General features: G+C 71.9%; 62 protein-coding genes, 1 tRNA gene and 1 pseudogene (2 of these 64 running past the window's edge). 29 read left to right on the top strand and 35 right to left on the bottom strand.

The annotated features are described in order from the left end of the window. Both ACN9MM_RS21495 and ACN9MM_RS21490 read right to left on the bottom strand, forming a co-directional pair. Window positions 1-39 carry the 5' end (the start) of a response regulator transcription factor gene (locus ACN9MM_RS21495; protein WP_017242433.1) on the bottom strand. The gene continues 642 nt to the left of window position 1, outside the view, so only the first 39 of its 681 coding nucleotides appear in the window; the start codon lies at window positions 37-39; its stop codon lies beyond the left edge, outside the window. Next, complete coding sequence (locus ACN9MM_RS21490; RefSeq protein ID WP_426365126.1) at window positions 36-1265, bottom strand: sensor histidine kinase; 1230 nt, start codon at window positions 1263-1265, stop codon at window positions 36-38. Before ACN9MM_RS21490 ends, ACN9MM_RS21495 begins: the two co-directional genes overlap by 4 nt. Before the next feature lie 264 nt (window positions 1266-1529). Between ACN9MM_RS21490 and phoU the strand changes: the two genes are divergently transcribed. Further along, the gene (gene phoU, locus ACN9MM_RS21485) at window positions 1530-2210 is read left to right on the top strand and encodes a phosphate signaling complex protein PhoU (protein WP_033203724.1); all 681 of its coding nucleotides are present in this window, start codon (window positions 1530-1532) and stop codon (window positions 2208-2210) included. A gap of 91 nt (window positions 2211-2301) precedes the next feature. Next, window positions 2302-2454, top strand: a complete 153-nt coding sequence (locus ACN9MM_RS21480; protein ID WP_352021585.1) for a hypothetical protein — start codon at window positions 2302-2304, stop codon at window positions 2452-2454. A gap of 76 nt (window positions 2455-2530) precedes the next feature. On the opposite strand, the gene ACN9MM_RS21475 is transcribed toward ACN9MM_RS21480, so the two are convergent. Beyond that, a complete protein-coding gene (locus ACN9MM_RS21475; protein WP_426365124.1) occupies window positions 2531-2998 on the bottom strand; it encodes a GNAT family N-acetyltransferase in 468 nt (155 codons plus the stop codon). A 67-nt stretch (window positions 2999-3065) separates the two neighbouring features. Between ACN9MM_RS21475 and ACN9MM_RS21470 the strand changes: the two genes are divergently transcribed. Next, window positions 3066-3590, top strand: a complete 525-nt coding sequence (locus tag ACN9MM_RS21470; protein ID WP_426365123.1) for a hypothetical protein — start codon at window positions 3066-3068, stop codon at window positions 3588-3590. Between the two features lie 15 nt (window positions 3591-3605). Here ACN9MM_RS21470 and ACN9MM_RS21465 read toward each other — a convergent pair whose 3' ends face one another. The 4 genes from ACN9MM_RS21465 to ACN9MM_RS21450 form a co-directional block, all read right to left on the bottom strand. Next, the gene (locus tag ACN9MM_RS21465) at window positions 3606-3959 is read right to left on the bottom strand and encodes a hypothetical protein (RefSeq protein ID WP_426365122.1); all 354 of its coding nucleotides are present in this window, start codon (window positions 3957-3959) and stop codon (window positions 3606-3608) included. Window positions 3960-4090: 131 nt separating this feature from the next. Continuing rightward, the gene (locus tag ACN9MM_RS21460) at window positions 4091-4729 is read right to left on the bottom strand and encodes a hypothetical protein (RefSeq protein WP_426365120.1); all 639 of its coding nucleotides are present in this window, start codon (window positions 4727-4729) and stop codon (window positions 4091-4093) included. Between the two features lie 1284 nt (window positions 4730-6013). Further along, on the bottom strand, window positions 6014-7291 hold the full coding sequence (locus tag ACN9MM_RS21455) for an FG-GAP repeat domain-containing protein (protein ID WP_426365118.1): 1278 nt from the start codon (window positions 7289-7291) through the stop codon (window positions 6014-6016). Window positions 7292-7433: 142 nt separating this feature from the next. Next, a tRNA-OTHER gene (locus ACN9MM_RS21450) sits at window positions 7434-7516 on the bottom strand. 283 nt (window positions 7517-7799) lie between these two features. Between ACN9MM_RS21450 and ACN9MM_RS21445 the strand changes: the two are divergent. Both ACN9MM_RS21445 and ACN9MM_RS21440 read left to right on the top strand, forming a co-directional pair. Further along, window positions 7800-8207, top strand: a pseudogene (locus tag ACN9MM_RS21445) (tyrosine-type recombinase/integrase); the annotation flags it as partial. Between the two features lie 967 nt (window positions 8208-9174). Further along, the gene (locus ACN9MM_RS21440) at window positions 9175-10164 is read left to right on the top strand and encodes an HNH endonuclease (protein WP_426365117.1); all 990 of its coding nucleotides are present in this window, start codon (window positions 9175-9177) and stop codon (window positions 10162-10164) included. 559 nt (window positions 10165-10723) lie between these two features. Here ACN9MM_RS21440 and ACN9MM_RS21435 read toward each other — a convergent pair. Together ACN9MM_RS21435 and ACN9MM_RS21430 are read right to left on the bottom strand one after the other, a co-directional pair. Next, a complete protein-coding gene (locus tag ACN9MM_RS21435; RefSeq protein WP_426365116.1) occupies window positions 10724-11536 on the bottom strand; it encodes a protein phosphatase 2C domain-containing protein in 813 nt (270 codons plus the stop codon). A 1-nt stretch (window position 11537) separates the two neighbouring features. After that, window positions 11538-12374, bottom strand: coding sequence for a sigma-70 family RNA polymerase sigma factor (locus ACN9MM_RS21430; RefSeq protein WP_426365114.1), 837 nt, complete (start codon window positions 12372-12374; stop codon window positions 11538-11540). Window positions 12375-12540: 166 nt separating this feature from the next. Here ACN9MM_RS21430 and ACN9MM_RS21425 point away from each other — a divergent pair, with 166 nt between their 5' ends. The 12 genes from ACN9MM_RS21425 to ACN9MM_RS21370 all read left to right on the top strand — a co-directional run bounded on the left by ACN9MM_RS21425 (window position 12541) and on the right by ACN9MM_RS21370 (window position 19687). After that, the gene (locus ACN9MM_RS21425) at window positions 12541-12873 is read left to right on the top strand and encodes a hypothetical protein (protein WP_093874845.1); all 333 of its coding nucleotides are present in this window, start codon (window positions 12541-12543) and stop codon (window positions 12871-12873) included. A 2-nt stretch (window positions 12874-12875) separates the two neighbouring features. Further along, a complete protein-coding gene (locus ACN9MM_RS21420; protein ID WP_426365112.1) occupies window positions 12876-14225 on the top strand; it encodes an FtsK/SpoIIIE domain-containing protein in 1350 nt (449 codons plus the stop codon). A gap of 79 nt (window positions 14226-14304) precedes the next feature. Beyond that, entirely contained in the window at window positions 14305-14973 is a 669-nt protein-coding gene (locus tag ACN9MM_RS21415) for a DUF2637 domain-containing protein (protein WP_426365111.1), read from the top strand. 19 nt (window positions 14974-14992) lie between these two features. Beyond that, the gene (locus ACN9MM_RS21410; RefSeq protein ID WP_426365109.1) at window positions 14993-15181 is read left to right on the top strand and encodes a mobile element transfer protein; all 189 of its coding nucleotides are present in this window, start codon (window positions 14993-14995) and stop codon (window positions 15179-15181) included. A 19-nt stretch (window positions 15182-15200) separates the two neighbouring features. After that, window positions 15201-15356, top strand: coding sequence for a hypothetical protein (locus ACN9MM_RS21405; protein ID WP_426365108.1), 156 nt, complete (start codon window positions 15201-15203; stop codon window positions 15354-15356). A 13-nt stretch (window positions 15357-15369) separates the two neighbouring features. Continuing rightward, on the top strand, window positions 15370-15684 hold the full coding sequence (locus tag ACN9MM_RS21400; RefSeq protein WP_426365107.1) for a SpdD-like protein: 315 nt from the start codon (window positions 15370-15372) through the stop codon (window positions 15682-15684). A gap of 5 nt (window positions 15685-15689) precedes the next feature. Further along, entirely contained in the window at window positions 15690-16238 is a 549-nt protein-coding gene (locus ACN9MM_RS21395) for a GGDEF domain-containing protein (protein WP_426368791.1), read from the top strand. 95 nt (window positions 16239-16333) lie between these two features. Continuing rightward, complete coding sequence (locus ACN9MM_RS21390; RefSeq protein ID WP_426365106.1) at window positions 16334-16513, top strand: hypothetical protein; 180 nt, start codon at window positions 16334-16336, stop codon at window positions 16511-16513. Window positions 16514-16518: 5 nt separating this feature from the next. Further along, entirely contained in the window at window positions 16519-17928 is a 1410-nt protein-coding gene (repSA, locus tag ACN9MM_RS21385) for a replication initiator protein RepSA (protein WP_426365105.1), read from the top strand. A gap of 2 nt (window positions 17929-17930) precedes the next feature. Then, the gene (locus tag ACN9MM_RS21380) at window positions 17931-18131 is read left to right on the top strand and encodes a helix-turn-helix domain-containing protein (RefSeq protein WP_150230041.1); all 201 of its coding nucleotides are present in this window, start codon (window positions 17931-17933) and stop codon (window positions 18129-18131) included. Continuing rightward, entirely contained in the window at window positions 18131-19375 is a 1245-nt protein-coding gene (locus ACN9MM_RS21375; protein WP_426365104.1) for a tyrosine-type recombinase/integrase, read from the top strand. The genes ACN9MM_RS21380 and ACN9MM_RS21375 overlap by 1 nt, the downstream gene beginning before the upstream one ends. Before the next feature lie 15 nt (window positions 19376-19390). Beyond that, entirely contained in the window at window positions 19391-19687 is a 297-nt protein-coding gene (locus ACN9MM_RS21370) for a ribosomal protein L7/L12 (protein WP_426365102.1), read from the top strand. 83 nt (window positions 19688-19770) lie between these two features. Here the strand turns inward: ACN9MM_RS21370 and ACN9MM_RS21365 are convergent, their stop codons facing one another. Further along, window positions 19771-20529, bottom strand: a complete 759-nt coding sequence (locus tag ACN9MM_RS21365) for a phosphoglyceromutase (protein WP_426365101.1) — start codon at window positions 20527-20529, stop codon at window positions 19771-19773. A 125-nt stretch (window positions 20530-20654) separates the two neighbouring features. On the opposite strand from ACN9MM_RS21365, the gene ACN9MM_RS21360 reads away from it, so the two are divergent. Beyond that, window positions 20655-21935: an MDR family MFS transporter gene (locus tag ACN9MM_RS21360; protein WP_426365100.1), complete on the top strand. Its 1281-nt coding sequence runs from the start codon at window positions 20655-20657 to the stop codon at window positions 21933-21935. Between the two features lies 1 nt (window position 21936). On the opposite strand, the gene ACN9MM_RS21355 is transcribed toward ACN9MM_RS21360, so the two are convergent. Next, a complete protein-coding gene (locus ACN9MM_RS21355) occupies window positions 21937-22851 on the bottom strand; it encodes an MBL fold metallo-hydrolase (protein WP_426365099.1) in 915 nt (304 codons plus the stop codon). 95 nt (window positions 22852-22946) lie between these two features. Here ACN9MM_RS21355 and ACN9MM_RS21350 point away from each other — a divergent pair, with 95 nt between their 5' ends. Continuing rightward, entirely contained in the window at window positions 22947-23903 is a 957-nt protein-coding gene (locus tag ACN9MM_RS21350) for an AraC family transcriptional regulator (protein WP_426365097.1), read from the top strand. Here ACN9MM_RS21350 and ACN9MM_RS21345 read toward each other — a convergent pair. Next, window positions 23860-24366, bottom strand: coding sequence for a YbjN domain-containing protein (locus ACN9MM_RS21345; protein ID WP_426365096.1), 507 nt, complete (start codon window positions 24364-24366; stop codon window positions 23860-23862). The genes ACN9MM_RS21350 and ACN9MM_RS21345 overlap by 44 nt on opposite strands. Continuing rightward, window positions 24359-25726: a D-inositol-3-phosphate glycosyltransferase gene (gene mshA, locus ACN9MM_RS21340; RefSeq protein WP_382867855.1), complete on the bottom strand. Its 1368-nt coding sequence runs from the start codon at window positions 25724-25726 to the stop codon at window positions 24359-24361. Before mshA ends, ACN9MM_RS21345 begins: the two co-directional genes overlap by 8 nt. Window positions 25727-26011: 285 nt before the next feature. Between mshA and ACN9MM_RS21335 the strand changes: the two genes are divergently transcribed. From ACN9MM_RS21335 to ACN9MM_RS21325, 3 genes are all read left to right on the top strand, one after another. After that, window positions 26012-26806 (top strand): class I SAM-dependent methyltransferase, encoded by a 795-nt coding sequence (locus ACN9MM_RS21335; RefSeq protein WP_426365095.1) that lies wholly within the window; start codon window positions 26012-26014, stop codon window positions 26804-26806. Between the two features lie 230 nt (window positions 26807-27036). Further along, window positions 27037-28086 (top strand): NlpC/P60 family protein, encoded by a 1050-nt coding sequence (locus tag ACN9MM_RS21330; protein WP_426365093.1) that lies wholly within the window; start codon window positions 27037-27039, stop codon window positions 28084-28086. Window positions 28087-28426: 340 nt separating this feature from the next. Further along, window positions 28427-29638 carry a PP2C family protein-serine/threonine phosphatase gene (locus ACN9MM_RS21325; protein WP_426365092.1) on the top strand — a complete coding sequence of 404 codons (1212 nt, stop codon included), beginning with the start codon at window positions 28427-28429 and terminating at the stop codon, window positions 29636-29638. Between the two features lie 69 nt (window positions 29639-29707). Here ACN9MM_RS21325 and ACN9MM_RS21320 read toward each other — a convergent pair whose 3' ends face one another. The 18 genes from ACN9MM_RS21320 to ACN9MM_RS21235 form a co-directional block, all read right to left on the bottom strand. After that, on the bottom strand, window positions 29708-30052 hold the full coding sequence (locus ACN9MM_RS21320; RefSeq protein WP_382867859.1) for a DUF2516 family protein: 345 nt from the start codon (window positions 30050-30052) through the stop codon (window positions 29708-29710). A gap of 90 nt (window positions 30053-30142) precedes the next feature. After that, the gene (locus tag ACN9MM_RS21315; RefSeq protein ID WP_426365091.1) at window positions 30143-30694 is read right to left on the bottom strand and encodes a hypothetical protein; all 552 of its coding nucleotides are present in this window, start codon (window positions 30692-30694) and stop codon (window positions 30143-30145) included. Window positions 30695-30717: 23 nt separating this feature from the next. Further along, window positions 30718-31110, bottom strand: a complete 393-nt coding sequence (locus ACN9MM_RS21310) for a helix-turn-helix domain-containing protein (protein WP_426365090.1) — start codon at window positions 31108-31110, stop codon at window positions 30718-30720. Between the two features lie 66 nt (window positions 31111-31176). Further along, window positions 31177-31893: a 4'-phosphopantetheinyl transferase family protein gene (locus ACN9MM_RS21305; RefSeq protein WP_426365089.1), complete on the bottom strand. Its 717-nt coding sequence runs from the start codon at window positions 31891-31893 to the stop codon at window positions 31177-31179. A gap of 95 nt (window positions 31894-31988) precedes the next feature. Further along, window positions 31989-32372: a PPOX class F420-dependent oxidoreductase gene (locus tag ACN9MM_RS21300; RefSeq protein WP_426365088.1), complete on the bottom strand. Its 384-nt coding sequence runs from the start codon at window positions 32370-32372 to the stop codon at window positions 31989-31991. A gap of 14 nt (window positions 32373-32386) precedes the next feature. Next, window positions 32387-33313 (bottom strand): ACP S-malonyltransferase, encoded by a 927-nt coding sequence (locus ACN9MM_RS21295; RefSeq protein ID WP_426368790.1) that lies wholly within the window; start codon window positions 33311-33313, stop codon window positions 32387-32389. A gap of 46 nt (window positions 33314-33359) precedes the next feature. After that, window positions 33360-33863 carry a 3-hydroxyacyl-ACP dehydratase FabZ family protein gene (locus tag ACN9MM_RS21290; RefSeq protein ID WP_426365087.1) on the bottom strand — a complete coding sequence of 168 codons (504 nt, stop codon included), beginning with the start codon at window positions 33861-33863 and terminating at the stop codon, window positions 33360-33362. Continuing rightward, window positions 33860-34240, bottom strand: a complete 381-nt coding sequence (locus tag ACN9MM_RS21285; protein WP_426365086.1) for a 3-hydroxyacyl-ACP dehydratase FabZ family protein — start codon at window positions 34238-34240, stop codon at window positions 33860-33862. Before ACN9MM_RS21285 ends, ACN9MM_RS21290 begins: the two co-directional genes overlap by 4 nt. Next, window positions 34237-35769, bottom strand: coding sequence for an MFS transporter (locus ACN9MM_RS21280; RefSeq protein WP_426365085.1), 1533 nt, complete (start codon window positions 35767-35769; stop codon window positions 34237-34239). The genes ACN9MM_RS21285 and ACN9MM_RS21280 overlap by 4 nt, the downstream gene beginning before the upstream one ends. A gap of 31 nt (window positions 35770-35800) precedes the next feature. Continuing rightward, window positions 35801-37078, bottom strand: a complete 1278-nt coding sequence (locus ACN9MM_RS21275) for a hypothetical protein (protein ID WP_426365084.1) — start codon at window positions 37076-37078, stop codon at window positions 35801-35803. A 57-nt stretch (window positions 37079-37135) separates the two neighbouring features. Further along, on the bottom strand, window positions 37136-37846 hold the full coding sequence (gene fabG / locus ACN9MM_RS21270; protein WP_382867868.1) for a 3-oxoacyl-ACP reductase FabG: 711 nt from the start codon (window positions 37844-37846) through the stop codon (window positions 37136-37138). Then, window positions 37843-38514 carry an HAD-IA family hydrolase gene (locus tag ACN9MM_RS21265; protein ID WP_426365083.1) on the bottom strand — a complete coding sequence of 224 codons (672 nt, stop codon included), beginning with the start codon at window positions 38512-38514 and terminating at the stop codon, window positions 37843-37845. The genes fabG and ACN9MM_RS21265 overlap by 4 nt, the downstream gene beginning before the upstream one ends. Continuing rightward, window positions 38511-39446, bottom strand: coding sequence for an AfsA-related hotdog domain-containing protein (locus ACN9MM_RS21260; RefSeq protein WP_426365082.1), 936 nt, complete (start codon window positions 39444-39446; stop codon window positions 38511-38513). Before ACN9MM_RS21260 ends, ACN9MM_RS21265 begins: the two co-directional genes overlap by 4 nt. After that, window positions 39443-40969 (bottom strand): FAD-dependent oxidoreductase, encoded by a 1527-nt coding sequence (locus ACN9MM_RS21255; protein ID WP_426365081.1) that lies wholly within the window; start codon window positions 40967-40969, stop codon window positions 39443-39445. Before ACN9MM_RS21255 ends, ACN9MM_RS21260 begins: the two co-directional genes overlap by 4 nt. Continuing rightward, window positions 40966-42066 (bottom strand): beta-ketoacyl synthase N-terminal-like domain-containing protein, encoded by a 1101-nt coding sequence (locus ACN9MM_RS21250; RefSeq protein ID WP_426365080.1) that lies wholly within the window; start codon window positions 42064-42066, stop codon window positions 40966-40968. Before ACN9MM_RS21250 ends, ACN9MM_RS21255 begins: the two co-directional genes overlap by 4 nt. Then, entirely contained in the window at window positions 42063-43319 is a 1257-nt protein-coding gene (locus ACN9MM_RS21245) for a beta-ketoacyl-[acyl-carrier-protein] synthase family protein (RefSeq protein ID WP_426365079.1), read from the bottom strand. Before ACN9MM_RS21245 ends, ACN9MM_RS21250 begins: the two co-directional genes overlap by 4 nt. Next, complete coding sequence (locus ACN9MM_RS21240; protein WP_382867874.1) at window positions 43309-43593, bottom strand: acyl carrier protein; 285 nt, start codon at window positions 43591-43593, stop codon at window positions 43309-43311. The genes ACN9MM_RS21245 and ACN9MM_RS21240 overlap by 11 nt, the downstream gene beginning before the upstream one ends. Before the next feature lie 70 nt (window positions 43594-43663). Further along, entirely contained in the window at window positions 43664-44581 is a 918-nt protein-coding gene (locus ACN9MM_RS21235; RefSeq protein WP_426365078.1) for a zinc-binding dehydrogenase, read from the bottom strand. A 193-nt stretch (window positions 44582-44774) separates the two neighbouring features. Between ACN9MM_RS21235 and ACN9MM_RS21230 the strand changes: the two genes are divergently transcribed. From ACN9MM_RS21230 to ACN9MM_RS21200, 7 genes are all read left to right on the top strand, one after another. Then, the gene (locus ACN9MM_RS21230) at window positions 44775-45365 is read left to right on the top strand and encodes a TetR/AcrR family transcriptional regulator (RefSeq protein ID WP_426365077.1); all 591 of its coding nucleotides are present in this window, start codon (window positions 44775-44777) and stop codon (window positions 45363-45365) included. A gap of 175 nt (window positions 45366-45540) precedes the next feature. Then, window positions 45541-46002, top strand: coding sequence for a helix-turn-helix transcriptional regulator (locus ACN9MM_RS21225; RefSeq protein ID WP_426365076.1), 462 nt, complete (start codon window positions 45541-45543; stop codon window positions 46000-46002). Window positions 46003-46012: 10 nt separating this feature from the next. Next, window positions 46013-46429 (top strand): VOC family protein, encoded by a 417-nt coding sequence (locus ACN9MM_RS21220; RefSeq protein WP_426365075.1) that lies wholly within the window; start codon window positions 46013-46015, stop codon window positions 46427-46429. Window positions 46430-46521: 92 nt separating this feature from the next. Then, on the top strand, window positions 46522-47109 hold the full coding sequence (locus ACN9MM_RS21215; protein ID WP_426365074.1) for a DinB family protein: 588 nt from the start codon (window positions 46522-46524) through the stop codon (window positions 47107-47109). An 80-nt stretch (window positions 47110-47189) separates the two neighbouring features. Next, complete coding sequence (locus ACN9MM_RS21210; protein ID WP_426365073.1) at window positions 47190-47675, top strand: MarR family winged helix-turn-helix transcriptional regulator; 486 nt, start codon at window positions 47190-47192, stop codon at window positions 47673-47675. 88 nt (window positions 47676-47763) lie between these two features. Next, entirely contained in the window at window positions 47764-49191 is a 1428-nt protein-coding gene (locus ACN9MM_RS21205) for an MFS transporter (RefSeq protein ID WP_426365072.1), read from the top strand. Next, a complete protein-coding gene (locus ACN9MM_RS21200; RefSeq protein ID WP_426365071.1) occupies window positions 49188-50189 on the top strand; it encodes a helix-turn-helix transcriptional regulator in 1002 nt (333 codons plus the stop codon). The genes ACN9MM_RS21205 and ACN9MM_RS21200 overlap by 4 nt, the downstream gene beginning before the upstream one ends. Here the strand turns inward: ACN9MM_RS21200 and ACN9MM_RS21195 are convergent. The 4 genes from ACN9MM_RS21195 to ACN9MM_RS21180 form a co-directional block, all read right to left on the bottom strand. Beyond that, window positions 50110-52089 (bottom strand): HelD family protein, encoded by a 1980-nt coding sequence (locus tag ACN9MM_RS21195; protein ID WP_426365070.1) that lies wholly within the window; start codon window positions 52087-52089, stop codon window positions 50110-50112. The two genes, ACN9MM_RS21200 and ACN9MM_RS21195, sit on opposite strands and share 80 nt — an antisense overlap. Window positions 52090-52159: 70 nt before the next feature. Then, window positions 52160-52813, bottom strand: a complete 654-nt coding sequence (locus ACN9MM_RS21190; protein ID WP_426365069.1) for a TetR/AcrR family transcriptional regulator — start codon at window positions 52811-52813, stop codon at window positions 52160-52162. Continuing rightward, window positions 52810-53652 carry a TetR/AcrR family transcriptional regulator gene (locus tag ACN9MM_RS21185; RefSeq protein ID WP_426365068.1) on the bottom strand — a complete coding sequence of 281 codons (843 nt, stop codon included), beginning with the start codon at window positions 53650-53652 and terminating at the stop codon, window positions 52810-52812. The genes ACN9MM_RS21190 and ACN9MM_RS21185 overlap by 4 nt, the downstream gene beginning before the upstream one ends. Before the next feature lie 213 nt (window positions 53653-53865). Next, window positions 53866-54478 carry the final stretch of a GNAT family N-acetyltransferase gene (locus ACN9MM_RS21180; protein WP_426365067.1) on the bottom strand. The gene runs 632 nt beyond the window's last position, so 613 of the gene's 1245 nt are visible here — the last part of the coding sequence; its start codon lies off the right edge, out of view; it ends in the stop codon at window positions 53866-53868.

The following is a 54478-nucleotide window of genomic DNA, read 5'->3' as shown; positions in this document are numbered from 1 at the left end:
GAAGGATTCCTCATCCTCGACGACGAGCACTCGGGTCACGGAAGGACCTCCGGGGCGGGAAGCGGTTCGGGCATGAGTTCTGGGGTGGGGGAAGAGGCGGGCCGGCGGTCCCGTACGGTGCCCGCCTCGGGCAGCCGCAGGGTGAAGGTGGAGCCCTGGCCCTCGGTGCTCCAGACGGTGACCTCGCCACCGTGCGAGGCGGCCACGTGCTTGACGATGGCCAGGCCGAGACCCGTACCGCCGGTGGCACGGGAGCGGGCCGGGTCGACCCGGTAGAAGCGCTCGAAGATCCGCTCGCGGTCCTTCTCCGAGATGCCGATGCCCTGGTCGGTCACGGCTATCTCGATCAGGTCCCCGCCGGGCGCGGCGATGTGGCGGGCGGCGATGCCCACCCGCGTACGGGCCGGTGAGTAGTTGACGGCGTTCTCGACGAGGTTGCCGAGGGCCGCCGCGAGCTGGCCCCTGCTGCCCCATACGTAGAGGTCGGCGGCGCCGCCGGAGACCATGGTGATCTGCTTGGTGGAGGCGGGCTGCCGGGAGCGGTCGATCGCCTCGGCGACGAGCTCGTCCACGGACACCGGCTCGGAGTCCTCCAGCGGGTCGTCGTTCTGGACGCGGGAGAGGTCGATGAGCTCCTGTACGAGGTTGGTGAGGCGGGTCGCCTCGATCTGCATCCGGCCGGCGAAGCGGGTGACCGCCTCGGGGTCGTCCGAGGCGTCCATGACCGCCTCGGAGAGCAGGGAGAGCGCGCCCGTCGGGGTCTTGAGCTCATGGCTCACGTTGGCGACGAAGTCGCGCCGTACCGCTTCGATACGGCGGGCCTCGGTGAGGTCCTCTACCAGGAGCAGCACGAGCCGCGAGCCCAGCGGGGCGACCCGGGCGGAGACGGCGAGGGCCTCGCCGCGTCCGGTGCCGCGCCGGGCCAGGTCCAGCTCGACCTGCCGTATCTCCCCGTCGCGACGGGTGTCGCGGGCCATGTTGAGCATGGGTTCGACGGCCAGTTTGCCGCCGCGGACCAGGCCGAGCGCGTACGCCGCCGAGCTGGCCTTCACCACGGAGTCGCTCTCGTCGAGAACGACCGCGGAGGAGCGCAGCACGGACAGCACGGTGTCGACGCCGGGCGGGAGCACGGCGTCGGTGTGCAGAGAGGTACGGGTGGGTCGCGCCTGGTCGCGTTCGCTCCAGCGGAACGCCAGCATGGCGATCACGCCGGTGCACACTCCGGCGATCGCTGCCAATGCGGCGACCGCCGCGTTCACGTCCATGGCTCCAAGGTTATGCGGGGTCACGGACACTCTCCCAGCCGTCCGAGTGGCTCCTCGAACAGTCGTCGCCCAGAGTTCACCCTGGAGACGTGGGTGGTTCATTTGCCCTGGCGGCCCGGGTGGCGCGTGTCGCCCAGAGTTCACCTGGGGGAAAGTGCCGGTTCACATCAGGGGGTGGAACCGGACGCACAGGGGGCCGAACGTGGGAGCGTGGGGGTCCGAAGCCCCACCCGGACCCCGGAGCTTTGCGTAGAGAGGGACACCATGCGGGACGCGTACCACGAGGAACTGGACTCGATCGGCGAGAGCCTGGTCGAGATGGCCCGGCTGGTCGGGTCGGCGATCGGGCGCGCCACGACGGCGATGCTCGACGCGGATCTCAAGCTCGCGGAGAGCGTGATCGCGGCGGACCAGAAGGTCGACGACCTCCAGCACGACCTGGAGGCGCGGGCGATAGCGCTGCTCGCCCGCCAGCAGCCGGTGGCGACGGACCTGCGGATCGTGGTGACCTCGCTGCGGATGAGCGCCGACCTGGAGCGCTCCGGCGACCTGGCGCAGCACGTGGCGAAGCTGGCGCGGCTGCGGTTCCCGGACACGGCGGTCCCGCGGGACCTGCACGCGACCATCCTGGAGATGGGCCAGCTGGCGCAGCGCCTGATGGCGAAGGCGGCGGAGGTCATCATCACGAAGGACGTCGACCTGGCGCTCCAGCTGGAGCAGGACGACGACGAGATGGACCTGCTGCACCGGACGCTCTTCCAGCACCTGATGGACGACCGCTGGAAGCACGGCATCGAGACGGCCGTCGACGTGACGCTGCTCGGCCGGTACTACGAGCGGTTCGCGGACCACGCGGTGTCGGTGGCGAAGCGCGTCGTGTACCTGGTGACGGGTGAGCACGCGGACGAGCTGCAGGCCGCGGACGCGCCGGTGGAGGGCGCGTAGGCGCACGGGCGCCGATGCGCCGTTGATGCGCCGGTCCGAGTGGGCATGCAATGGGGGGAGGCGAAGCTCGCCTCGAAAGGGAGGGACCCCCATGGCCGAATCCCCCATGACGACGGAATCCGGGGCGGAGGCGCCGCGCGAGGCGGTGTTCCTGCCCGTGCTCGGCGCCTGCGGCTGCGGCTCGGGCTGCGGCTGCGGCTGCCAGTCGGGCGCCCCGTGCCAGTGCGGGGGCTGCTCGGGCTGAGCGGTGCGTGAGTGAGCGGGGGGTGGGGACGCGGGCCGCGCCCCCACCCCCCTGCCGCCCCCACTCCCTGCCGCGCCTAGACGTCGAGCACGCCGACGGTCTGACCGCCGCTGGTCTCGCCGGTGGGGCGGAAGCCGAGCTTGTCGTAGAAGGCGCCGGGGCCGTCCTCGCCGGGTTCCCAGGTCACGTAGAAGCGCTGCTCGCCGCGCCGGCGCAGTTCCTCACGTACGGCCTCGACGGCGAAGCGTCCGTACCCCTTGCCCTGTGCGTCGGCGGAGATGTTGAGGCGCCAGAGGCCGCTGCGGTGGTCGGTGGGGTCCTTCTCCACGTTCCACTGGATGTCGAGGAACGCCATGAGGAATCCGACGAGCTCGTCGCCGTCGAAGATCAGCCGCGGCCAGGCGTTGTCCCCGAAGGCGTACGCCTCGGCGAGGGAACGCACGACGGGGGCGACGTTGTGCTCCTGATGGGGGTGGACGCGCAGCGCGAGCGCGGCGTCGACGGTGGCGGGGGTGATCTTCTCCAGGCGGAGTGACGTGCTCATACGCAGGACGGTAACGATTCGCCGTGATCTCCGCGCAGGTTTACCGGGCCGGTCGAGGATGAGGCCCATGACGACCTGGCCGCGCCGCGTACTCCCGACCGCCTTCTGTCTCCTCGCCCTCACGGGATGCACCGTCCCGATCGCGGGCGTCGCGGGGGTCACCGTGACCGCGGAGGGGGAGCCGCTGGGCGTGCTGCTGGTCTGCCACGACGGGATCGACGCCGCGGTGCTGTACCCGGCCGACCCGCCGCCCGCCGACCCGGCCGCGGAGGTCGCCGAGGACGCGAAGGAGCCGGAGTACACGGACTCCTGGACCGCGAAGGAAGCGGTCACCGACTACACGACCTGGCCCCTGACCGGGCCGGCCGGAGGCGGCGGCCTGACCCCGGACGCGCCCCCGCACGCCCTGAAGCCGGGTCGGCTCTACACGGTGTACGGCGCGACCCAGGACAACTCCTGGTCGACGAACGCCCACTCCTTCACCCTCGCGGACCTGAAGAAGCTGCGGCCGGACCAGGTCGCGTACACGTACGACGACAAGGTCCGGACGACGACGGTGACGGACTTCCGCGCCCACGCGTGCGAGGAGTGAGGAGTCCTGGGGCCGTTACGGCCGGAGGAACACCACCGAGCGCAGCTTCAGCCGGTCACTGGCCGGGCGGCCGTGGGGCCGGAGGGTCCACGAGTCGCCCGAACAGTCCGGCTCCGTGAACACCATCGCGTACTCGTCCGTGTCGTTGTGCGGCGCGAAGGCGGGCTCGGAGGCGCCCGGGTCGGCGGCCTCGGGGATCGTGATGCACTCACCGCTCGCCGGGTCGTGCAGCGTGACCCACTGCTGGTCGCCGCTGATCCCGACGAAGCGGTAGCTGAAGTCGCCGGTGGCGGCGGAGGCCGGAGTGGCCAGGGTGGTGGTGAGGGCGAGGGCGCCGCAGACGGCGGCGACGGAGTGGCGGAGACGCACGAGGGTTCTCGTTTCGATGAGGGATGAGGACGACCGGAGTCACCCCACCCCTGACCGCCGTGCCCGTCCCGCAAGCGACGCACCGCAGCCGGAAGGTTTCACCCTCACCCGTCCGGCCGACGGGTCCCCTCCTACGGGGTGAAGACCTGCTCAAGACGGTGGATCGCGCCGTCGTCCCCGGTCTCGTACCGGAAGACGAGCCCCGAGTCGGGGTGGGCGTGGACCCAGTCGATCAGCTCCTGCACACCGATGCGCCGGTTGGCAGACCCGGAGACGATCGGGTTGGTGGCGGTGACGTACGCGGCCTGGTCGAGGGCCCAGCGGCTCTCCTCGCCGGTGCCGACGAACGGGACGCCGTCGGAGTCCCCGGTCGCGCATCCCCAAGCCCCGTGCTGGACGACGAGGTTCACCTTCCCGGTGCTGCCGTCGAGCTCCTCGATCCGGTAGAGCGCGAACTCATCGGGACTGGGCGCCGATTCGGCACACCCCTTGCTCTTGGTCGCCCCGGGCAGGGGCTTCCTCACGACGGGCGGGGTGGTGGCGGGGGCGGGCGCAACGGTGGTGGGCGCGACCGTGGTGGGCGCCGGTGCGACGGTCGTGGGCGCCGGCGCGGTGGGCGCGGCGGTCGTGGGCGCCGGCGCGGCAGTCGTGGCCGGCGCGGTGGGTGCTCCCGCACCGGCGGCGGCACCGTCCTGGCACCCGGTGAGCACGGCGGCCAGTGCGACGGCGGCGAGCGCGAGGACGGCGGGTCTGAGTCGGTCGGCGTTCATCGGGAAGTCCCCCTCTGCACGGGCGGCCACCCCCGGCCGCACCCCTCCCCGGAACGTAGCAACGCCCCCGCCCCGGCACAGCACCTGCCGCCACGGCGTCACACACCTGGTACGCACCGGCGACACCCACCGGACAACGGGCCGCGTGGCCCCCGGGCGGGCCCCGTGGCACGAAGAAGCCCCCTCCCCGCGGGGAAACCGCGGGTCGGGGGCTCTTTCGTGGGTCAGGGCTACTTCTTGCCCTGGGTCTGGGGTGCCCGTCTTCCGTCCCTGGTCAGAGGGGCGCGCACCCCAAGTGACCTGCGGTCGAGGGGTCGTTGGTGGTCGTTGATGGTCGTCGGCGGTCACCCTCGGAGGGCCCAAAGAGGGCCCGGCTCAGGGCCCGCCGTAGTCGCTATCGCTAGCAGTACGGCCCGCTAACGTTAGCGCCCCCGCTAGCGGGCCAAACCAAAGGACCGCCCTTCGGGCGGACGACTCTCCAGCCGCCCACTCCATCGGTCAGTACAGTGCATTGGCGGCGAGGTGGCCTCTTCCCGCCCGGACGGCGGCCAGCGGGCCCGCCGGCCGAAGCGCGCACTCCGCCGGGTGGGGCGTAACCAAGGCTTTCCAAGGGGCAGGGACCGGCCGTCCGCACCGTCCCCGTCCGCGCTTGGAAAGCCTCTCCTCCCTCTCTCACTAGAGAGTTAGGAGAAAACAGTGTGCGGAAAGCTCTCCAGGAAGAGTCCACGGCCCGCCCAGTCCGGCGTGGTTGGCCCGCCTCCACAAGGTAGATCACAGCCACACAAGTCTGCCATTATGTGCCGGTTTAACCCATTACCGAGACCCGGACAAGACTCGGACGGCCAGACGTTCACGCAGGTCACAACGCTGGGCAACCCGGACAGATTTCAATGCGACCCGGACGGGCGCGTCCGGGTTAACCCCTACGGCGTCCAGGTTCCGAGCCCTCCCAACTTCCCTAAAGTAGGGACAATAGGGGCGCACGTCCGGGTTATGTCCGGGTCCATATGGGCGATATGGGAACTTTCTTGGATGTGCTACATCGTCCGACGCAGGATGGCGGAGCCGCCTCAAACGGGCACCTGAGAAGTCGAGCTGGCACAAGCAAGAGGAGCACGCCCCCCGCGCCGGCGTGCTCCTCTTGTTGTTCAGCGGCAATGCCGCCTCTGGGGACGCGCCGCGCGGCGCCCCCCGTTCACGCTCTAAGGGCACCTGAAGGCCACTTCGCCATGTCGAATTCACGCCCTCGCATTCGTCTGCCTAAGCCATGTCCGGCCTCAGGCGTCAGGCGATCTTGTCCCACGTGTAACCCGGGTTGTACACCGAGGACTGCTGAGCGGGGGCGAAGGGTGCACGCCAGTCTCCGGTAGTCCGGTAGAGATAGAGGGAGTCGTTGGCACCGGAGTACGGGCGGGCATTGATGCCGCCGAGGAGGTCAGGGCGGCCGTCTTTGTTGACGTCGCCAGCACCAATGAGCCAGCCGTAGGTGTTCCAGCCGCCGCCGATCTTCATGCGCGGGGCGAATGTGCCGTCGCCCTTGCCCAGGTACTGCCAGAGCACGCCGGACTTGTCGCGCGCGACCAGGTCGCCGGCCGCGCCACCCGCGATATTGCCGACGGCGGTCAACTCGTTGTAGATGCTCCAGCCCGTACCGATCTTCTTGCGGGCGGTGAAGGGGGCGCTGGCATTCCCTGTGCCGGGATAGAGCCAGAGCCCGCCGGACTTGTCAGTGGCAATCGCGTCCGCACGACCGTCGTTCGTCAGATCGCTGCCCGCCGCGATCTTGTCGTAGATCTGCCAGCCGGTGCCGACCTTGATCCGGGTGGCGAAGCCACCTCGCCCGTTGCCCTGGTACAGCCAGAGCACGCCGGATCTGTCGCGGGCCAAGAGGTCGCCGACCGCCGTTCCGCCGAGGTTGCCAGCCGTTTCGATCTGATCGTAGATCTCCCAGCCTCGGCCAATGAACTGGTGGGACTCCTGGTCCAGCGTGCCGCCAGCGTAAATGGTGGTGTCGGCCCGCCACAGTCCGCCGTGGTCGTCGCGCCGGATGATGTCGAGCGAGCCGTTGTCGTTGAAGTCGTGCGGTGCGCTCTTGCGGACGAGCTTGAAGGAGCCGGAGGCTTGGAAGTCGAGAGGGGTTCCGTTGAGGGTCTCGGCCGTGATCGTCCAGGTGTAGTCGCCGTTCGGGACGTCACCGATGCCGGTGGCGTGGGCATCCCAGAAAAGGTAGAAGGTGCCAGGGCTGCCCGCGTCGCCGAGGAGGTGCTTGGTCGTGATCCCGGTCCGCGTGTGGCGTAGAACTACCGTGGCCCATCCGGCCCCTGTGAGCGTCCAGTCCATCTTGAAGTATGTCTTGGTGCTCAGATCGATGACGGACGGCACAGTGTGCCGGACGAGCGTGACGTCGTCCTCAGCGGACGTGGGGCCCACGACCGCCGCCACGTCCGTGCCGATGGGGGATGCAAACGCCGGGGTGCTCACCACACCGGTGCCGAACGACACGGCAAGCACAGTGGTGATGGCGGCACAGAGCCGCCGTCGGGTCGCGCGGGCATAGGACACGTTCAGTTTCCCCTCGAAGACACCAGACGCACCACGCGCCTCACCCATGTGTGACGCGCGCGAGGGCAGAAGGTTGTACGGGGCGAGCCAGCCCTGCGGGAGCGGTGCAGGCCTCCCGGTCTTCTAGGGATTCAATTCCGGATAGCCTCGCCGGGATTCGAACCCGGGTTTCCGATTCCGGGCGAACCGGAGACCGGTGTCCTTGGCCGCTAGACGACGAGGGATGCACGCAGCCTACGCGCTGGCCCGGAGCGGAACAGCCTCCATTTCGGTGGGCGGAGATCCGGCCTTCCCCCGCGGTGAGTTCAGCAGCGGCCAGGGCCCCAGGCGGGAGCACGTCGCCCTCGGCCCTCCCCTCAGGAGCGTCTCGATGGGCGGGCCCTGAGGGGAGCTCTCCCCAAGTCCCGCCTGGAATCAGAGAGCGTGGGGTCAGCTCAGCGAAGGGGTTGCTTCCGACCGTTCCAGGCGCTCCGACTCGGCTGCTGCCATGGGGGTTGCCCGGCCGCGACACATGAAGTTCTTCCCGCCGGTGGAGATCACGCTGCCCTGGATGCGCGCCGGCGGTCCGCCGGTCACCAAGCGACTGCTCTTTCCCGGCCCGCTGGGCGGGCACGTCTGGCGCACGTCGCTGAACGAGGACCACTGGAAGCCGGCGCTGGCGAAGGTGGGCGTCATCCCCGCGGCGAAGAGTCGAGAGCACGCCGCCGCGCGGGAGCACGGCATGCACGCCCTGAGGCACTTCTACGCCTCGGTGCTGCTGGACGCCGGGGAGAGCATCAAGGCCGTCAGCGAGTACCTGGGCCACTCCGACCCGGGGCTCACGCTGAAGGTCTATGCCCACCTGATGCCGAGCAGCCGGGACCGCGCGCGGCAGGCACTCGGCAGGGCCCTGAGGCCGGACGACTCTTCGCGCTGAGGGCCCAGCGTGGGCCCAGAGAGAGAAAATGCCCCCGATCTGCGCCGTGTACGCAGGTCAGGGGCATGATCACTATTCTTACTTCTTCTTGCCCTGGTTCTTGATCCGACCTGGGGCGGTATCGGGCTGTTGGTCCCTGACCTGCGGCTCAGCGGTCATGACCTGTCACGGTTGGCCGCCCTCGATCACCCTTCCACGGCCCAGACACGGCCCGGCGGCCGGCTACTTCCGCTTCTTCTGCGCCTTGCGCTTCTGAACCTCGTAGGAGGACCACTCACCGCGGTGACGGTCACACCTGGACGCTCCGATCATGGCCAGGCGCTGACACCGAGTCCCCTTCTGCGTGAGCGCTCCGCACTTGGACTGCGTTCGAGCCACTACTCCCCCTGGTGCCATCAGACGGACAGACCAGCAGAGTGTGTCGAGCGCTCCTGGCTCTGCGGAAGGCGCATGCGGGCGCATGACGCCTGTCCGCGGGGGCATTGGGGCGCACAACAGGTGAGAACACCTCTTTAGGAGTTCGATCAGAAGCCAACGGCGACCATCCTGCCCGTCGACACGACTGCGGTACGAGGACGCTCGTGTACGCCCTCGTACGGCGTCGTTGATGTCAGTCATGGATGTCAGGGGCCTTCTGATTCGTAGCTGCAACCGATCCCGTCAACTGGTCACATCAGTCACCATGGCGCCCTGGGAGGTGGCCATGGGGGACAGTTGCCAAGGTGGCAGTACCGCTGTCGTTCATGGTGATGCGCGAGCTTCCGAACCCGTCCAGCACTCCACGCCGGCATAGTCAGGCGGCTATACGTGCGCTTCGAGCGAGGCTTGCTGGCCCAACTGCTCAGGGCTCCCCTACCTCGTGAGGCCTAGCACAGTAGGTGCAACTTCAGCTACCTCGGCTGCTGGATGTCAGTGCGGTCTGCCATGCTCCCCGTGCCGTATCCAGACAGTGACCTCAGGGGGAGTCGTGACGAAGAAGACGCGGCAGCAAACTCGGAAAAAGAAGGCACAAAAAGGCGTCGCCATCTACCATGACATGAAAGTGTACGAGAATTTCGAGCGGACTGCTCTTCGAATTTTCGAGTGCATCAAGCAGGCCGAGAAGAATTCCCCAGGCACCCCGCGCTTTCTTTACATCGACATTCAGGGTCACAAGAACGAGGCTGGCGGATACGATCACGACGCTTTTGAATTGATGCAAGATTTTGCACTTGGCTTCCTAGGGGACTACCTCACCGAAATCCACACTCCTCTTTACGGTGTACGGAACCCGCGAAAGCAACGTAACGACATTCCCGACGTCTTGCAGATACATCACCCAGACGACGGAAGCAAGTACGGATACGACACCGACTCTTTGGTCATCCAGCCTCGCGAGAATCGGCCAGCCGACAGAAAAACTGCGCCAACTGTACGCGCCATTGCCGAATATCTAGGCATGGACGAAGCCTCCTGCCTGGTGTGCTGGCGTAAGCCAGTTGAGCGGGCGCACGTTGTTCCGACTTCGCTCGGGGGTTCAATGGATGTCAGAAACTTTGCACTGCTATGCCGAGATCACCATGCCGAGGCTCCAGACGTGGCTGACGCGGAGAGTTTCTGGGCCTGGATTGATTATGCGGAACTCAGAGACAGTCCGGACAAGTGGGTAGATGCACCCGAGGAGGCGAAGGAATTCCTGCGGAAACATAACGTGCAGATCGGAAAGGAGCCTCGCGAGCCTTTGCCTTTCTTCTCTGCCGTGAAGGAGGAGTTGAAGTCTCTCTACGGCTGGACGGACAGCGATCTCAGTTCGGCGGCTTGGCCAGAGCTGATGGACGAGTTTCATCGCGTCCTAGACACAGCAACAGGGCGACACTTCTCTATCGACAAGAAGGCATCCACCTATGCCTGGGCCTATGACATCGCGCTGAGGAGGGTTACGGGAGATGCTCGCCGTGTCGTACGTGACGCCCTATGACGCACGTCGGCATAGCCACCTCGGGCGGAGCATATTTTGCGGCACGACAGTCAGTCATATGAACTTGTTCTGGGGGTTTGAGAGAACAGTGCAGGTCGCGCCCGGCCTGCAATACAACCCGCCCCGCTCCCATCCCGTCTGCCGTCGACCCACACACCGTGGAGCAGGCGCGGTGCCGGGCGTCCAGGTGGAGCGCCCCACTGGACGAACGACCTGGACGCCCGGTGCCGTGTCTGCTCGGCTCTGCCTGGGTCGACGGCAGACGGGATGGGAGTCCCCACCGCCACACCCACCAGCCGGCACCCGCCCACGGAGTCCCCGCCATCCCGGAGCCTGAGCGCCCCCGCCGGAGGCATCGTCCTGAGCCGCACTCGCGTACTGACTCGGCCACCTCGTGGGTTCGGCACCCATCAACCCGAGCCGTCAGGCGTGCGGACGGCGCCCGGGCTGGAGCGGGGCGCAGACAGGAGCGCAGGCCCGGGCGACGGGCCGCGCGCGCCGCGCCGTGCGCGGCGGGTGCCTTGATGAGGTAGAGAAATCTGTAACAACTCCAGGGCCCCTATGGGCGGATGTACGCGATCGTGGCGTCGTCATGCTGTTTGCTTCGCGGCCATCGGCTGAGGTCGGAGTCGGATGCTTCCGCTTCGCGGACCAGTCGGAGTATCTCTTCGGGGCCGCCGTGGCTGAGCAAGGTCATGTAGCCCTGCCAGTCGGTCGAGCGGAACGTCGTCACAAGTCGTCCAGCGCCGTCGGTCAGCAGGGCCACGCCCTGGACCCGGGATGCGATCTCCGAGCCGGTGAGTGCATGGCTTGCTGCTGTCGGGTCGGCTGCTGCCACCCAGTACCCGCCCCGCACGTTGCGCTGGCTGCGCTCTTCCTGGACCAGGGCCTCATGGGCTCGCTGCCGCTCTGGCGACCCCGGGACTGCCCTGGCGAGGACCTCTCGGGCATGTGGTGCCACCTGGGCAAGACGGTCGTCCGTTGTGGCTGTCACTACGTCGTCTCTCTGGATGAGGACCGTGCAGTCTCCCAGGACGAGCCACTCGAAGCTGTCGCCCCGCACCCGGGCCATGGCCACTGTCGCGGAAGGGGACAGCGGAGCATCGACCACACAGGTGTCCCGGTGCAGGCTTGCCGTCGACTCGATGGCCGTCGCCAGGCAGATCGTCAGGGGCGCGTCTCTCCGGGCAGCCTCCACGTGCAGGCGAGTACCCAGCTGCTCCACGTACCAGGCGACTCCATGCCGGCACCCCGAATTCATGCCCGGTGCCATACCGGCGCCGTCCAAGACCACGGCCGCGGTGGAGTCAAAGAGCGCGAAGTCCTCGTTCGGACCCTGAGGACGGGAGTAGCTGGCGACGTCGACGCGCACGTCAGACGGTCTCGTGAATCAGGACGTTGCTCAGTGCGCGGCTACTGCTGATCGCCTTCGTGCTCGGGTCGTAGTCCGCTGCGATCACCATGGAGAACGGGGCCGTGCCTACCTGCTTGTACAGGTCGGCGACGTTCTCGGAGAGGAAGTGGGCCACTCCCAGCGAACCGACCGCGTGGACGCCAGCGATGAGCAGGAAGGTGCCCTGCCCGTCAGGCCTCGGCAGTCTGCCGAGATACGCAATGTCCGTCGGGGAAGGGGTCTCAGGATCATCGGTGGGAGAGGTGTGTACGGTGCCGCCGTCCCGCTCAGTCAGGGCCCAGCGCCCATCAGGCAGGGTGTCGAAGGCCAGCTGCGGATCCTTGCCCAGAGCCTCGGCGGTGACGGGCGACGTCTTCGGTCCGCAGACGACCATGAGGTCATCCCGGTTGAGGTCGATTTCGCCCGAGGTCGGGATGTAGCCGAGGTCTCCGTCGAGTTGAAGCCGATGCGCCAACGCCAACAGCTTCTGCCCCGTGGAGCTGTCTTCGAGCGCCACGTAATCCCGCTCGCCCGGCCGCATGGGTACGAGCACCTGGGCGTGCTCGGTACCGAGGAACGCACGCTCCGGCGGAGGGCCGGCATCGCGGAGCTGCGCCACGCGCGCCCGGCTGACGCCCATCATCTTGGCGACGTCCGCCATGGAGTGCCCATGGTCGCGAAGCCAGGCGATGCTCTCCTTGCGCATGCGAGAGGTCTCGACGACGGCGGCTTGCAGGTCCCCCATCAGCTCTACGGCGGCCTTCACGCGGAGCGCGTGATCTTGCATGGCGGCGACCCGCCGCACTTCTTCAATCACGGCGAACACCTCGCGGAACCGGACATAGGGCTGACTTCATACCCACATGGTAAGGGGGGCTTGACACCTCGCACCAGTCGCATGCATCTTGGGTGCTAACCCCCCCTTAGCAGCACGGGGGATCCGACGCTCGGGCTGTTAAGCCCCCCTTACCGGGAGAGTGGACATGCCGTCCTTCAAGATCGACCTTTCGACCGCCGTCGTGTTCGTCGCGACCGCTCCCACGCCGAAGCTCGTGAGCAAGCAGACCGGCGAGCGCGCCATGGACCGGGAGACCGGCGCCGGCCTCTCCACCGTCGGCCTCCTCATCTCGGACGAGGGAGAGGGCAACCTCTACCAGGTCACCATCCCGGAGACCGGCCTCCCGGAGAACCTGACGCCGGGCATGCCGGTGACGGTCATCGGCCTCAAGGCCCGGGACTGGGAGAACACGTTCAACGGCCAGACCCGGCACGGCATCTCGTTCCGCGCCGTCGCGGTGACCCCGATGGGGGCCTGACCATGACCGACCTCGCGACCTTATGGGAGGTCGGCCTCCCGCTCGCCGGAACCGCCGGCGGCCTCGGCTACGCGAAGGTCCGCGCGCCGCGGGTGTTCTGGTCGCTGGTGGGTCTGCCGGTGGCGACGACGCGGTTCGCGGTCACCTACCGCTCCACGATGGACGTGTGCGGGCTGACGGTGCAGCCGTCCCGCTTCCGCGCCTTCCTCGTCCGCAGCCTCGCCCGCCGCCCTGACGTCCAGCCGGTGCCGCCGAAGGTCCGCCGCTTCCGGGGCACCTCGACCGGCCTGCGGGTCACGCTGCGGCTTCCGGCCGGACTCGAACCGGCTGATGTGATGGCGGCCTCGGAGCGGCTGCGGCACGCCTGGGGCGTCCACTCCGTCACCGTCGTCGAGACCAAGCCGGGGTTCGTGGAGCTGCGGATGACCGGGTACGACGTCCTGCGGAAGGTCCGGATGCCCCGCCAGCAGCTGTCCGGGCCGATGACGGTGCCGGTCGCGCTGCGGGAGGACGGGACAACGTTCGTCCGGGACTACCTCAAGGTCCCGCACGCGCTGACCCTCGGCGCGAACCAGTCGGGCAAGTCGATGTACCAGCGCAATCTGATCGCCGGGCTGGCCCGCCTGCCGGTGGCCCTGGTCGGCATCGACTGCAAGCGCGGCGTCGAGCACCGCGGCTACGCGCCCCGCCTGTCCGCCCTGGCCATCACCCCGGAGGAGGCCGACGGGCTGCTGGACGGGCTGGTCGGGGAGATGGAAGACCGCTTCGACCTGCTCAGCGCCCACGGCGTGGCCGACATCTGGGCCCTCCCGGAGCATGTCCGCCCGGTGCCGGTCGTGGTCCTGGTCGACGAGGTCGCCGAGCTCTTCCTCGTCGCGACGAAGAAGGACGAGGAACGCCGGGACCGGATGGTCACCCAGCTCATCCGCCTCGGGCAGATGGCCCGCGCCGCTGGCATCTTCCTGGAGGTCTGCGGACAGCGCTTCGGCTCCGACCTCGGCAAGGGCGCCACCGCCCTGCGCGCCCAGCTCACCGGCCGCACCGTGCACCGGGTCAACGACAAGCAGACCGCCGAGATGGGCGTCGGCGACATCGCCCCCGACGCGGTGGTCACGGTGCTGACCATCCCGCCGGACCGGCCCGGTGTCGCGATCGCCGGGGACACCTCCGGCGGCTGGTCCCGCATCCGTACGCCCGAGTTGAGCGCGGCGGAGGCTGCCGCGATCTGCGCCGCGCACGCGCACCTCACCCCCGACCTGGCCGCCGTCGCCGCCTGGCGCCCGGCCGCCCCGGCCAGTAGTGCCGCTCCGGAGTCCGTGCCGCTGGTGAAGCCGAGCCCGGCCACCGCGTAGCCCCTCTCTCCCCCTCGGTCGGCGTGCCGTCTCACGCCAGGTCCCTACCCCACCCATGCCCGAAAGGAGGTGAACCCTCGTGTTCCGCACCCTCCGCCCCGACGCCGTCCTCGTTCAGGCCGTCATCGCCGGGGCCCTGTCCTTCGCCCACCTGCACGACCTGGCGGCCGCGGCCGGTCAGGACGGCTGGAAGGCGTGGGCCTACCCGGTCTCCGTCGACCTGCTCCTGGTCGCCGCCTGGCGCCGGATGCGCACCGACACCGCCAACCGTGACGCGTGGCTGTGGTTCGCCATCGCCCTGATCGCGTCGCTCGGCGCCAACGTCGCCACCGCCGGACTGCTCGACATGAGCGACGTCCCGGCCTGGCTGCGCATCCTCGTCGCCGGGTGGCCCGCCCTGGCCTTCCTCGGCGGCACCCTCCTCGCCCACGCACCCCACCCCGGCCCGGACCCCGAACCTGCGGACGTCCTCGTCGTCGAGCGGACCCCGGAACCGGCGCCCGAACTCCCGCCGGCCGAACCCGCCCCGGTGGAGATCCCGCCGGAGCCCACCCCGCAGGAAGAACGGCCGGAGCCTGCTCCCTCGGCGCCCGCCGTCCCGGTTCCGCCCGCGCTGCTGGCTCATGCCCAGAAGATCGCGGACGCCCACCGGGCCCAGACCGGTGCCCCGATCGACGCGGAGACCCTCCGCACCCGGCACGGCATGCCCGCCGCGCTCGCGGACTCCATCGCCCTCCAGCTCGCCTGATCCGGAAGGAGCAAGACCCGTGCGTCCGAACCGCTTCCACCACGTGATCCGCATCGGCCCGGTGCAGGTCGGCGACCACTACGACGGCCGGGGCCGGACCAAGCACACCGCCGTGTGCACGGCCCCCGGCTGCGACTTTTCCGCCGACTACCACACCCGCGCCGCCGCCGAGCTCGCCGCCCGCACCCACCGCTGCCAGCCTCGCTGAATCCGAAGGAGTCCGTCTCGTGGACGTCCCGCTCTGGCTCGCCCTGATCGTCGTCGGCGGCCTCGGCATCAAGCTCATCCGCCCGCCCTGGTGGCTCGTCGCCGTGATCCTCCTCGGCGGCTACCTCCTCGCCGACAGCCTCTTCGCCCCGCTCATCGACACCACGATCAAGTAGGGAGAGACCCGTCATGCTCCAGCCGCGCATCCCGGTCAACCCGCTCCCGACCGGCCTCGTCACCCCGCCCGTCCAGCCGGCCGTCGCCGCCGACATCGAGCCGACCGCCCCGGCGCCCGTCCCGGTGCCGGTCGCCCCGGTCCGCACCTCCATCCAGCTCACCCCGGGCAGCGCGCTCGCCCTCGCCGCCGGCGGTGGCGCCGTGGTCCTGGTCGTCGGCGCCGTCCTGGTCTCGATGCTCCTCGCCGTCGCCATCACCGGCGTCTCCGTCGCCCTGATCGCCGTCGTCCTGCGCCTCCTCGTCCGCGACATGCAGAAGGGCCGGTGACCCCGATGGACGCGTACACCATGGCGACCGCGGGCTTACCGGCCCTGGGCTGGGCCCTGCACGGCGGCCTGCTCCAGCGCCGCCTGGCCACCGCCCGCCGCGACCCGCTGACCGGCCTGCACACCCGGACCGGATGGACCGCCCGCGCCGAACGCCTCATCGCCAAACACCCCGGCGCGCTCGTGCTCCTGGTCGACCTGGACGACTTCAAGGCCGTCAACGACACCCACGGCCACGCCGCCGGGGACACGGTCCTCACCGCCACCGCCCAACGGCTCACCGACTGGTGCGGGAGTCACGGGATCGCCGCCCGGCTCGGCGGGGACGAGTTCGCCGCCATCGTCGCCCACCCCGACCGCACCGCCGGCCTCCTCGCCCTCTGGTCCGCCCTGGACAGCCCGGTCACCCACCAGGGCCACGTCCTTGCGGTCTCCGCGTCGGTCGGCTGCTGCTACCCCGGCCACCTGCCGGTCCCCACCCTCACCGACGCCCTCTCGGCCGCCGACGCGGCGATGTACGCGGCCAAGGGCCACGGCAGGCGCAACACACACTGAGCGGCCCCCGGAGCGGCCTCGGTCGCCAAACTTCCGCCGCCCCGGGCGCCTTCAACCCCATTCCAGATCCACGGACCCGAAAGGGAGTACTCATCATGTCCCAGACCACCCCGACCGCGCGCGTGTGCCGCGACTGCGACGGCTTCGCCACCGCCACCATCACCACCGGCCTCCGGACCATCGACGGCGCCCGGGACACGATCCGCGTGAACTGCCCCAGCTGCCGGGGCCTGGGCCGCACCGCCCCGGCCTCCCTCGTCCGCGCGGGGAAGTGACCGCGTTGACCCACGCCGCCCTCACCGCGGCGGGCCTGGACCCGGCCACCCTGAGCGACCTGCTCCGGCTGGCCGGGTCCCCCGGCTTCGACCGCCTCACCGAACAACTCCGCCGCACCGGCGGCTGCACCGCCCCCATCCGCCTCACCGGCGCCACCAAAACCCTCGACCCCGCCACCCGCACCGTCCTCCACGCCTACAACACCGACGCCGAACCCGGCGGCGTCCTGCGCGTCGCCTGCGGCAACCGGCGCGCCTCCCGCTGCCCGGCCTGCGCCTGGACCTACGCGGGCGACACCTACCACCTGATCCGCGCCGGCCTCACCGGCGCACCCGACAAGGGCACCCCGGAGACCATCCGGGACCACCCCCGGGTCTTCGCGACGCTGACCGCCCCGTCCTTCGGCCCGGTGCACAACCGGCCCAGCACCCGGCCCTGCCGCTGCGGTACCCGGCATGCCGAGGACGCCCCGGAGCTGGGCACCCCGCTGGACCCGGCCGCGTACGACTACGCGGGCGCGGTGCTGTGGAACAACCACGCCTCCGAGCTGTGGCGCTACTTCACGATCTACCTGCGCCGGGAGATCGCCGCCCGCGCCGGCCTCACGCAGAAAGCCGCCCGCGAACAGTCCCGGGTCTCCTTCGGCAAGGTCGCCGAGTACCAAAAGCGCGGCGCCGTCCACTTTCACGCCGTCATCCGCTTCGATGGCCCCGGCGGACCGCACACCCCACCCCCAGCCTGGGCCACCCTCGACCTGCTCACCGACGCCATCCGCGCCGCCGCCGCCCGCGTCCGCGTCGTCGTCCCCGCCGCCCCGGCCTACGGCGTCGGCCAGGACCTCACGCTCACCTGGGGCACCCAGCTCGACGTCCAGCCCATCGGCGCCTTCGGCCACGGCGAAGAGCTCACCGAACAGGCCGTCGCCGCCTACGTCGCCAAGTACGCCACCAAGGCCGCCGAGACCACCGGCACCGTCGACCGCCCGGTCGGCAACAAGGAAGCCCTGATCCTCCTCGACGTCCCCAACCACCCCCGGCGGCTCATCGAAGCCTGCATGGACCTGGATGCGGCCTACCCGGACCGGCGCCTCCGCTCCTGGGCGCACATGCTCGGCTTCCGCGGCCACTTCTCCACCAAATCCCGCGCCTACTCCACCACCCTCGGCGCCCTGCGCCAGGTCCGCGCCGACTACCGCGCCGCCCAGCAGCGCACCGCCCTGGGCCTGCCCGACCCCGACGAGCACCCCGAGTCGACCCTCCTCGTCGTCGCCCACTGGGCCTACGCCGGCCACGGCGCCACCCCCGGGGAGTCCTGGCTCGCCGCCAACATCCGCCGCGACCTCCAGCACAACCGCGAACACGCCCGCGAGATCAGAACCGAACTCGACGCCGACGACACCAATGGGGAGTGGTGACCATGGCCCGCGCTCTGCCCGAGCGATACCTCACGCCGACCGACCTCGCGGACCTCCTGGGCGTCCCGCTGGAGACCGTCTACCAGTGGCGCCGCAAGCGCACCGGCCCTCGCGGCTTCCGTGTCGGTGTCCACCTTCGGTACGACCCGGAGGACGTCCGTACGTGGGTGGGCTCGCTGATGGATCAGGAGAGTGCAGCCTGATGGCCGGGCACATCCAGGACCGGTGGTTCAAGACGGAGACCGGTTCCGACGGGAAGCCCCGCCGGGTGAAGAGCGAGCGTCACGGCACCGGTATGCGGTACCGGGCCCGGTACGTCGGCCCCGACGGGACCGAGAAGTCGAAGAGCTTCCCCGACCGACAGAAGCGCCTCGCCGATCAGTGGCTCGCCCAGGTCGAGGCGGACATGTCCCGGGGGCAGTACATCGATCCCCGCGCGAGCCGGATCACCTTCCAGCAGTACGGCGAGAAGTGGCTCCGGAACCATCAGGCCGACCCGAACACGGGCTTCTCGATGGAGTCGCAGCTACGCCTTCACGCCTTCCCCTACATAGGCTCCAGGCCGCTCGGATCCTTCAAGCCCGAGCACATCCGGGACTGGGTCGCGGATCTGACGGCGGCCGGAGTGGTCGGGTCGTACGCGCGGGTCATCTACTCCAATGTCCGCACCGTGCTGAATGCGGCGGTGGACGACGGCCACCTTCCGAAGAACCCGTGCTCCGCCCGCTCGGTGAAGGCGCCGGCCGTCGAGACCAAACGAGTGGTTCCGTGGACCGCTGACCGCGTCTTCGCAGTCCGCGCTGCCCTGCCCGACCGGTACCAGGCCATGGTCGACGTCGGTGCCGGGTGCGGACTCCGCCAGGGCGAGATCCTGGGTCTGACCGCCGACTCGATCGACTTCACGACGAACACCGTGCACGTCGTCCAGCAGCTCAAGCTCAGTCGCAGCAAGCCGGTGTTCGCCCCGCCAAAGGGCGGCAAGCTCCGGGACGTACCTCTGCCCGGGCCCGTCGCCGATGCGCTCCGCGCGCACCTGGCGAAGTTCCCGCCCGTCGACATCACGCTGCCGTGGATGACCCAGCGCGGGCAGTACGTGACCAAGCAGCTGATCTTCACCGCTCCCCTGGGCAACCACGTCTGGCGGAGCATGTTCAACACCGACCAGTGGAAGCCCGCGCTCGCCGCGGCCGGCATCATCCCTGAGCGGGAGAAGGGGCAGCAGAACTACGCCTCCGCGCGTGAGCATGGGATGCACGCGCTGCGGCACTTCTACGCGTCGGTGCTGCTGGACGCCGGGGAGAACATCAAGGCTCTGGCGGATTACCTGGGCCACTCCGACCCCGGTCTGACGCTGAGGGTGTACGCCCATCTCATGCCGAGCAGCCGGGAGCGCACCCGAAAAGCCATGGCTGCCGTCTTCGAGGGCGCCTACGCTCCTGGTCGCTGAGGAAGGGAGGGCGCGATGACCGACGGCGAGTCCGTCGAGTACTACACGCTGCTCTGCGACGACCCGTCCCACGAAGTGGTGCTCGTCGACTGCGGGCCGCGCGAGACGGACGTGATCCTGGCGTTGCGCAAGCTGACCGGACTGAGCTTGTGGCGCTGCCGGGACCTGGCTCGGCAAGCCCCCGTCACCATCCTCGAAGGACTGGGCGACTACGAGGCCCGGTCCGCCGTCTCGATGCTCCGGAGTGCCGATGCCGAAGCGGAGTGGCGGGCGGAGCCAGAGCCCGGGGAGCACACGGCTCCGTCCCCCTGACGGCCCACACACGGCCCCAGCTCACGAAGAAGCCCCCTCCCGGCGGAGAAACCGCAGGTAGGGGGCTCTTTCGTGGGTAAGAGTTACTTCTTGCCCTGGTTCTTGACCGCCTCGATGGCCGCCGCGGCGGCCTCCGGGTCGAGGTACGTGCCGCCCGGGTTGAGGGGCTTGAAGTTCTCGTCCAGCTCGTAGGAGAGCGGGATGCCGGTCGGGATGTTCAGGCCCGCGATGTCCGCGTCCGAGATGCCGTCCAGGTGCTTCACCAGCGCGCGGAGGCTGTTGCCGTGGGCGGCGACCAGGACCGTGCGGCCGGCGAGCAGGTCCGGGACGATGTTGTCGTACCAGTACGGGAGCATCCGCTCGACGACGTCCTTGAGGCACTCGGTCTGCGGGCGCAGCTCCGGCGGGATCGTCTGGTAGCGGGCGTCGTGGGCCTGCGAGTACTCGCTGTCGTCCGACAGGGCCGGCGGCGGGGTGTCGTACGAGCGGCGCCACAGCATGAACTGCTCCTCGCCGAACTCGGCGAGCGTCTGGGCCTTGTCCTTGCCCTGCAGGGCGCCGTAGTGGCGCTCGTTGAGGCGCCACGAGCGGTTGACCGGGATCCAGTGGCGGTCCGCGGACTCCAGCGCGAGCTGCGCCGTGCGGATGGCGCGCTTCTGGAGGGAGGTGTGCAGCACGTCGGGCAGCAGGCCGGCGTCCTTGAGCAGCTCGCCGCCGCGCGTCGCCTCCTTCTCGCCCTTCGCGGTGAGGTTCACGTCCACCCATCCGGTGAACAGGTTCTTCTCGTTCCACTCGCTCTCGCCGTGGCGGAGGAGGATCAGCTTGTACGGTGCGTCGGCCATGCGTACGAGCCTAATAGACCGCTGACGATTGACGCGCGTCGTCAATTCGCTGGCGTCCGACGTATGAGATGCGTAAGTTACGAGAGCCGGAAGCAGGGCTTACGTACAGCAGGGGGCCGCCTCACATGTCCATCGATTCGCTCAGACGATCAGCCCGAGCGACGGTCTCCGGCCTCCCCCAGGGCTTCTGGTGGCTCTGGCTGTCCACCCTGGTCAACCGGACCGGCGCCTTCGTCCTGACCTTCCTCTCCCTCTACCTGACCGTCGAGCTCGGGCACTCCGCCTGGTTCGCCGGACTCGTCGTCGCCCTGCACGGCCTCGGCGGTGTGGCGGGATCCCCGCTCGGCGGCGCGCTCACCGACCGCTGGGGCCGCCGTCCCACCATGGTCACCATGCACCTCGCGGCCGCCGCCTGCGCCGCCGCCCTCGCCGTCGTCACCAGCGCCTGGGCCATCGCCGCCGTCGTCCTCCTCATGGGCGTCGCCATGCAGGCCGTCCGTCCCTCCATCAACGCGACCATCGCCGACATGGTCCCCGCCCACGAGGTGCGCCGGGCGTACGCCCTCAACTACTGGGCCCTCAACCTCGGCTTCGCCATCGCCTCCATCGGCGGCGGCGCCGCGGCCTTCCTCGGCTACCGCACCCTCTTCGTCGTCGACGCCGTCGCGACCACCCTGTGCGCCGTCATCGTCTTCCTCCGGCTCCCCGAGACCCGCCCCGAGGCGGCCGTCGACCAGCAGGGCGCGCCGGTCGTCGAGGAGAAGGTCAGCATGCTCACCGTGCTGCGCGACGCGCCCTTCCGCACGCTCGTCCTGCTCAACCTGCTCGTCTGCCTCGTCTTCACCGCCCCCTGGATCGGCCTGCCGCTCACCATGGCGAACCAGGGCCTCTCCCCCTCCTCGTACGGCGTCGTCATCGCCGTCAACGGCATCGTGATCGTCGGCTTCCAGCTGCTCGTCAACAAGCTGACCGACAAGCGCTCCCCGGTCGTCCTGCTGACCCTCTCCGCGCTCCTCTTCGCCCTCGGCACCGGCGCCACCGCCCTCGCCGGGTCCCCCGTCGCCTTCGCCGCGACCGTGGTGGTCTGGACGGTCGGCGAGATGATCCACGTCCCGACGAACGCCGCCGCCACCGCCCGCCTCGCCCCCGAGCACGCCCGGGGCCGCTACCAGGGCGTGATGGGCATGTCCTGGGCCGTCGCCGGTTTCGTCGCCCCGATCGGCGCGGGCGCGATCGTCGGCGGTCCGGGACCCGATGTGCTGTGGGCGGCGACGGCCGCGATCGGCGTCGTCGCGGCGGTCGGGTACTTCACGCGGCTGCGGAAGGCCCTCGCGGACGAGCCCGTCGAGGCCGGGGTCGTCGCCGGCGCGGCCAAGGACGTCGAGTCCTCCCCCGTCGGCGCCTGACTCATCCGCTCCCGTAGGCCGCCCACGCGGCCACCGCGAACCCCGTCCCCTCCCTGCGCACCTCGGCGGCGCCCGCCCCGCCGAAGTGCGCGGGGACGACCAGTTCCCGCGCGTCGGCGGCCCGTTCGAGGATCCGGCGGCGACTGGCCGCCGCCCCGGCCGCGTCCAGGCAGAAGCAGCTCGCGCGCGCCGGGTCGAGGATCTGCACGGGGCTGTGGAGGAGGTCGCCGACGAAGACCGCCCGGTCGCTCCCGGAGGCGAGCCGCAGCACGGCGGAGCCGGGCGTGTGGCCGGGCGCGGACTCCAGGACGAGGTTCTCGTCGATGCGGTGGGAGCCGTCCCAGAGCGTGACGAGCCCCGCGCGGTGCACGGGCGCCACACTGTCCTCGTAGATCAGCCGGTCGTCCTCCTGGACACCGCCGCCGTACGCGTTCGCCGGACCGAAGTGGAAGTCGTCGGCGGCCGGGAGCAGGTACCGGGCGTTCGGAAAGGTCGGGGCCCACTCCCCTCCCGCTGCGTACGTGTTCCAGCCGACGTGGTCGGCGTGCAGATGCGTGTTCACGACGACGTCGACGTCCTCGGGCCGGACGCCGGCCCGCTCCAGCCGGCCGAGGAGACCGTCCTGCCGCCGGTGGAAGTGCGGCAGATGGGGCCGCTCCCGCCCGTCGCCCACCCCCGTGTCGACCAGGACGGTCCGCCCGCCGCTGCGCAGCACCCAGGTCTGCAGCGCCATCACCGCGCTGTCGCCGTCCGGCGCCCAGTGGTCCGGCGCCAGCCACTCCTCGTTGTCCTTCCACACCTCGGCCCCGGCGTCCGGAACGATGGTGCGGGCGGGCCCGAACGGCCCCTGCCACTCGACGACCCGGACGATCTCGACGTCCCCCAGGACGATGCTCTGTGCGCTCTCGTTCGTCATGCGATCGACAGTAGGGAGGCGCGGGTGAGCGTCTCAATGCCTGATCCACTCTCCTGAATGCGCGAGAGGCTCACGTCAGCGATACGCTCCCCGCCATGGATGTGGTGAGCGACGCGATCTCGGCCGTACGCGTCGGGCGGCCGTCCTCCGACCGGGTGCGGGTCGCGGGACGCTGGTGCGCGCGGCTCGCCCCGTACGAAGGGGCCGGCTTCCACGTCGTCCTCGGGGGCAGCTGCTGGGTGCTCCCCGACGGCGGCGAACCGGTCGCGCTCGGCGCGGGCGACGCGGTGCTGCTCCCGCACGGCACCGGGCACGTCATCGCCGACGCGCCCGCCGACGCGGAGACGGTGGCGGGGGCGGTGCCCTTCGACCGCTGGGCCGGCGGAAGCCTCCCGCGCCCGCCCCGACCGGCCGCGCGCGGGACCGAGGTCACCCTGCTCTGCGGCAAGTACCGACTCGACCGCCACCACGCGCACCCCCTGCTCGCGGAGCTCCCGCCACTCGTCCACCTGCCGGCCCGCGACGGCGCCCATCCCGGGCTCCGGGCCGCCATCGGCCTCCTGGAGGGCGAGCTGGACGAACGGCGCCCCGGCGCGTCCCTCGCCCTTACCGGCCTGCTCGACCTGCTGCTCGTCTACATGATCCGCGCCTGGACGGCCGAGAGCACGACCGGGACGTGGCCGGCGGCCCTGGGCGACCCGGCGACGGCTGCCGCGCTGCGCGCGCTGCACTCCGACCCGGCCGCGCCCTGGACCATCGGCCGGCTCGCGGCCGAGGCGGGCGTCTCCCGCCCCACCCTGGCCCGCCGCTTCACCACCCTGGTGGGCCGTCCCCCGATGGCGTACCTCACATGGTGGCGGCTGACCCGCGCCGCCGCCCTGCTCCGGGACACCGACGCGCCCCTGGCCACGGTCGCCCGCCGGGTCGGCTACGCCTCGCCGTACGCCCTGTCCCACGCCTTCCGCCGCGAGTTCGGCACGACACCGGGGCGGTACCGGGACGGCGTCGTCAGTTCACCGGCTTCCGCGTCGGCTTCTGCGTCAGGTTCTTGAACGCGTCGAGGTTGCGCGTCGACTCGCCGCGCGAGACGCGCCACTCGTACTCCCGCCGGATCGCCGACGCGAAGCCCAGCTCCAGGAGCGTGTTGAAGTCGCCGTCCGCCGCCTCAAGGACCGAGCCGAGCAGCCGGTCCAGCTCCTCCGGCGTGACGGCGGCCAGCGGCAGCTTCCCGGCGAGGTAGACGTCGCCGAGGCCGTCGACCGCGTAACTCACCCCGTACAGCTTCAGGTTCCGTTCGAGGAGCCAGCGGTGGACGCCGGCCTCGTTCTCGTCGGGGTGGCGGATGACGAAGGCGTTGAGGGAGAGGGAGTGGCGGCCCGCCCGCAGCGACAGGGTGGTGAACAGCTTGCGCGTGCCCGGGAGCTTCACGACGTACGAGCCGGGCTCCGGGGACTCCCAGTCCAGCTCGGCGTCGTCGAACGCGTCCTCGATGATCCGCCGAACGTCCTCAGCCATGGTGCGAGCGTACGCGACGGCGGTTCTCCCGCAGCCGGTGGTCGTGCATGGCGGCCGTGTACACGTCCGCCGTGCCCGAGGCCGCCGTGTCCCAGCCGAAGGAACCGGCGTGCAGCGCCGCCGCCTCGCCCATCCGGGCCGACAGCGACGGGTCCGCCACGAACCGGCCGAGCGCGCGGGCGTAGTCCGCGGGGTCGTGCCCCTGGACGAGCAGACCGGTCACCTCGTCCCGTACGGCCACGGGCAGACCGCCGACGGCCGCCGCGACGACCGGCGTGCCGGCCGCCTGCGCCTCTATCGCGACCAGACCGAAGGATTCGCTGTACGAGGGCATGACGAGCACGCTGGCCGCGCGGAACCAGTCCGCGAGGCGGTCCTGCCCCACCGGCGGGTGGAAGCGCACGATGTCCGCGATGCCGAGCCGGGCCGCCAGCTTCTGCAGCTGCTCCGGCTTCGCCAGACCGCTGCCGCTCGGCCCGCCGACGACGGGGACGACCATGCGGGTGCGGAGGGAGGGGTCCTGCTCCAGGAGCCGGGCGGCGGCGCTGAGCAGGATGTCCGGGGCCTTCAGCGGCTGTATCCGGCCGGCGAACACGGGGATGAACGCGTCCTGCGGCAGACCGAGCCGGGCGCGGGCGGCGGCCCTGCCGTCGGCCGGGCGGAAGTGGTCGAGGTTGACGCCCGGGTGCACGACGGCGATCTTGCCGGGGTCCGCCTCGTAGAAGCGGGCGAGCTCGTCGGCCTCCTCGGCCGTGTTGGCGATCAGCCGGTCGGCCGCCGAGACGATCTGGGTCTCGCCGATCACCCGGGCCGCGGGCTCGGGGGTGTCGCCCTCGGCGAGCGCCGCGTTCTTCACCTTCGCCATGGTGTGCATGGCGTGCACGAGCGGGACGCCCCAGCGCTCGGCGGCGAGCCAGCCGACGTGGCCGGAGAGCCAGTAGTGGGAGTGGACCAGGTCGTAGTGGCCGGGGCGGTGGCCCGCCCACGCCTGCATCACGCCGTGCGTGAAGGCGCAGAGCTGCGCCGGCAGCTCCTCCTTGGCGAGACCCTCGTACGGGCCGGCGTCCACGTGCCGGACGAGGACGCCCGGGGTCAGCTCGACGACCGGGGGGAGGCCCCCGGTGGTGGCCCGGGTGAAGATCTCCACCTCGATGTCGATGGCGGCGAGTCGTTTCGCCAGCTCGACGATGTAGACGTTCATGCCGCCCGCGTCACCCGTGCCGGGCTGGTGCAGCGGCGAGGTGTGGACGCTGAGCATGGCCACGCGCCGGGGGGTGCGATGCCGGCCGGGGAGCCGGAGCCTGGCCGGCGCCGGGTGCCGGTGCCGGGTACCGGTGAACCGGGACACGTACTGGCTCACGTCGGCGGTCCTTCCGCTCGGGGGCTGAGCTGGCGGGCATGACAGGTGGAGGGCGCGGAACGTCCTCCAGCCGCGACAACACCGGAATCACCCCTTTCATTTCCGGCGGGGGCAGTGCTTTGCCAATTCGTTGCCGGGCAGGCCGCCCGGCCCGGGGCCTTCCCGGCACCCCCGACGCCGGGCCCGGGGCCTTCCCGGCACCCCCGACGCCGGGCCCGGGCCTCCCCCACACCCCTGACGCCCCGCCCGGCCCGGGGCCTCCCCCGCACCCCTTACGCTCGTGCCATGGCCCCGCGCACCACCCGCCCCGTCGGCACACCGACCCGCGGGACCACCAACCCGAACCGGCTGCGCCGCATGGACCGCTGGATCGCCGCCGTCCACGGCCCCGCCCTCCGTCGCTCCCCCGAACCGCCGCTCGCCGTCGACCTCGGGTACGGGGCCGCCCCCTGGACCGCCGTGGAGCTCCTGGCCCGGCTGCGCACCGCCGAGCCCCGCACCCGGCTCTACGGCATCGAGATCGAACCGGCCCGGGTCGAGGCCGCCAGGCCGTACGAGCGGGACGGCCTCTCCTTCGTGCACGGCGGCTTCGAGGTGCCGGTGCCGGGCCGGGTCGCCCTGATCCGGGCGGCGAACGTGCTGCGCCAGTACGACGAGGACCAGGTCGCGGCCGTCTGGGCGCGGCTCCGGGGCCGGCTCGCGCCCGGCGGGCTCCTCGTGGAGGGGACCTGCGACGAGATCGGGCGCCGGCACGTGTGGGTGGCCCTCGACGCGGACGGCCCCCGCACGGTGACCTTCGCGACCCGGCTGGGCTCGCTCGACCGGCCCTCGGACCTCGCGGAACGGCTCCCGAAGGCGCTGATCCACCGGAACGTGCCGGGCGAGCCGGTGCACGCCTTCCTGCGGGACTTCGACCGGGCGTGGGCGGCGGCCGCTCCGTACGCCTCGCTGGGCGCACGGCAGCGGTGGATCCGCTCCGTCCGCGACCTGGCGGCGGACTGGCCGCTGACGGACGGTCCGCGCCGGTGGCGGCAGGGCGAGGTGACGGTGCGGTGGGAGGCGCTGGCACCGCGGGGGTGACTCCCGGGTGACGGGGCGTCGGCCGCTGCCGTCCCCCCGGTTTCCCCAACTCCCGCTGAATTTCCCGTGCGCGGGGAACGTCCCGGGCGCATCACTCGTCCCCCGAGGGGGGGAACAGGCCGACAGACCCCGGTTTCCCCTGTCGCTTTGCGGTTTCGCATGGCACTATCGCCAGGTCACCATCAAGTTACTGACGGTAAATCAGATATGGGTCACTCGAGGGGGAGCTCGTGAACCGACGCCGCCACGCCACTGCCGCGATCACCGTGATCTGCGCCCTGACCGTGCTGGCCTCTCCCGCGCTGACCCTCCAGGCCTCGGCCGCGCCGCTCCCGCCTCCCCCGCCGAAGAAGAGCCTGGAGGAGGTGCGCGCGGAGATCGACGACCTGTACCGGAAGGCGGCCGTCGCCACCGACGCGTACAACCTCGCGGAGGAGAAGACCAAGGAGCAGTCCGCCGAGATCGTCCGGCTCGCCCGGATGATCGTGGACGGCCGCGAGAAGATCGACGACCTCAAGGCCAGGGCCGGCGCCCAGGCCCGAGCCCAGTACCGCAACGGCGGGCTCCCGGACGGCGCGCAGCTCGTCCTCACGAACGACCCGCAGCTCTTCCTCGACACCGCCGGACGGCTCAAGGCCGGAGCCAAGGCGACCACCGACCTGCTCGGCGAGATGAACCGCTCCCAGGCCGAGCTGGACACGTACGCCAAGGACGCCGGCACCAACTGGACCAAGCTGGAGGCCAACCGCGTCCGCCAGGCCAAGGCGAAGAAGGAGATCAACGCCAGGATCGACGCCGCGAAGAAGCTGGAGTCCGAGCTCGCCGCCGAGGAGCGCGAGCGGCTGCGGCGCCTGGAGGAGCAGGCCCAGATCCGGGCCCAGACGACCTGGCTCGGCACCGGCGTCCTCGACGGCCTGAAGGAGGGCGCGACGGCCGAGGGCAGGAAGGCGGTCGCGTTCGCCACGGACCAGATCGGCAAGCCGTACGTCTGGGGCGCGGAGGGACCGGGCTCGTACGACTGCTCCGGGCTGACCCAGCGCGCCTGGGGCGCGGCCGGCCTGGGGATCCCGCGCACCTCGCAGGAGCAGTGGCGGCTGCTCCCGCACGTGGACATCAAGGACATGCGGCCCGGCGACCTGATCGTCTACTTCAAGGACGCGAGCCACATCGGGATGTACGTCGGGAACGGGGCGATCGTGCACGCGCCGCGCCCGGGGCGGAACGTGACCCTCGCGGGCGCGGGCTCGATGGAGATCCTCGGAGTCGTCCGCCCGTCGTGACGCGAGCCACCCTCCGGGCTCCCGGGGGCGTGACCGGTGCCACGCCCGCCGCGTGACGTTTCTCATGGGTCCGAGGCCCCCGCGTGGAGCACGCGGGGGCAAGTACCTCCCTATCCGCGGCATATGCCAAGCGCGGCGCGCGCTCTCACAGCCTGATCACCATTCCGCTGCGCACCCCCCTACCGCTATGGTCCGGGACGGGCGGGACGCCACCCGGCGCCCTGCGCACCCTCGGGGGGAGGGAAGGAAACCCGGACCGATGCCCGTATCCGTACCGCGCCAGAGAAACGTCTCTGCCGCTGCGGGACCCGGCGACGCCACTCCACTGGACGCCACTCCCATGACAGGCACAGTCACAGGCACCGACCGCACCGATCTCACTCTCCTGGTCGTCGAGGACGACCCGGCGGGTGCCCTCGCCGTACCCGAACTGCTCGACGCCGCCGGCACCCGGGTCCGCATCCGTACCGCGCGGAACCTCACCGAGGCCGAGCGGCTCCTCACCGACGACGTCCACTGCGTCCTCGTCGACCTCTCCCTGCCCGGCCCCCGGGCCGCCGCCGGCGACGACCCGCTCGCCCCGCTGCGGCACATCCTGCGCCTCGCCCCGCGCCACGCCGTCCTCGCGCTCGCGGCCTCCGCCGACGCCGAGCTGGCGGCCGAGGCGGTACGCGTCGGGGCCCAGGACCACCTCTTCCGCGAGGAGCTCGACGGGCGGCTGCTCAGCCGCGCCATCCGGTACGCCGTCGAACGCAAGCGGGCCGACGCCGTCCAGGTGAAGCTCGCCGAGTCCCGGCTGCGCGCCCAGGAGAACGCCCGCCTGGAACGCGGACTGCTCCCCACGCCGCTCCTGGAGGGCTCCGACCTGCGGTTCGCCGCCCACTACCGGCCCGGCCGCTCCCGCGCCCTGCTCGGCGGCGACTTCTACGACGTCGTGCGCACCCCCGACGGCACCGTCCACGCCATGATCGGCGACGTCTGCGGGCACGGCCCCGACGAGGCCGCGCTCGGCGTCGAGCTGCGCATCGCCTGGCGGGCCCTGACCTTCGCGGGCCTCTGCGGAGACGAGCTGCTCTCCACGATGCAGCAGGTCCTGGAGCACGAGCGGGAGAGCGACGAGATCTTCGCGACCCTCTGCACCGTCGACATCGCGCCCGACGGGCGCCGGGCCGGCCTCTGCCTGGCCGGACACCCCTCACCGCTGATCGCCCGGCAGGGGCGGGCCGCACGCCTCCTCCCGTACGAGGACGGCGGCCCGGCCCTCGGACTGCTCCCGCGCGCCCGCTGGCCGCGCCGCCAGGTCGAGCTGGGCGGCGCGTGGAGCCTGCTCATGTACACGGACGGGCTCATCGAGGGCCGCTCGGCGGGCCCCGGCTCGCCGCGGCTCGGGCAGGACGGGATGGTCGCGATGATCAACCGCCAGCTGTCCTCGGGCCTGCGGGGCGAGGAGCTCCTGGAGGCGGCCGTGACGGAGGTCCGGTCCCTGAACGGCGGCGAGCTGACGGACGACGTCGCCGTCCTGGCCCTGGAAAGGGACAGGACCCGGGGGTAAGCCCCGGGCCCTGTCCGCACTGTCCGTTATCCGTACTGTCCGTACCGTCGTTCCGTCTCGGTCTGCCGGCTACCGGCCGCCGTTGTACGGGCCGTACGGTCCGTCGCTGCTGGAGCCGCCGCCGCGGCCGCCCCGGCCTCCGCCGGAGACCTGCGCGAGCGCGGGGCGCACGTCCACCATGAAGACGATGGCCGCGACCAGACCGGCGATCTGCAGGAAGAGCATCGGCAGCAGCAGGTTCAGGGCGAGGTTGATGCCCAGGATGATCAGCCAGAACTTCTTCGTCTGCTTGTCGGCGGCGCGGTAGGCGTCCTCACGCGCCATGGCGGCGAAGACGAGCGCGGCGACGGCGAAGCCGGTGAAGACCAGGAAGATCACGAGGGAGAGAAGGGAGTCGAATCCCGCGCGCAACATGCTGAGCACCGCCTAGGGGGATGGAGAGAGAGCGCCTCGCGGTCAAGGTACCCGGTACAACGCACCGGGTACCCGGATTGGTGCCCGGCCCTACTCCTTCTCGGCGGCGACGGCCGCCTTCTTGGCGGGGGCCTTGCGGGCGGCGGGCTTCCGCGCGGGCGCCTTCCCGGGCTCGGCGGCCTCGGCGACGGGGGCCTCGCGCTCCGGCTCCGGCTCGACGACCACGGCGATCTCGGTGATCTCCTCGGCGGCCTCGCCGCGCCAGGCACGGACGGCCTCCTCGCCGTGGGCGGCGACCTCCTCGTACTTCTCGCGCGCCTTGACCGCGTACTCGGCGGCGACGCCGACCCCGCGCAGGGCCAGGTCCTGGGCGGTCTCACCGAGCTTCTTGAGGTCGGTGTCGAGGCTGCCGACGACCTCGGCGAGCTTCGACTGCACGGTGGCCTGGGCCTCCTTGGCCTGCGTGGACACCTTCTCCTGCACGGCCTTCGGGTCGGTCTTCCGCACGGCGTCGATGCGGGCCGGCGCCTCGGCGGCGAGCTGCTCGATCAGGCCGGGGACCTTCTTGGCCTGCTGCACGGCGAGGTCGGCGGTGCCGGCGGCGAAGTAGAGAGGGGTACGCAGTTCGTCGATGATGGCCATGCTGGTGTTCCTCCCGGAGGTGACTACTGGCTCGAAGGCGGTGTGGCATCCGGCGCGGCGTGCGCCGCCTCGGCGGCGTTCTCCTTGCGGAAGGAGTCGTAGATCTGGAGCAGCACCTGCTTCTGCCGCTCGTTGATCGAGGGATCGGCCAGGATGACGCCGCGCGTCTCCAGCTCGTCCCGCTCCTTCTCGTCGAGGATCCCCGCCCGTACGTAGAGCGTCTCGGCCGAGATCCGCAGCGCCTTGGCGACCTGCTGGAGGACCTCGGCGCTGGGCTTGCGCAGCCCGCGCTCGATCTGGCTGAGGTACGGGTTCGACACCCCGGCGGCGTCGGCGAGCTGCCGCAGGGAAAGCTGCGCGGTCCGCCGCTGCTCGCGGAGGTAGTCGCCGAGATTGCCGACGTTGAGCGATGCCATGCTCCGAAGATGCCAGCCTTTGCTAACTATTGCAAGCAGGTGCTTGCAAGAGTCGCACCCGGCTCCCTACGCCGCCACCTCCTCCCCCGACGGGCCCAGGGCCACGGCGGTCAGGGCCAGACCTCCGGCGACGAGCCACCGGCCGTGCAGGACCGGCACCCTGCGGCCCGCCACGTACGGGCCCGGGACGAGCAGGCGCGCGGTGAACCGCCCGTCGGGCAGCAGGGTGATGTCGGCCTCGTCGAAGTCCAGCCACGACCGGGTCAGCGGGAACCACACCTTGTACACGGACTCCTTGGCGCTGAACAGCAGCCGGTCCCAGTGGGTCGAGGGATGCGCGCGGGCGAGGCGCGCGTGCCGCTCACGCTCGGCGGGCAGCGCCGTGTACTCCAGTACGCCCGGCCGCAGCGGCCCGTGCGGCTCGGCGTCGATGCCCAGGCCGGCCAGCGCATCGGCCCCGGCCACCACCGCCCCGCGGAAGCCGGCGCAGTGCGTCATGCTGCCGACGAGCCCGTCCGGCCACAGCGGCTCGCCCTTCGGCCCCGGGAGAACCGGGGCCGGCGGGACACCGAGGTCCGCCATGGCCAGCCGGGCGCAGAGCCGCACCGTGTGGAACGCGTCGCGCCGCCCGGCCGCCGACCCGGCCACCACCGCCGCCTCCTCCGGGTAGGGGGCGACCGGCTCCAGGTCGTCGAGACGCTCGGCGCGAGCGACGCGGGCCGGCAGGATCCGGGCGAGCAGACCCGCCTCCCGTACCGGCGCCGGGAGGGGCGACGGCGGCACGAGGCCCGGATCCGGCACCCGGACCGGCACGGAAAGCGGCGCCCGCACCGGAACGGGGGACGGTGCGGGCGCCTGAACAGGGGTTTCCCGGGGGGTCACTGGCAGCGGGCCGTCTCCGGCCGGACGACCAGGCGGACCCGGGTGAGGACGTCCGGCGGCAGCGCGCCGCCGAGCTCCCGGCCGTACCGGTCGGCGAGGCGCCGGAAGAACACGCCCTCCGTGTCCGGCTCGATCCGGTGCACACGGCCCCGGACCTCCAGGTACCGGTACGGCCGCTCCGGGTCGTTGACCGACACCGACACCCGGTCGTCCCGCGTGACGTTCGCGTACTTGACCCGCGTGGTCGACGTGGAGAACGACAGCTCACCGTCCTCCCACAGCACCCACATCGGGTTGACCTGCGGGGCGCCGTCCGCCCTGAGCGTCCCGAAGTGGCAGAAGAGCGGCCGGGTCAGCAGGTCCTCATGACTGTCGGGCACCACCTGCCGGGCCATCAGGCGCCACTGCCGGCGAGGGCGGGCACGCGCTCCAGGTCGTCCGCCGCCCGCAGCGCCACCGCCCGGATCCAGGGCCGGGCCCGCTCGGCCAGCTTCGTCAGCGGCCCCGCGGGCGCGAGTTCGACGTGCAGCGTCCGCTCCGAGGAGTCCCGGGCGATCGCCTCCGCGCACAGGTCCCACCGGACCGCCGACGTGAGCTGGGCGACCAGCCGCTGCCGGAGGTCCTCGGGCCCGGCCACGAGCGCGCCGTCGCCGTTGCCCAGCAGCGCCGCGTCCGGGGTCCGCCACGGCGCGCGCGCCACGGCCTCCGCGAACTCCTCCCGCGCCGGGGCCATCGCCGCGGTGTGGAAGGCCCCGGCCACGTCGAGGCCCACCACGCGCACCCCGCGCGGCGGCTCCGCGAGGAAGGCCTCCGTGGCGGCCACGGGACCGGCCGCCACGAACTGGTGGCTGCCGTTCCAGTTGGCCACGGTCAGTCCCCCGGCGTGGATCGCCTCGACGATCGCCGCGTCCGGCGCACCGTCCCGCTTGGACGGCATGCACGCCAGCATCCCGGTCGGGGCGACCGCACACGCCGCCGACATGGCCCTGCCCCGCGCCCGGGCCAGGGCGACCGCCGTCGCCGGGGAGAGGTACCCGGCCCCGGCGGCGGCCGCCAGCTCGCCGACGGAGTGCCCGGCGTACAGCACCCGGCCGGGAGCCGCGTCGAGCCGGTCGCGCAGCCGGTCGAGCGACAGCAGCGCCGTCGCGGTGATCAGCGGCTGCGCGACCGCGGTGTCGCTCATCGCGACGGCGTCCCGGCCGGCCGCCGCCAGGTCGAACCCGGCGGCCTCCGACCACTCGGCGAGCAGGTCCGCCCCGCGGGCCGACCCCTCCAGCCAGGAATCGAGCATCCCCGGTCGGTGCGCCCCCTGTCCCGGCACGGTGATCACGTAGTCGTACACGATGTCTCGCTTTCGTCGGAGGAGGTCATTCGCCGCTGCTCGCCGCGGCGAGGGAGTCCGCGGGCCGGCTCAGCGTGATGGCGCGTTCCACGGTCAGCACGAGCTGTCCGTCACCGGTCCGGGAGACACCGGAGAACACCGTGGTGTCCCCGTCCGTGTCGCCCCGCTCCACCTCGTGCACGAGGAGTTCACCGGCCCGCACCGCACCCTCGAAGCGCAGGTTGCGCGCCGAACCGAACACGAGCAGCCGCCCGGGCTCGCCGTCCCCGGCGTCGAGCGCGACCAGCAGGCCGCACGCCTGCAGGAAGGACTCGAGCACGAGCGTCGAGGGGAGCCGGGCGGGTCGCGCCGATCCGGCGTGGCCGCCCAGCTCGTGCCCCGACACGGCCTTCACGGCCGTCAGCGCACCGGGCCGGTGGGCCAGGATCCGGTCGACGTGCAGCGCGGGATGCCCGTACGGCAACAGGTCGGCCGGGTCCGGATAGACGTCCGGAGGGCTGCCCGCCCGGTCGTCCGCGTGGTCGGTCATGACGCGCACCTCCAGGTCGCCGCGATCCGGGCGCACCGCCGGCCGTCGACGGTGCAGTTCGTCGACGTCGACAGGAGGGGGCGCTCGCCGGTGATCCGCGTGTCGAACTCCACCTCGTCCCCGGCCAGTACCGGGAGACTGAACCGGGCCGACTCGACGGACACCAGCTCGATCCCTCCGACCGTGCCGTCCAGGTGGAGTTCGAGCATCTGCTGCACGCCCTCGATCAGGAACACCCCGGGGTACACCGTCAGCGAGGGGAAGTGCCCGGCCAGGTACGGGTCGTCGGCGCGCACCCGCTTGCGGCCGACGCATCCGCCGTCCCGCGACTCGACCGTGTCCACCGCGGTCAGCGGCACCTGCCGGCCGGCGGTCACCGCTTGCCGTCCCGGCGGCGGAGCAGCACGAGCACCGCCACCACGGACACCGCGGCGAGCACCACCGACACCCACATCACCTGGTGGAACGCCGAGGCGTGGGCCGAGGCCAGGGTGTGGGCCTGGTCCGGATACCGGGCGAAGAGCTGCTCGACGTCACCCGCGGCGAGCTCGTCGGCCGCGCGGGCGGCGTCCAGGCCCGCGGGCAGGGAGGCGTCCGCGAGCCGCGTGTGGACGAACGACGCGACCAGCGCGACCACGACCACGGAGGCGAGGGACTCCGCCGCGAGCCGGATCGTGTTGAACATGCCCGCCGCCATCCCGGCCGAGGTGTTCGGCACGGAGCCGACCGCCGCACCGTCCATGACTCCGTTGAGCACACCGACACCGGCTCCGGTGACGATCAGCGGGACCGCCAGCACCCACAGGGCGCTGTCGCCCTCGGCGAAGGTCAGGCCGAACGCGCCCGCGCCGATCAGCGCGAGGCCCCCGGCCAGGATCAGCCGCAGCGGCACACCCGCGGCGCTCAGCCGGCCGGACACCATCGGCACCAGGAAGATCGGCACGGTCAGCAGCAGGATCCGCAGACCGGCCTCGCCGTTCCCCAGGCCGCCCACGCTGAGGAGGAAGGCGGGGAGCAGCAGGAGCAGGCCGATGAACCCGAAGGCGAACTCGATGTTGACCAGGTTCACCGTCAGGAACTGCCGGTCGGCGAACAGGCTCATCTCGAACATCGGGTTGCTCGTGCGCCGTTCGTGGACGACGAACAGGGCGAAGGCCAGTACCGCGCCCACGAACAGGGCGATCGTGGTCCCGGCCGCCCACCCCGACTGCGGGCCCTCGATCGTGCCGATCGTGAGCAGCAGCAGCGCGACGGTGAACAGGCCCGCCCCGGCGAAGTCGAACCGGCTGCCACCCCGGTTGCGGGACTCCTGCAGGGCGAGCGAGCCGATCAGACCCAGCGCCACGATCACGGCGTGGAAGCCGAACACGGCACGCCAGTTGAACAGTTGGGCGATCACGCCGCTGATGGTGGGGCCGAGGGCGAGCCCGGCGCCGATCACGACGCCGACGAGACCGAAGGCCTTGGCCCGGGCGGGGCCGTCGAAGGCGTTGGCCACGATGGCCGTCATCGACGTGACGATGGCGCCGGCCCCGATCCCGGCGGCGGCCCTGGACACGTCGATGACGACGGTGTCCTGGGCCAGGACGGTGACCAGCAGCGACACCAGGTACAGGCCGGCGCCGACGCGGAAGATCCGGCGCCTTCCGTACTGGTCGGCGAGGACGCCGGTGGCGAGCATGGTGCTCGCCGCGGCGACGTTGTACGCGTTGACCACCCATTGGAGGGGGGCGAGGCCGCCGCCGAGATCGGTGCCGATCCCGGGCAGCAGCAGCGGCGTGCCGCTGACGCCGAGGGGGACGATGACGACCGCGACCGCCGCCACCGCGAGCACCAGCCACGAGGGGGTGCGGGGTGCGCGGGTGTCGTCGGTGCCCGTGTGGAGGACGGACTCCGTGCTGGTCACTGTGGGAGCTCCCTGTCTGTGACGTCTGGGCTTACGCGGTGAGCGAGCTCGCGAACGAGGCGAGGGCGCGCACGAGGGAGTTGGCGGGCAGGTCGGCGAAGAGGACGTCGTGGTGGCTCAGCGCCTTGTCCTCGACGAGGTCGAGGCGGCTGATCGCCGACAGCTGGGCCAGTTCCTTCGCGGCCTCCAGCGAGGAGCCGTTGGTGAACGCGGAGGCGTAGGCCAGCACCGGGACGTCGATCTCCGCGGCGTGAGAGGCGCGCAGGCCGAGGAGCTCGGTGATCTCGTTCTGCCGCAGCGAGTCCGCGGCGATGAGGTCGAGCAGCGTGCGGCTCAGGGTGCGCCACTGGAAGGCGCCCGCGCCGAGGGAGTGGGCGTGCGCGACGACACCGAGCCGGGTCGGGCCGTCCTGCACCCAGTCCCCGTTCTCGAAGTGACCGGCGGTCACCCCGTAGCCCGGCTTGGCGTTGCCCAGGTTGACCAGGGCGGCGAAGACCTCGTGGTTGGTCGGCGAGGACGGCACCGGGTACCGGTCGGGCAGGTGGGCGGCGAGCGGCGAGACGGCGGTGGGCTGCTCCAGGAGCGCGCGCGACGCCAGCTTGTAGAAGAGCGCGGCGGACTCCGGCGGGCCGTCGAAGCCGAGGGTGGCCGAGGTCGAGGTGTCCGTCTCGAACACGCCGCCCGCGCGGATGCCGCCCAGCCAGCCGCGTGCCGTGTCGATGTCGATGCCGAACTCCATGCCCGCGCCGCGGAAGGCGTTGAGCGCACCGCCGTCGACGAGGACCAGACCGTCGACGCTGCGGTGGCCGGCGACGCCGTCGAAGTCCCAGGCCGCGTAGTGCACGACCTCGGCGGCGCCGACGGAGTGCCCGCCGAGCAGGACCTTGCGCCCGCCCTCGGCGGCGGCCGCGACGGCGACCCGCAGGTCCTCGACGAGGACCTCCAGGCCCCACTCGGCGTACTCGGCGAGGCGCGCCTCGTCAGGGCCCTGGTAGCGGCCTTCGAGGTAGTAGGAGAGGGCCTCTTCGAGGGGCGCGTCGGCCTGGGAGATGTCGGTGAGGAACACCTCGCGCCGGTCCATCGCCCAGAACTGCACGCCGGGCGCGACCGCGGCGAGGGTCCGGCCGAGGGCGGTGAACCCGGCGGCCGCGCCCTCCTTGCCGCCGAGGAACAGGACGACGGTGGAGGCGTCGGGGTCGCCGATCTTCAGCAGGCCGATCCGGGCGTCCGTGCCGGGTCCTGCGGTGACGGGAAGGGTCACGTACTCCTCGCGCCAGGGGTAGTACGAGGTCGTCCGGGCTGTGTCCATGACGGGTGGTCCTTTCGCTGGGTTCGGGCTCGGGGGGGGTGCTGCGGGCGGGACGGGTCAGAGACCCATGCCGATGCCGCCGCCGATGGGGATCGAGGCGCCGGTGATGAAGGCGGCCTCGTCGGAGATCAGGAAGCCGACCAGGGCGGCGACCTCCTCGGGCGTGCCGGTCCGGCGCAGCGGCGTCTGGGAGACCACCTGGTCGCGCCTGCGGTCCGTCAGGCCGGCGATCATCTCGGTCTCGATGAGGCCGGGGAGGACGGCGTTGGCGGTGATCCGCGCCCGGCCCAGTTCCCAGGCGAGGGAGCGGGTCAGGCCGATCAGTCCGCTCTTGGAGGCGGAGTAGCTGGTCTGTCCGGGCGAGCCCCACATGCCCATGACGGAGGAGACGAACACGATCCGGCCCCACTTGTTGGCGACCATGTCGGACACGGCCTCGCGGACCACGTTGAAGGCGCCCGTCAGGTTGGTGTCGAGGACGCCGGCCACGTCGTCGGGGGCCTGGGACATCAGCAGCCCGTCCTGGGTGATGCCCGCGCTGCTGACGATGACGTCGATCTCGCCGAGCTCCTCCCGCGCCTCGCGGACCGCCGTGGCCACCGAGTCGGGGTCGCGGACGTCGCAGTGGACGTACGAGACGCCGTCCGCCTCGGGGCGGTTGCTGCGGTACGTGCCCACCACGCGGTATCCGCGCTTGGCCAGGTCCCTGGCGATGGCCTCACCGATCCCGCGGTTGGCCCCGGTGACAAATGCCGATCGCGAGCTCATCGCGCCACTCCTTCACTGATCGCTGTCGCGTCGCGCACCATCGAGTCGATGTGCGCGATCGCGGATTCCGTCGCGTCCCCGCCGGAGAGCACGCCGCTCCAGCCCGCCTGCCGGGCGCCTTCGGCGTTCTCGGGCAGGTCGTCGACGAGGACGTTGAACCGGGGGGCGAGGCCCGAGCGGGCCTCCGCGAGACGGAACATCTCCCCCTCGGGCTTGCGGGTTCCCACGTCGCACGACAGCAGCACCTCGTCGAAGGCGTCCGCGACGGAGGGGAAGGAACCCAGGTGGACGCTCCACTCGGCCGGCATGTTGGACATGAGCCCCACGAAGGCGCCCGCCGCCCGCCACTCCCGCAGCGCCGCCACCCAGGCCTCGTCGACCCGCCGGTCGCTCCACCAGCGCGGGCCGAAGTCGGACAGGTCGGCGCGGACGCCGTAGCGGTCGAGCAGCTCCCGCTCGATCTCCCGGGTCCAGCGGCGCTCGTCGAGGACGCCGGAGTCGAGGACGGCCATGCCGTCGGGGCAGCCGTGGCGCTCGCCGATGGCGCGCAGGCACGGGAGGATCTGCGCGGGGGTGAAGTTCCGGTCCTCGCAGAACCGCCGCACCCCTTCGGCGAGGGGCGGGGTGAAGACGCCGCGGAAGTCGCTCCAGATCGCGATGCCCGTCATGACGGCCTCGCCATCGACGTCAGCTCGAACCACATGCGGGTGACGACGACGTCGTTCTGCCGGGCCTGGACCTCGACGTTGTCGCCGTACCGCCGGGCGGCGACGACGGTCGGGGTGTCGAGTTCGGCGAATCCGGGGAACTCGGCACGGCAGCCGCTGATGATCCAGTCGACGGCCCGCTCGGTGCACGCCAGGGCGAGCTGCCGGCCCGCCTCGATGAGCACCATCGCGGGGTAGTGGTCGTAGTCGTGGTCGAACAGGCTGGCGTTGGCCAGGTCCGCGTCCAGGAGCGCGGTGGCGCCGTCGGCGGTCCCCCGCAGTCCGGCGAGGACGACGTTGGCCGTCTGGGTCCGGCCGACCCGCTCGGGCTCGGCCATGTCCCGGTGGCGCCGGAACGTGGCCCGCATCGACGCGGTGGTCGGCGCCGCGGAGCCGTTGCGCTGGTAGGCGCGCAGGTCCGGGTACCGGCCCTTGGCCACGCCCTGGACGGCCATCCGCGCGTTCAGCACGGGCCGGTCCGAGCCGGCGACGACGGCCTCCTGCGAGTAGACGATCTGCTTGGGCGATCCGTCGCCGCGCAGCCTCATCTCGTCCATGGAGGTGGTGATCACCAGCTCCTCGGTGGAGTTCACCAGCTCGTCGACGTCGCTCAGCCGGACGTCGATGGAGTTGAAGAACGCCGCGACACCGAGCGGCAGGCCCTCGAACCGGTGGGCGGCGCTGATCGCCGCCTGCCGGCACGCCTCGGTCATCAGCAGCAGGTCGAGCCGGTGGCGGCCGTGGTGGTCCAGGTAGTAGGTGCTGATGTCGGTGGTGACCGTCGTGGTCTGGTAGCGGTGTTCGGCGTCCCAGTTCGGCGGGGAGACCAGGATCTCCCTCGGGTGGGCGCGGTGCACCAGCTCTTGCGAGGTGCGTTCGACGGCCGTGGTCATGAGGCGCCTCCCCCCTTGCCGGGAGCGGTGTCCGGTGCGAGGGCGGCCACGATCCCGTCGGGGCGCACGACGCAGGTGACGCGCCGGCTGATGCCCAGCGCGGACCGGAGGGCCGGACCGGAGAGCGAGACGGTGTCGGGACCCGTCCCGCCGACGGCGGCGAGGTGCCGGACCTTCGTGGGGTGACCCGGGGTGCCCGCGGGGTCGAACTCGAGGGTGATCGGCTCGGTCGTCGGCAGGAGGTCGTGCAGATGGGTCCCGCCGCCGCCCGTGGGGATCTCGACGTTGGGCAGCCTGGCGTGGCTGCGCAGGACCCCGACGGCCTTGGGCCGCCCCTGGCCCGGGGCCGGTTCGTACCGCTGGGTGATCTGGGTCTGCCGGGGGATGACCACGCGGTCGAGCAGTCCGGTGCGCTCGGCCCCGTACAGCACGACGTCCCGCAGGCGGCGGCGCACTCCGCGCACGCCCCACAGCCGGGTCTGGAGGTCGGTGTCGCGCAGGACGTTCTCGACGACCTGGTGGCGCTCGTCCGCCCACTGGGTGAAGAGCCGGCCGGATTCCGCGGTGGACACCGGGGTACGGCAGATCCCGCCGAGGCGCCAGGCCAGGCTGGTCGCGTCCTCCACGCCGGTGTTGATGCCCTGAGCGCCCGCCGGGCTGTGCGCGTGCGCCGCGTCCCCGACGAGGAACACCCGGTCCTGCCAGACCCGTTCCGCCGCCTTGCGGTGGATCCGGAACCGGCCGGCCGCGTGACCGTCGAGGAACCGTACGGGAACCGGCGACCGCTGGGTCACCACGCGGGCCACCGTGTCGACGAGCGCCTCGCCCTCCGGGATCTCGCGGGGTGCGCTGATGAAGGCGCGCCACTGCTCGTCCGGCAGGGGCACCATGACGAGCACGCCGGTGTCGGTCATGAAGTAGTGCGCGGAGTCGGTGGCGAGCCCGGTGTCGCAGGGGCCGTCCGACAGCAGGAACGTCTGCTCGTACGTCTGGCCCACGAAGTCGATGCCGGTGGCCGCGCGGACGGAGCTGTGGACGCCGTCCGCCCCGATCACCCAGTCGTACGTCTCGTCGCTCGTACTGCCGCTGCCCAGGTCGGCGAGGGTCGTGGTGACCGTCTCCTCGTCCTGCCGCAGACCGGTCAGCTCGGTGTGGGTACGGATCGAGCCGCCGAGTTCGGTGAGACGGTCCCGCAGCACGCGCTCCGTGGTGTGCTGCGGGATGGCCAGGGCGTACTTGTACTTGGTGTGCCGGAGCCGACGGAACGTCATGCTGGCGACGCGGGTGCCGTTGGAGTGGTAGTGCTGGCCGGTCAGCGGGTGGCCCTCGGCCACCAGCCCGTCGGCGACGCCGAGGCGTTCGAAGATCTCCAGCGCGCGCGGCCACAGGACCACGGCCTTCGGATGGGTGTGCGGGGCGGCGGCCTTGTCGACCACCGTCACCGGCACGCCCTGGAGCCGTAAGGAGACCGCCGCGGCCAGACCGGCCGGGCCGGCTCCGACGATCAGGATGCGAGGGCTCATGTCCCGGCCCCGATCCGCAGGACGGCCGCGCCGACGGCGCCGGAGATGTCGATGCCGGTGATCAGGGCGGTGCCGCCGGGCCGTCCGACCGCGAGGGCGGCCGCGACCTGGAGGGCTCCCATGGCGCTTCCGCACTCGCCGAGCGCCGCGCGGACGTCCACGCGGGGCGCGGCGAACCCGGCGAGCGCGGCCTGCTCGGCCTCCGCGAGGACCGTGCCCTCGGCACCGGGCAGGACGAGGTCGACGGCGGTGTCGTCCACCCCGGCCCGCCGGAGCGCTCCGCCGGCGACGCGGCGCAGGGCCTCGGTGTATCCGGCGTCCGTACGCACGGGGGCGAAGCCCACCGCGCAGGCGGCGACGGTCGCCAGGGCGGGCGCGTCGCTGAGCCCGTCGGGCTCCAGCGCGAACACGGCGGCGGCCTCGGCGACGGGCACGGTGTCGTGCACGATCTTCTTGGACCGGATGCCCCAGGCGGTGTGCGGGGACAGCTCCTCGACCCCGCCGACCAGCATCCGCTGCCCGTGGCCGCGGTCGATCAGCCGGGCCGCGTACTGCAGCGCCGAGACGGCGCTGAGGGTGCCGTTGGCGAGCGTCGAGTTCGGCCCGCGGAACCGGTGCCAGATCGCGACCTGGGCCGCGCAGCAGTTCATCGTGGTGTTGGGGAACTGGGCCGGGTTGATCAGGTCGATGCCGGCCCCCTCGATCACCCGGGAGTCCAGCTCGATGCTGCTGCGGAGGCTGCCGACCATGCTGCCCATCGCGACACCCGTGGACAGCCAGGAGTCGTCGGTGATCCCGGCGCTCTCGGTCAGGGTCCGCTTGAGCCGGGCGCTGGCCGCGAGGCCGAGCGCGGTGGTGCGGTCGATGTTCTTCGTGCCCTTCCTGGGCACGAAGTCGGTGATGTCGAACGAGGGGACGGCCGAGACCGAGCCGGGGATCCCCACGTAGTCGGCGGCGTCGGCCGGCGGCGGCGGGTTCAGCGGAAGGTCCTGGGCGGCGGGCGCGTTCAGGCGCTCCCGCAGGGCCTCCAGGCCGAGGCCCGCGACGGACAGGACGGACACGTCCGTGATCCGCGGTTCCTTGATACGGGTCGTCACAGCGCCTCCCCTGCCAGGGCGGGCACGGGCTGGTCCGCGACGGCGCCGAAGATCGTGATCGCGTTGTTCCCGCCGAACGCGAAACCGTGGTTCTGGGCGACCCGCACCGTGGCGCTGCGCGCTTCCCTGGGGACGAAGTCGATGTCCGGGCCGAGGTCGGGGTCGGCCTCTTCGAGGTTGATCGTCGGCGGCAGGAAGGAGTCCTCGATCGCCTTGCAGCAGGCGATCGCACCGAAGCCGCTCGCCGCGCCCATGGTGTGCCCGAGCATCGACTTGATGGAGCTCATCGGCGGGTGCGCGTCACCGAACACGCTGCGCGTGGCGGTCACTTCGGTGATGTCGTTGGTCGGCGTGCCCGTGCCGTGCGCGGAGATGTAGTCGACGCTGCTCGCGTCGATCCCGGAATGGGCGTGGGCCCGGCGGATGCAGTCCGCGATGCTGTCCGCGTCCGGGTGCACGATGTGGTGGGCGTCGCAGGAGAGGCCGTATCCGAGCAGTTCGGCGTAGATGTGGGCGCCGCGGCGGGTGGCGTGCTCCAGCTCCTCCAGCATGAGGACGGCGCCGCCCTCGGCCGTGACGATGCCGGTCCGGTTCCGGTCGAAGGGCCTTCCGACCCCGTCGGAGATGGCTCCGAGGCTGAGGAATCCGGCGTGGGTGAACCGGTTCACGCTGTCGGCTCCGCCGGCGAACATGACGTCCGCCTCGCCCGAGGCGATCTTGTCCCCGGCGCTCCCGATGGCGTAGTTGGCCGCCGAGCAGGCCGTGGGGATCGTCATCGTCTCGCCGTGGAGGCCGAGTTCGACCGAGACGGCGGCGGCGATGTTGCCCGCGGGGAGCAGGCTGACCAGGTCGGCGTCCATGAGGCCGGGTCCGCGGTCCAGCCACTGGCCGGTGAGGGTGTCGACCGTGGGGGCCTCCCCGTTGGTCGTCCCGATGATGGCTCCGGTCGCCGACCGGAGGTCGTCGGTCAACTCGATGCCGGAGTCCTGTAACGCGAGCCGGGCGGCGGCGGCCGCGATCTGCGCGGTCCGGCCCCACTCGGCGGGGGCGATGGTACGGACGACGGCCTCGGGCTCGAAGTCGTGGACCTCGCCGCCCAGATGGCGGTTGAAGTCACTGCTGTCGAAGGAGCGGATCTCCGAGATCCCGCTCCGGCCCTGTTTGATTCCCTCGGTGAAGTTCTCGACGCCGGTTCCGATGCTGCTGACGCAGCCGATTCCGGTGACGACCACCCGACGCGAACTAGGCTTCAACGGAGGACTCCTCGTCGGTGCGGAGCTGGATGATCCGCCGGACCATCTCGTCCACGGTGCGCAGGTCCCCGACCTCCTCGCGCGGCAGGCGGATCGCCAGCTCCTTGTTCACCCGCGCGAGGACCTGTATCAGGCCGAGGGAGTCCGCCTCGTACTCCTCGATCAGGTTGGCGGTCATGTCGACCTCGTCGGGCTCGACGTCGAGTTCGAGTTCGTCGACGACGATCTCCAGCGTGACGCGCTTGATCGTTTCGTCGCTGAGCTTGGTTTCCACTTGTGCCTCCATCGATGCTTTCGGGCAGCCGAACGTGCCGGCGGTGCCGCCCAAGGGTGCTGGTGTGGTGCTATCCGACCTTGAAGACGGTCTTGACCCATCCGTTCGGCCTGGGTTGCAGCGTCACCGTTGACGCGAAAGACGATTTCTCCTGAACGAGGATCTCGGGGGTCAGGACGCCCCCGCGGTCGACCATCCGGGCGAGCCACTCGATGTCGTCGACCAACGAGCGCCGCGGGTCGTCCTGCAGCAGGTGCATGGTTTCGATGACGCGGCCGTACCGGCCCTCGTCGCCCTCGAAGTCCCCCGGCTGGAACTGCTCGCACTCGCGTGCGGTGTGACCGACCGCGATCAGCCGGCCGTTGGCCCTCAGCTGCCGGAAGGCCTGGACGAGGACCTCGCCCCCGACGGTGTCGATCACCGCCTCGACCGGCTCGCGGTTCTCCTCCGGCGTGGTCAGCACCTCCTCGGCGCCCAACTCACGGTGCCGGGAGTGCCGTTCCGGCTTGCGGTCCACGGCGACCACCTGCGCGCCGGCCATCACGAGGAGCTGCACGGCGAAGACCCCCACGGCGGAGGCGGCGCCGGTCACCATCACGCGGGCGCCCAGTGTCGATCCCAGCCGGCGGATCACCCGGATCGCGGTACCGCCGGCGACTCCGACGACGGCCATCGACGTGGGCGAGCTGTGCAGCGGCAGACGGAAGGCGAGCCGCTCGTCCACCGCCCGGTACTCGGCCCAGCCGCCCCACTCACCGAGTGTGGCGACCAGGTCCCCGGGCCGTAACCGCGAGACGGCCCGTCCGGTCTCCAGCACCGTACCGACGGCTTCCCAGCCGGGGACGGCGCCTCGGGGGGCGCCCGGCAGGACGTCGGTGACCTCACCGAAGTTCGCCGAGGAGGCCCGCACGGAGACGAGGATCTCGCCCGCCTCGATCGCCGGACGATCGACTTCGGCGGGCGCGATTCCACCCTCGCCATCGGCCACTAACGCCCACATGCGGTTGCCGCCCACGTCTCCGCCCCACTCCCGTCCCCGCCGACCGGACTCACTCCCAACTGGGAGTGACTTCCACATGAGTTATACACCCACTCAGGATCTGCTGCCTAGTGGGGGTCAATTCCACTTGGGTGCTGTTACCGTCGCTCACATGGTGAATAAACCCCCTCAGAAGCCCCCAGTGGAGAACCTCCGTGACATCAAGAAAGCCGAGGTCAAACAGCAGATAGTGCGGTCGGCGCGCGAGCTCGGCGCGCAGTCCGGATACGACGCGACGACCGTCGCCCAGATCTGTCAGCTCGCGCGTGTCGGCACGAGCACCTTCTTCCGGTACTTCCCGGAGAAGCAGTCGGTGTTCCTCGCACCCGAGGTCGAGCTCTGGCACCGGTACCTGGAGGAACTGCCCGCCGAGGCCTCGACCATGGAGGACCTCAACACCCCTCTGGAGCACGTCCTGTCGACGGCCGGCGAGGAGTGGGCCGACGACTTCGCCGCGTCCCTCGACCTCGCGGCGGGGAGCATGACCCTGGCCAAGCACAGCTTCGACCACTGCGTCGAGATGGAGTGCACGATCCTGGACAGGGTCGTCGCGAACGGCACCCGGGACACCCTGGTCACGCACATGCGCGTCGGGGTCTTCCTGGCCTCCTGGCGCATCGCCCAGAGCCGCTGGCGCGGAACGGACGACCGGACCATCGGTTCGCTCGCCTCGATCCGGCGGGAGGCGTTCGAGCTGGTCAGACACCTCGGATCCGACCTGCACACAGGCTGATCCGGCGCAGGTCCCGCTGACTGATCCCGTCCATCGATCCCGTCAGCGGTCACGGGGGAACTTCGCCAGAAGAGGACGGGGGCGCGAGCCGACATCGCGCCCTCTGTCACGACCGGCACCGTCCGGTCCCGCGACGCCGTCCGGCCCCACGTCCTCACGTGCCATGCTGGGCACCATGGACCTGGAGGACCTCAAGAGACTGCGCCGCGCGCGGGACACGATGGACCGCGACTACGCGTCACCGCTGGACGTCCCGGCCCTCGCGAGGGTCGCCCTGATGTCCACGGGCCACTTCGCCCGCAGTTTCCGCACCGCGTTCGGCGAGACGCCGTACAGCTATCTGATGACCCGCCGCGTCGAGCGGGCGAAAGCCCTGCTCCGCCGGGGTGACCTGAGCGTGACCGAGGTCTGCTTCGCGGTGGGCTGTACGTCGCTCGGCTCCTTCAGCTCACGCTTCACCGAACTCGTCGGCGAGACGCCCAGCGCCTACCGGGCCCGGGGCCTCGGCGACGGCGGCCACGAGGAGGGCGCCGCGATGCCCGCCTGCGTCGCCAAGGTGCTCACCCGGCCGGTGAGGAACGGCACCCCCGCCGAACCGGTCAGGATCGGAGAAGCGGTAACGAGCGCCTCGCCGTAGCGTCGGGGACATGGACAACATCAAGCTCTCGCAGTGCTTCATCACCGTCGACGACGCCGACGAGGCGCTCCGTTTCTACCGGGACGCGCTCGGCCTGGAGGTCCGCAACGACGTCGGCTACGAGGGGATGCGCTGGGTGACCCTCGGGTCGCCCGAGCAGCCCGACGTGGCGGTCGTGCTCGAGACCCCGCTCCCCGACCCCGGCGCCTCCGAGGCCGACCGGGAGGCGGTCAAGGACCTGCTCGCCAAGGGCCTGCTGCGCGGCGTGATCTTCTCGACCGAGGACGTCGACGCCACCTTCGAGCGCGTCCGGGCCGCCGGCGGCGACGTGCTCCAGGAGCCCGTCGACCAGCACTACGGCGTGCGCGACTGCGCCTTCCGCGACCCGGCCGGCAACATGATCCGCTTCGCCCAGCCCAAGGCCTGACCCCCTCCCGCCCGGGCCCGCCCCCTCCCCGCCCCGGGGCAGGGGGCGCCGCCGTGCCAGCATGGCGCGAAGGTCCAACAGGGGAGGAACACATGACAGTTGACGAGCGGCACGACGAGGCGACGGCCCCCCGGCGGCGCGCGGACGTCTGGGACGAGACGGCCACCCCGGGACCGGGGCGCTTCACCGGCCCCGCCACCGGGGCCGAACTGCCCATGCTCGCCGGGTTCCTGGCGGACCAGCGGGCGACCCTGGAGCTGAAGTGCGCGGGCCTGGAAGGGGAGTTGGCGCTGCGGTCGGCGGAGCCTTCGACGCTGTCCCTGCTCGGCCTGGTCCGCCACCTGGCCGACGTCGAACGCCACTGGTTCCGCGAGATCCTCGCCGGCCAGAAGGACGCACGCCCCCTCTTCTCCTCCCCGGACTCCCCGGACGGCGACTTCGAGGAGGCCGCGGCCGACCCGGAGGCCGTCAAGGAGGCCTGGGACGCGTGGCGGGCGGCGGTGGCCTACTCCGACCGCTTCACGGCCGAGGCCCCGGACCTGGACGTCACGGGCGAGGACGCGTGGCGGGGGCGCGTGTCGCTGCGGTGGGTCCTGATCCACATGATCGAGGAGTACGCCCGCCACAACGGCCACGCGGACCTCCTCCGCGAACGCATAGACGGCACGACGGGCGTGTAGCGCCCGGCCGCTGCGGGCGGCGCCCGGTCGTCCGCTTCGCGACCATCCGTGACGGATCCATCCTGGTTACCCTGGCAGGCATGACTGCCATGGCACCCACCCGCACCGAGCCCGACCTCTCCTTCCTCCTCGACCACACCAGTCACGTCCTGCGCACGAGGATGGCCGCCGAGCTCGCGGAGATCGGGCTCACCGCGCGCATGCACTGCGTCCTGGTGCACGCCCTGGAGGAGGAGCGGACGCAGGCGCAGCTCGCCGAGATCGGGGACATGGACAAGACCACGATGGTGGTGACCGTCGACGCCCTGGAGAAGGCCGGGCTCGCCGAGCGCAGGCCGTCCACCACCGACCGCCGGGCGCGGATCATCGCGGTGACCGAGGCCGGGGCCGGGGTCGCCGCGCGGAGCCAGGAGATCGTCGACGGTGTCCACGAGAGTGCCCTCGCCGCCCTTCCGGAGGAGGAGCGCACCGTCCTGCTGCGCGCCCTGAACCGGCTGGCCACCGGCCATCTCGCGACCCCCGTCGAGAGCCCGACGCCCGCCCGCCGGGCCCGTCAGCGCGGATGAGCCCGAACTCCTCCCGTAAAAAATAGTCTGCAACAAAACCTTCTGCTAACGTCACTCCTGTCGCCTCCGACGAACAGGAGTGGTCCCCATGTCCGCGCCCGCCAGCCCCCGCCTCGCCCTCGGCGTCCTCGCCACCGGCATGCTGATGACGGTCCTCGACGGCAGCATCGTCACCGTCGCCATGCCCGCCATCCAGGGCGACCTCGGCTTCACCCCCGCCGGCCTCAGCTGGGTCGTCAACGCCTACCTGATCGCCTTCGGCTCGCTCCTCCTCCTCGCCGGCCGGCTCGGCGACCTCATCGGCCGCAAGCGGATGTTCCTCGCCGGCACCGGGGTCTTCACCGCCGCCTCCCTCCTCGCCGGCGTCGCCGCCACCCCCGCCGTCCTCATCGCCGCCCGCTTCCTCCAGGGCGTCGGCAGCGCGATGTCCTCCGCCGTCGGCCTCGGCATCCTCGTCACGCTCTTCACCGAGCCCCGGGCACGCGCCCGCGCCATCGCCGTGTTCAGCTTCACCGGCGCCGCCGGCGCCTCCCTCGGACAGGTCCTCGGCGGTGTCCTCACCGACGCCCTCGCCTGGAACTGGATCTTCTTCATCAACCTGCCCATCGGCGTCGCCGCGCTCCTCGTCGCCCTCCGTGCCCTCCCCGCCGACCGGAGCCTCGGCCTGCGGGCGGGCGCCGACGTCACCGGCGCGCTGCTCGTGACCGCCGGCCTCATGACCGGGATCTACGCCGTCGTCAAGATCGAGGAGTACGGCGCCGGTTCGGCGCACACCCTCGGCCTCGGGGCGCTCGCCGTCGCCCTCCTGGCCGCGTTCCTGCTCCGCCAGGCGAAGGCCGCGCACCCCCTCATGCCGCTGCGGATCCTCCGCTCCCGCAGCGTCGCCGGCGCGAACGCCGTCCAGATGCTGATGGTCGCCGCGCTCTTCTCCTTCCAGGTCCTCGTCGCCCTCTACCTGCAGAAGGTCCTCGGGTACGGAGCCGCCGAGACCGGCCTCGCCATGCTCCCCGCCGCGCTCGTCATCGGCGCCGTCTCGCTCGGCGTCTCCGCCCCACTGATCGCCCGCTTCGGCGAGCGGAACGTCCTGATCACCGGTCTCGTCCTGCTCACCGGCGTCCTCGGCCTGCTCGCCCGCGTCCCCGTCCACGCCTCGTACGCCACCGACCTGCTCCCGGTGATGCTGCTCGCCGCCGGCTTCGGCCTCGCGCTCCCCGCCCTCACCGCGCTCGCCATGTCCGGCGCGGAGGAGGCCGACGCGGGCCTGGCCTCCGGACTCTTCAACACCACCCAGCAGATCGGCATGGCCCTCGGCGTCGCCGTCCTCACCACCCTGGCCGCCGCCCGCACCGAGACCCTCACGGCAGCCGGCAGGCCCGCCCCCGAGGCCCTGACCGGCGGCTACCACCTCGCCTTCGGCGTCGGCGCCGGACTCCTCCTCGTCGCCCTCGCCGTCGCCCTCACCGTCCTGCGCCCGGCCGCCACCGCCACTCCCCGGCAGATGACAATGGCGGCATGAGAGCCGACCGACTCGTCGCCGCCCTGCTCTTCCTCCAGAGCACGCGGCGACGCGTCACCGCCGCCGAACTCGCCACCGAACTGGGCGTGTCCGAGCGCACCGCCCGCCGGGACCTCGAAGCGCTCGCGGGCGCCGGGATCCCGGTGTACTCGCAGGCCGGGCAGGGCGGCGGCTGGTCGCTCGTCGGCGGAGCCCGTACCGACCTGTCCGGCCTCACGGCCCCCGAGATCCGCGAGCTGTTCCTGCTCACCGGCCCGGACGCCGACGCGAACCCGCGGACCCGGACCGCGCTCCGCAAGCTCGTACGCGCCCTCCCCGCACCCCTCCGCGAGGGCGCCGAGGCCGCCGCCCGCGCCGGGATCGCCGACGGCACCGACTGGACGGGCGCGGAGACCGAAGAACCCCGGCTGGCCGCGCTCCAGCGGGCCGTGGTCGACCAGCGGGAACTGCGCATCGGGTACGCCCGCCCCGGCGGCGAGCCGCGCGAGCGGACCGTCCAGCCGCTCGGGATCGCCGCGAAGTCCGGGGTCCGCTACCTCCTCGCGGACACGGCGGACGGCCTGCGCACCTTCCGCGTCGGCCGCGTCACCTCGGCCGCCGAGACCGGCGCCGCCGCCGTGCGCCCCGAGGGCTTCGACCTCACCACCGCGTGGCGCGCGCTCGCCGCCCGCATGGAGGACCGACTGGTCGCCGCGACGGTCCGGGGCCGGGCCGCCCCGGGCACCGGGTCCGTCCTGGAGGGCCTGCTCGGCGGACGGATACGGTACGGGGAGCGGTCCCCGGACGGCTGGACGCCCTTCGAGGCCGACGGCCCCTCCCCCGAGGTGATCGCCGCCCGCCTCGCGGGCCTGGGCGCCCGCGTGGAGCTCCTCGACCCGCCCGCGGCGCGCACCGCCCTCGCGCGGATCGGCGCCGAACTCACCTCCCTGTACGAGGGTCCAGGAACTCCGGCAGCTCCCCCGCGTGCACCAGCGCGAGGCGCGACACCGCCCGGGTGAGCACCACGTACAGCCGGTTCACGCCGCGCGGCTCGGCCGCCACGATCGCGGCCGGTTCGACGACCACGACGTGGTCGAACTCCAGGCCCTTGACGACCGAAGCGGGCAGGACGGACACCCTCTTCCCGCACTCGCCGACCGCCGCGGCCACCACGTCGACCAGGTGGTCGGCGGTGACGACCCCCACCGAACCCTCCGCCGCGAGCGCGGCCCGCACGGCCTCGCGGACCCCGGCGGCCAGGTCCGCCGTCCGCCGGACCGTCACCTCGCCGTCCCGGCGGACCGAGCGCCCGGCGGGCACGTCGGCCCCCAGCTCCGGGAGCAGCCGGTTGGCGAGGTCCACGATCGCCGCCGGGACGCGGTAGCCGAGGGTGAGCGGCACGACGGGCGTCCCGGGCTTGCCCAGATGGGCCAGCTGCTCGTCCCAGTCGCGGGCGGCCCAGGGGGTGGTGCCCTGGGCGAGGTCCCCGAGGACGGTGAGCGAACCGAACGCGGTACGGCGGGCGACGGCCCGGCACTGCATGGGCGAGAGGTCCTGGGCCTCGTCGACGACGACGTGCCCGTAGCTCGCGGGCCGCTCGATCAGGCCCGCGAGCTCGTCGAGGAGGACGAGGTCGGCGGCGGTCCAGCGCGCGGAACGGTACGAGCGCGGCGGCCGCGCCCAGCGGATCGCCGCCCGATCGGCCTCGGTCAGGCCGGGGTCCGCCGGGTCCGTCAGGACCTCCGCGAGGACCTCCTCCGGCACGGCCCTGGGCCAGCACGCGTCGAGGAACGCCGTCACCGCCCGCGCCCGCTCCATCCGCCGCGCCCAGGCCGCGCCCATCGGCCCCGAGCGGCGTTCGGCCCGGAGCTGGAGGGCCCGGACGACCCGGGCGCGGACCCGCTCGCGGCCGGTCGCGTAGGGCGGCTCCTCCTCCCGTACGGCCGCGACGAGCGCCGCGAGCTCCGCCGCCGGGAGCCGCCAGTGGGAGGAGCCGTCGTGGACCGCCAGGTCCTCCGCGGGGGCCGGGTCGACCCTGCCGTACAGCGCGCGGTGCAGCACCCCCGCCATCCGGACGTCGTGCTTGATCCGGGCCGCCGCCTCGCCGTCCTCGGCCCGGACCGGGTGGCGGGCGATCTCGTCGTCGAGCGTGGCCTGCCGGATCCCGGTCTCGCCGAGCGAGGGCAGCACCTCGGCGATGTACGAGAGGAAGGCCCGGTGGGGGCCGAGGACGAGGAGGCCGGAGCGGCGGATGCGCTGCGGATGCGTGTAGAGGAGGTACGCGGCCCGGTGCAGGCCCACCGCGGTCTTGCCGGTGCCGGGCGCGCCCTGGACGCACAGGGAGGCGGCGGGTTCGGAGCGTACGAGGTCGTCCTGTTCGGGCTGGATGGTGGCGGCGATGTCCCGCATGGGGCCCACCCGGGGGCGTTCGATCTCCCCGGCGACGAGGGCGCTGACGGTTCCGGTGCCGCCGTCCGCGAGGCGTTCGTCCTCCAGGGCGGTCAGGTCCTCGGTCGCGCCCCGGCTGTTCGGGGCCCAGCCGAAGCGGCGGCGCCGGAGGACGCCCTGCGGGTCGTGCGCGCCGGCCTGGTAGTAGGCGCGGGAGACGGGCGCGCGCCAGTCGATCACGAGCGGCGGGGCGGCGGGGTGCTCGGCGATCCGGCGGCGGCCGATGTGGTGGATCTGGCCGTCCTCGCGGTCGAGGCGCCCGAAGAACAGCGGCCCGGGCGGCTGTTCGCCCATCTCCTTGGCGCGGCTGCGCAGGTGGTAGCCGAGCGCCTCGGCGTCGGCGCCGGACGCGGCGACGTCCTCGCCGGTGACGACCTGTTCGGCCACGTCCTCGGTCATGCGGATCAGGGCGGCGCGGCAGGCGTCGTGGTGGGAGCGTTCGCGGGCGAGCTCAAGGTCCAGTGACGTCATTCCGACAAGCCTAGCGGAAAACGTTACCGGGTTACATTTTTGCCTTGAGTTATACGGGCGCGGGGCTCGCTCAGTACGTCAGCCCCTGCCGCAGCGACCGGAACGCCTCCTCCGCCGCGGCCGCCGCGTCCCGCGCCACCTCCTCGACCGGATCACCGGCCGCGAGCCGCGCCACGTTGTCGTCCGCGAGGATCCGGAGCACCGCCACGATCTGCCCGGCCGCGAGCCGCGCCACCAGGGGATCGCCGCCGAGCACCTTCGCGAGGGCGACCTCGGAGTTCATCTGGAAGCCGTGGACGCGGGCGAGCAGGGCCGGCGTCCCGTACAGGAGCCGGTGGTACGCGAGGACCGCCGGCACGTCACACAGTCCGGTGACCGGGTCGCGCCGCTCAAGCCCCTCCATCAGGTGCTCGTACAGCGCGTCGAGCGGCGGCGTGCCGTAGACCCGCCCGGCCTCCACCACGCGCGCGGACTCGCCCTCGTGGTCGGCGAACCGGTGGAGGACCAGGTCCTCCTTGGCGGGGAAGTACCGGAAGAGCGTCGGCTTCGAGACCTCGGCGGCGGCGGCCACCTCCGCGACGGACACCCCGTCGAAGCCCTTCGCCATGAACAGCGCGATGGCGGCGTCCGACAGGGCCTGCCGGGTGCGCTCCTTCTTCCGCTCGCGCAGACCGGTCGGGTACTCGGGCTTCACGTACCCCGGCTCGACGTCGTCCCGGCTCACGAGGCGTTCCCTTCCACCAGCACCGCGACCCCGTCCAGGATCCGGGCGAGCCCGAACCGGAACTCGGCCTCCGGCTCGTCCGCCACGTCTATCACGCCCGAGTCCAGCACCCGCGCCACCGCCGGATACCTCTCCGGGTCGGCGAGCCGCCGCAGGGTGCGGCCGTAGCGGGCGAGGACCTCCTCCGGCCGCTCGTCGCTCGCGGCGATCGCGGCGGCGAGGTCAGCCGTGATCACGGCCTCGTTCTTCACGAAGCCGCCGACCAGCAGCGTCACCGAGATCCTGGCGCCCTCGTCGAGACCCGTCCCCTCCAGGGCGACGAGGGCCTTCTCCCACCAGGCGACCACGTTCGGGGTGGCGGGCGGCCCGGAGACGGGAGCCCGCAGCATCCAGAGGTTGCGGTGGTAGACCTCGCGCATCCCCCAGGCCCAGGCCTCCATGGCCTCGCGCCAGCCGGTGCCGGGCGCATAGAGCTCGGGCGGGGCGCCCGTGGCGGACTCCGTCATGAGGACGTACAGCTCGCTCTTGGCGGAGACGTACCGGTAGAGCGCCATCGTGGAGGCGCCGAGCTCCTTGGCGACCCGGCCCATGGAGACGGCGTCGAGCCCCTCCGTCGAGGCGAGCGAGACGGCCGCGTCGACGATCCGGTCCAGGGTCAGGCCGGGCTTGGGCCCCTTCGAGGGGCGCTCCCGCAGCCCCCAGGCCGCCTCGATGCCCGGCGGCAGAAAGGTCCCACCGCCGCCGGTCCCGGGATCGCCACCGGCGCCGTTCCCACCGCGCCCGGCATCGGCACCCCCGCCGCCGTCCCGACCGGACACCCCGCCCTCGCCGTCCGCCATGAGCTCCGCCTCCGCACCTCGCACGACCCCGCACGACCTCGCACGCCTGACGCCCATCCTAGTAATGCGTAACCCTTACACAGTAACGCGTATGGCATACGCAGTACGTGGATCCGCCCTACCCGAGGAGCACAGCCATGCCTCCTGCCGTCGAAGCCACCGCCCTGCTCGCCGCGTCAGGCGTCCTCTTCCGCCTCCGCACGAGGTGACCCGTCAGAAGATGTCGGGCGAGAACGGCCGCAGCGGGGTGCGGAACAGCAGATCCGCGCGGGCCGCCGCCCCCGGCGTCCGCTCCTCGACGCGCCCGAGCCGGGACAGCCGTACCGCCGACTCGTCGCCGAACGCGAGCGTTCCCACCTCGGCGACGTCGAAGGCGAGATCAGCCGACGCGGTGGTGCGGGCGCAGGAAGCGCCCGCCGGGGAGGCGTCGAGCCGGAAGCGCCCGCCGGCGAGCCCGCCGGCGTCCCGCACCTCCAGGACGAGGCTCTCCTCCACCGGATACGAACGGCTCTCCAGGACCCGGACCACGTCCAGGACCCGGACCCACAGCATGTCCACGTACGTGAGCGTCCTGGCCGCACGGGGGTCGGGCAGGAGCAGCGGCAGCGGGTCGTCGGGCGCCCGGTAGCCCGAGCGGACGGTGGCGACCCAGTCGATCGAGCAGAGGTAGTGCCACAGGGCCCGCTCGGCGGCCGGGGTGACGGCGATGAAGTCCCGTACGGTCACCGTGTTCTGCGGCTGCTTCGCGTCGTCCCACTTGTCGTCGGCGCTGTACGCGGCGTACCCCTCGACCTCGCCGGACGCCGACCGGTACACCGCGTAGTAC

This window comes from Streptomyces sp. E-08 (assembly GCF_049913095.1).
In the GTDB taxonomy this organism is placed as follows: Bacteria; Actinomycetota; Actinomycetes; order Streptomycetales; family Streptomycetaceae; genus Streptomyces.
The sequence above is the reverse complement of the archived record's forward strand: the minus strand, read 5'-3'. Positions and strand labels throughout refer to the sequence as shown.

Excerpts from the sequence above, each read along its gene's own strand:
- ACN9MM_RS21420 (WP_426365112.1), top strand. The coding sequence starts at position 12,876 with ATGACCGACCTCGCGACCTTATGGGAGGTCGGCCTCCCGCTCGCCGGA.
- ACN9MM_RS21480 (WP_352021585.1), top strand. The coding sequence starts at position 2,302 with ATGGCCGAATCCCCCATGACGACGGAATCCGGGGCGGAGGCGCCGCGC.
- fabG (WP_382867868.1), bottom strand. The coding sequence starts at position 37,846 with ATGAGCTCGCGATCGGCATTTGTCACCGGGGCCAACCGCGGGATCGGT.
- ACN9MM_RS21335 (WP_426365095.1), top strand. The coding sequence starts at position 26,012 with ATGGCCCCGCGCACCACCCGCCCCGTCGGCACACCGACCCGCGGGACC.
- ACN9MM_RS21425 (WP_093874845.1), top strand. The coding sequence starts at position 12,541 with ATGCCGTCCTTCAAGATCGACCTTTCGACCGCCGTCGTGTTCGTCGCG.
- ACN9MM_RS21310 (WP_426365090.1), bottom strand. The coding sequence starts at position 31,110 with ATGGCATCGCTCAACGTCGGCAATCTCGGCGACTACCTCCGCGAGCAG.
- ACN9MM_RS21260 (WP_426365082.1), bottom strand. The coding sequence starts at position 39,446 with ATGACCACGGCCGTCGAACGCACCTCGCAAGAGCTGGTGCACCGCGCC.
- ACN9MM_RS21355 (WP_426365099.1), bottom strand. The coding sequence starts at position 22,851 with ATGACGAACGAGAGCGCACAGAGCATCGTCCTGGGGGACGTCGAGATC.
- ACN9MM_RS21395 (WP_426368791.1), top strand. The coding sequence starts at position 15,690 with ATGGACGCGTACACCATGGCGACCGCGGGCTTACCGGCCCTGGGCTGG.
- ACN9MM_RS21265 (WP_426365083.1), bottom strand. The coding sequence starts at position 38,514 with ATGACGGGCATCGCGATCTGGAGCGACTTCCGCGGCGTCTTCACCCCG.
- ACN9MM_RS21400 (WP_426365107.1), top strand. The coding sequence starts at position 15,370 with ATGCTCCAGCCGCGCATCCCGGTCAACCCGCTCCCGACCGGCCTCGTC.
- phoU (WP_033203724.1), top strand. The coding sequence starts at position 1,530 with ATGCGGGACGCGTACCACGAGGAACTGGACTCGATCGGCGAGAGCCTG.
- ACN9MM_RS21460 (WP_426365120.1), bottom strand. The coding sequence starts at position 4,729 with ATGAACGCCGACCGACTCAGACCCGCCGTCCTCGCGCTCGCCGCCGTC.
- ACN9MM_RS21370 (WP_426365102.1), top strand. The coding sequence starts at position 19,391 with ATGACCGACGGCGAGTCCGTCGAGTACTACACGCTGCTCTGCGACGAC.
- ACN9MM_RS21200 (WP_426365071.1), top strand. The coding sequence starts at position 49,188 with ATGAGAGCCGACCGACTCGTCGCCGCCCTGCTCTTCCTCCAGAGCACG.
- ACN9MM_RS21360 (WP_426365100.1), top strand. The coding sequence starts at position 20,655 with ATGTCCATCGATTCGCTCAGACGATCAGCCCGAGCGACGGTCTCCGGC.
- ACN9MM_RS21315 (WP_426365091.1), bottom strand. The coding sequence starts at position 30,694 with ATGGCCATCATCGACGAACTGCGTACCCCTCTCTACTTCGCCGCCGGC.
- ACN9MM_RS21205 (WP_426365072.1), top strand. The coding sequence starts at position 47,764 with ATGTCCGCGCCCGCCAGCCCCCGCCTCGCCCTCGGCGTCCTCGCCACC.
- ACN9MM_RS21225 (WP_426365076.1), top strand. The coding sequence starts at position 45,541 with ATGGACCTGGAGGACCTCAAGAGACTGCGCCGCGCGCGGGACACGATG.
- ACN9MM_RS21350 (WP_426365097.1), top strand. The coding sequence starts at position 22,947 with ATGGATGTGGTGAGCGACGCGATCTCGGCCGTACGCGTCGGGCGGCCG.
- ACN9MM_RS21195 (WP_426365070.1), bottom strand. The coding sequence starts at position 52,089 with ATGACGTCACTGGACCTTGAGCTCGCCCGCGAACGCTCCCACCACGAC.
- ACN9MM_RS21380 (WP_150230041.1), top strand. The coding sequence starts at position 17,931 with ATGGCCCGCGCTCTGCCCGAGCGATACCTCACGCCGACCGACCTCGCG.
- ACN9MM_RS21475 (WP_426365124.1), bottom strand. The coding sequence starts at position 2,998 with ATGAGCACGTCACTCCGCCTGGAGAAGATCACCCCCGCCACCGTCGAC.
- ACN9MM_RS21290 (WP_426365087.1), bottom strand. The coding sequence starts at position 33,863 with ATGACCGACCACGCGGACGACCGGGCGGGCAGCCCTCCGGACGTCTAT.
- ACN9MM_RS21320 (WP_382867859.1), bottom strand. The coding sequence starts at position 30,052 with ATGTTGCGCGCGGGATTCGACTCCCTTCTCTCCCTCGTGATCTTCCTG.
- ACN9MM_RS21375 (WP_426365104.1), top strand. The coding sequence starts at position 18,131 with ATGGCCGGGCACATCCAGGACCGGTGGTTCAAGACGGAGACCGGTTCC.
- ACN9MM_RS21275 (WP_426365084.1), bottom strand. The coding sequence starts at position 37,078 with ATGGACACAGCCCGGACGACCTCGTACTACCCCTGGCGCGAGGAGTAC.
- ACN9MM_RS21490 (WP_426365126.1), bottom strand. The coding sequence starts at position 1,265 with ATGGACGTGAACGCGGCGGTCGCCGCATTGGCAGCGATCGCCGGAGTG.
- ACN9MM_RS21390 (WP_426365106.1), top strand. The coding sequence starts at position 16,334 with ATGTCCCAGACCACCCCGACCGCGCGCGTGTGCCGCGACTGCGACGGC.
- ACN9MM_RS21470 (WP_426365123.1), top strand. The coding sequence starts at position 3,066 with ATGACGACCTGGCCGCGCCGCGTACTCCCGACCGCCTTCTGTCTCCTC.
- ACN9MM_RS21210 (WP_426365073.1), top strand. The coding sequence starts at position 47,190 with ATGACTGCCATGGCACCCACCCGCACCGAGCCCGACCTCTCCTTCCTC.
- ACN9MM_RS21365 (WP_426365101.1), bottom strand. The coding sequence starts at position 20,529 with ATGGCCGACGCACCGTACAAGCTGATCCTCCTCCGCCACGGCGAGAGC.
- ACN9MM_RS21255 (WP_426365081.1), bottom strand. The coding sequence starts at position 40,969 with ATGAGCCCTCGCATCCTGATCGTCGGAGCCGGCCCGGCCGGTCTGGCC.
- ACN9MM_RS21220 (WP_426365075.1), top strand. The coding sequence starts at position 46,013 with ATGGACAACATCAAGCTCTCGCAGTGCTTCATCACCGTCGACGACGCC.
- ACN9MM_RS21325 (WP_426365092.1), top strand. The coding sequence starts at position 28,427 with ATGACAGGCACAGTCACAGGCACCGACCGCACCGATCTCACTCTCCTG.
- ACN9MM_RS21215 (WP_426365074.1), top strand. The coding sequence starts at position 46,522 with ATGACAGTTGACGAGCGGCACGACGAGGCGACGGCCCCCCGGCGGCGC.
- ACN9MM_RS21185 (WP_426365068.1), bottom strand. The coding sequence starts at position 53,652 with ATGGCGGACGGCGAGGGCGGGGTGTCCGGTCGGGACGGCGGCGGGGGT.
- ACN9MM_RS21345 (WP_426365096.1), bottom strand. The coding sequence starts at position 24,366 with ATGGCTGAGGACGTTCGGCGGATCATCGAGGACGCGTTCGACGACGCC.